The organism is Pseudomonas fluorescens (assembly GCF_902497875.1).
Lineage (GTDB): Bacteria > Pseudomonadota > Gammaproteobacteria > Pseudomonadales > Pseudomonadaceae > Aquipseudomonas > Aquipseudomonas fluorescens_BR.
Genome location: NZ_CABVHY010000022.1, coordinates 1 through 56957, shown reverse-complemented (window position 1 = coordinate 56957; position 56957 = coordinate 1). Strand labels below are relative to the sequence as shown.

General features: G+C 59.2%; 54 protein-coding genes (1 of these 54 running past the window's edge). 24 read left to right on the top strand and 30 right to left on the bottom strand.

The features are described 5' to 3' along the window. On the top strand, positions 1-985 hold the 3' portion of the coding sequence (locus F8N85_RS21290) for a monovalent cation:proton antiporter family protein (RefSeq protein ID WP_150805497.1). 974 nt of this gene lie to the left of the window's left edge; only the last 985 of its 1959 coding nucleotides appear in the window; its start codon lies off the left edge, out of view; its stop codon occupies positions 983-985. Between the two features lie 138 nt (positions 986-1123). Here F8N85_RS21290 and F8N85_RS21285 read toward each other — a convergent pair whose 3' ends face one another. Continuing rightward, positions 1124-2332, bottom strand: coding sequence for an ammonium transporter (locus F8N85_RS21285; RefSeq protein WP_150805496.1), 1209 nt, complete (start codon positions 2330-2332; stop codon positions 1124-1126). Between the two features lie 336 nt (positions 2333-2668). Here F8N85_RS21285 and F8N85_RS21280 point away from each other — a divergent pair, with 336 nt between their 5' ends. From F8N85_RS21280 to F8N85_RS21250, 7 genes are all read left to right on the top strand, one after another. Continuing rightward, complete coding sequence (locus F8N85_RS21280; RefSeq protein WP_150805495.1) at positions 2669-2983, top strand: DUF883 family protein; 315 nt, start codon at positions 2669-2671, stop codon at positions 2981-2983. A gap of 1 nt (position 2984) precedes the next feature. Beyond that, positions 2985-3374 carry a phage holin family protein gene (locus F8N85_RS21275; protein ID WP_150805494.1) on the top strand — a complete coding sequence of 130 codons (390 nt, stop codon included), beginning with the start codon at positions 2985-2987 and terminating at the stop codon, positions 3372-3374. Further along, positions 3371-3709, top strand: coding sequence for a hypothetical protein (locus tag F8N85_RS21270; protein ID WP_150805493.1), 339 nt, complete (start codon positions 3371-3373; stop codon positions 3707-3709). The genes F8N85_RS21275 and F8N85_RS21270 overlap by 4 nt, the downstream gene beginning before the upstream one ends. A gap of 200 nt (positions 3710-3909) precedes the next feature. Then, the gene (locus tag F8N85_RS21265; protein ID WP_150805492.1) at positions 3910-5241 is read left to right on the top strand and encodes a deoxyguanosinetriphosphate triphosphohydrolase; all 1332 of its coding nucleotides are present in this window, start codon (positions 3910-3912) and stop codon (positions 5239-5241) included. A 438-nt stretch (positions 5242-5679) separates the two neighbouring features. Beyond that, entirely contained in the window at positions 5680-6306 is a 627-nt protein-coding gene (locus F8N85_RS21260; protein WP_150805491.1) for a response regulator transcription factor, read from the top strand. An 8-nt stretch (positions 6307-6314) separates the two neighbouring features. Then, on the top strand, positions 6315-10004 hold the full coding sequence (locus F8N85_RS21255) for a transporter substrate-binding domain-containing protein (RefSeq protein ID WP_150805490.1): 3690 nt from the start codon (positions 6315-6317) through the stop codon (positions 10002-10004). Positions 10005-10147: 143 nt separating this feature from the next. Then, positions 10148-13096 (top strand): HD domain-containing phosphohydrolase, encoded by a 2949-nt coding sequence (locus F8N85_RS21250; protein ID WP_150805489.1) that lies wholly within the window; start codon positions 10148-10150, stop codon positions 13094-13096. On the opposite strand, the gene F8N85_RS21245 is transcribed toward F8N85_RS21250, so the two are convergent. Both F8N85_RS21245 and F8N85_RS21240 read right to left on the bottom strand, forming a co-directional pair. Then, positions 13097-13579, bottom strand: a complete 483-nt coding sequence (locus tag F8N85_RS21245; RefSeq protein ID WP_150805488.1) for a GAF domain-containing protein — start codon at positions 13577-13579, stop codon at positions 13097-13099. It abuts the gene before it with no gap. Continuing rightward, positions 13576-14466, bottom strand: coding sequence for an ATP-binding protein (locus tag F8N85_RS21240; protein ID WP_150805487.1), 891 nt, complete (start codon positions 14464-14466; stop codon positions 13576-13578). The genes F8N85_RS21245 and F8N85_RS21240 overlap by 4 nt, the downstream gene beginning before the upstream one ends. A 161-nt stretch (positions 14467-14627) precedes the next feature. Here F8N85_RS21240 and F8N85_RS21235 point away from each other — a divergent pair, with 161 nt between their 5' ends. Continuing rightward, on the top strand, positions 14628-16949 hold the full coding sequence (locus F8N85_RS21235) for a response regulator (protein ID WP_318183226.1): 2322 nt from the start codon (positions 14628-14630) through the stop codon (positions 16947-16949). Here the strand turns inward: F8N85_RS21235 and F8N85_RS21230 are convergent. The 3 genes from F8N85_RS21230 to msrB form a co-directional block, all read right to left on the bottom strand. Continuing rightward, positions 16933-17394: a MarR family winged helix-turn-helix transcriptional regulator gene (locus F8N85_RS21230; RefSeq protein ID WP_150805485.1), complete on the bottom strand. Its 462-nt coding sequence runs from the start codon at positions 17392-17394 to the stop codon at positions 16933-16935. The two genes, F8N85_RS21235 and F8N85_RS21230, sit on opposite strands and share 17 nt — an antisense overlap. Next, entirely contained in the window at positions 17391-17876 is a 486-nt protein-coding gene (locus F8N85_RS21225) for a glutathione peroxidase (protein WP_150805484.1), read from the bottom strand. Before F8N85_RS21225 ends, F8N85_RS21230 begins: the two co-directional genes overlap by 4 nt. A 694-nt stretch (positions 17877-18570) precedes the next feature. Beyond that, entirely contained in the window at positions 18571-18966 is a 396-nt protein-coding gene (msrB, locus tag F8N85_RS21220; protein ID WP_150805483.1) for a peptide-methionine (R)-S-oxide reductase MsrB, read from the bottom strand. Positions 18967-19189: 223 nt separating this feature from the next. Here msrB and F8N85_RS21215 point away from each other — a divergent pair, with 223 nt between their 5' ends. Both F8N85_RS21215 and htpX read left to right on the top strand, forming a co-directional pair. After that, positions 19190-20401 (top strand): pyridoxal phosphate-dependent aminotransferase, encoded by a 1212-nt coding sequence (locus tag F8N85_RS21215; protein WP_150805482.1) that lies wholly within the window; start codon positions 19190-19192, stop codon positions 20399-20401. A gap of 312 nt (positions 20402-20713) precedes the next feature. Next, a complete protein-coding gene (gene htpX, locus F8N85_RS21210; protein WP_150805481.1) occupies positions 20714-21601 on the top strand; it encodes a protease HtpX in 888 nt (295 codons plus the stop codon). Positions 21602-21666: 65 nt separating this feature from the next. Here the strand turns inward: htpX and F8N85_RS21205 are convergent, their stop codons facing one another. Then, positions 21667-22323: a thiopurine S-methyltransferase gene (locus F8N85_RS21205; protein ID WP_150805480.1), complete on the bottom strand. Its 657-nt coding sequence runs from the start codon at positions 22321-22323 to the stop codon at positions 21667-21669. A gap of 103 nt (positions 22324-22426) precedes the next feature. Between F8N85_RS21205 and F8N85_RS21200 the strand changes: the two genes are divergently transcribed. After that, a complete protein-coding gene (locus F8N85_RS21200) occupies positions 22427-23194 on the top strand; it encodes a DODA-type extradiol aromatic ring-opening family dioxygenase (protein ID WP_150805479.1) in 768 nt (255 codons plus the stop codon). A 218-nt stretch (positions 23195-23412) separates the two neighbouring features. Here F8N85_RS21200 and F8N85_RS21195 read toward each other — a convergent pair whose 3' ends face one another. Beyond that, on the bottom strand, positions 23413-25086 hold the full coding sequence (locus tag F8N85_RS21195; RefSeq protein WP_150805478.1) for a DEAD/DEAH box helicase: 1674 nt from the start codon (positions 25084-25086) through the stop codon (positions 23413-23415). Between the two features lie 420 nt (positions 25087-25506). On the opposite strand from F8N85_RS21195, the gene F8N85_RS21190 reads away from it, so the two are divergent. Continuing rightward, the gene (locus F8N85_RS21190; protein WP_150805477.1) at positions 25507-26298 is read left to right on the top strand and encodes a crotonase/enoyl-CoA hydratase family protein; all 792 of its coding nucleotides are present in this window, start codon (positions 25507-25509) and stop codon (positions 26296-26298) included. Between the two features lie 180 nt (positions 26299-26478). Here the strand turns inward: F8N85_RS21190 and F8N85_RS21185 are convergent, their stop codons facing one another. Further along, positions 26479-27234 carry a spermidine synthase gene (locus tag F8N85_RS21185; protein WP_150805476.1) on the bottom strand — a complete coding sequence of 252 codons (756 nt, stop codon included), beginning with the start codon at positions 27232-27234 and terminating at the stop codon, positions 26479-26481. A gap of 161 nt (positions 27235-27395) precedes the next feature. Here F8N85_RS21185 and F8N85_RS21180 point away from each other — a divergent pair, with 161 nt between their 5' ends. After that, entirely contained in the window at positions 27396-28742 is a 1347-nt protein-coding gene (locus tag F8N85_RS21180) for a class II 3-deoxy-7-phosphoheptulonate synthase (protein ID WP_150805475.1), read from the top strand. A gap of 133 nt (positions 28743-28875) precedes the next feature. Here F8N85_RS21180 and F8N85_RS21175 read toward each other — a convergent pair whose 3' ends face one another. From F8N85_RS21175 to F8N85_RS21165, 3 genes are all read right to left on the bottom strand, one after another. Further along, entirely contained in the window at positions 28876-30105 is a 1230-nt protein-coding gene (locus F8N85_RS21175; RefSeq protein ID WP_150805474.1) for a winged helix-turn-helix domain-containing protein, read from the bottom strand. Between the two features lie 97 nt (positions 30106-30202). Then, positions 30203-30412, bottom strand: a complete 210-nt coding sequence (locus tag F8N85_RS21170) for a DUF1127 domain-containing protein (protein WP_224795721.1) — start codon at positions 30410-30412, stop codon at positions 30203-30205. Positions 30413-30574: 162 nt separating this feature from the next. Continuing rightward, a complete protein-coding gene (locus F8N85_RS21165) occupies positions 30575-30802 on the bottom strand; it encodes a DUF1127 domain-containing protein (protein ID WP_150805473.1) in 228 nt (75 codons plus the stop codon). A gap of 97 nt (positions 30803-30899) precedes the next feature. On the opposite strand from F8N85_RS21165, the gene F8N85_RS21160 reads away from it, so the two are divergent. Continuing rightward, positions 30900-31751, top strand: a complete 852-nt coding sequence (locus F8N85_RS21160) for a LysR substrate-binding domain-containing protein (protein WP_191636230.1) — start codon at positions 30900-30902, stop codon at positions 31749-31751. On the opposite strand, the gene F8N85_RS21155 is transcribed toward F8N85_RS21160, so the two are convergent. Beyond that, complete coding sequence (locus F8N85_RS21155; RefSeq protein ID WP_150805471.1) at positions 31741-32490, bottom strand: sulfite exporter TauE/SafE family protein; 750 nt, start codon at positions 32488-32490, stop codon at positions 31741-31743. The genes F8N85_RS21160 and F8N85_RS21155 overlap by 11 nt on opposite strands. 108 nt (positions 32491-32598) lie before the next feature. On the opposite strand from F8N85_RS21155, the gene F8N85_RS21150 reads away from it, so the two are divergent. The 3 genes from F8N85_RS21150 to F8N85_RS21140 all read left to right on the top strand — a co-directional run bounded on the left by F8N85_RS21150 (position 32599) and on the right by F8N85_RS21140 (position 34879). Continuing rightward, a complete protein-coding gene (locus tag F8N85_RS21150) occupies positions 32599-33555 on the top strand; it encodes a LysR family transcriptional regulator (protein WP_150805470.1) in 957 nt (318 codons plus the stop codon). 69 nt (positions 33556-33624) lie between these two features. Then, a complete protein-coding gene (locus F8N85_RS21145; protein WP_150805557.1) occupies positions 33625-34086 on the top strand; it encodes a MarR family winged helix-turn-helix transcriptional regulator in 462 nt (153 codons plus the stop codon). Between the two features lie 373 nt (positions 34087-34459). Continuing rightward, positions 34460-34879 carry an organic hydroperoxide resistance protein gene (locus F8N85_RS21140; RefSeq protein ID WP_150805469.1) on the top strand — a complete coding sequence of 140 codons (420 nt, stop codon included), beginning with the start codon at positions 34460-34462 and terminating at the stop codon, positions 34877-34879. A gap of 92 nt (positions 34880-34971) precedes the next feature. Here the strand turns inward: F8N85_RS21140 and F8N85_RS21135 are convergent, their stop codons facing one another. Beyond that, positions 34972-35544, bottom strand: a complete 573-nt coding sequence (locus F8N85_RS21135) for an elongation factor P (RefSeq protein WP_150805468.1) — start codon at positions 35542-35544, stop codon at positions 34972-34974. 48 nt (positions 35545-35592) lie between these two features. Then, a complete protein-coding gene (gene earP, locus F8N85_RS21130; RefSeq protein ID WP_150805467.1) occupies positions 35593-36726 on the bottom strand; it encodes an elongation factor P maturation arginine rhamnosyltransferase EarP in 1134 nt (377 codons plus the stop codon). 126 nt (positions 36727-36852) lie between these two features. On the opposite strand from earP, the gene F8N85_RS21125 reads away from it, so the two are divergent. Further along, positions 36853-37239, top strand: coding sequence for a hypothetical protein (locus tag F8N85_RS21125; protein ID WP_150805466.1), 387 nt, complete (start codon positions 36853-36855; stop codon positions 37237-37239). Positions 37240-37241: 2 nt separating this feature from the next. Beyond that, positions 37242-37724: a GreA/GreB family elongation factor gene (locus F8N85_RS21120; RefSeq protein WP_150805465.1), complete on the top strand. Its 483-nt coding sequence runs from the start codon at positions 37242-37244 to the stop codon at positions 37722-37724. Positions 37725-37727: 3 nt separating this feature from the next. Here F8N85_RS21120 and cysB read toward each other — a convergent pair whose 3' ends face one another. The 5 genes from cysB to F8N85_RS21095 form a co-directional block, all read right to left on the bottom strand. Beyond that, positions 37728-38702, bottom strand: a complete 975-nt coding sequence (gene cysB / locus F8N85_RS21115) for an HTH-type transcriptional regulator CysB (protein ID WP_150805464.1) — start codon at positions 38700-38702, stop codon at positions 37728-37730. Positions 38703-38814: 112 nt separating this feature from the next. Further along, a complete protein-coding gene (locus F8N85_RS21110) occupies positions 38815-39315 on the bottom strand; it encodes a universal stress protein (protein ID WP_150805463.1) in 501 nt (166 codons plus the stop codon). Between the two features lie 96 nt (positions 39316-39411). Next, positions 39412-40317, bottom strand: coding sequence for a 5'-nucleotidase (locus F8N85_RS21105; RefSeq protein WP_150805462.1), 906 nt, complete (start codon positions 40315-40317; stop codon positions 39412-39414). Between the two features lie 23 nt (positions 40318-40340). Next, positions 40341-41294 carry a putative 2-dehydropantoate 2-reductase gene (locus F8N85_RS21100; protein ID WP_150805461.1) on the bottom strand — a complete coding sequence of 318 codons (954 nt, stop codon included), beginning with the start codon at positions 41292-41294 and terminating at the stop codon, positions 40341-40343. Then, on the bottom strand, positions 41291-41677 hold the full coding sequence (locus tag F8N85_RS21095) for a thioredoxin family protein (RefSeq protein ID WP_150805460.1): 387 nt from the start codon (positions 41675-41677) through the stop codon (positions 41291-41293). Before F8N85_RS21095 ends, F8N85_RS21100 begins: the two co-directional genes overlap by 4 nt. On the opposite strand from F8N85_RS21095, the gene F8N85_RS21090 reads away from it, so the two are divergent. Continuing rightward, entirely contained in the window at positions 41676-42119 is a 444-nt protein-coding gene (locus F8N85_RS21090) for a PilZ domain-containing protein (protein WP_150805459.1), read from the top strand. The genes F8N85_RS21095 and F8N85_RS21090 overlap by 2 nt on opposite strands. A 130-nt stretch (positions 42120-42249) precedes the next feature. Continuing rightward, positions 42250-43326 carry a 3-deoxy-7-phosphoheptulonate synthase gene (locus F8N85_RS21085; RefSeq protein WP_150805458.1) on the top strand — a complete coding sequence of 359 codons (1077 nt, stop codon included), beginning with the start codon at positions 42250-42252 and terminating at the stop codon, positions 43324-43326. A gap of 260 nt (positions 43327-43586) precedes the next feature. Here F8N85_RS21085 and F8N85_RS21080 read toward each other — a convergent pair whose 3' ends face one another. Further along, a complete protein-coding gene (locus tag F8N85_RS21080; RefSeq protein ID WP_150805457.1) occupies positions 43587-44348 on the bottom strand; it encodes an SDR family oxidoreductase in 762 nt (253 codons plus the stop codon). A 223-nt stretch (positions 44349-44571) separates the two neighbouring features. Between F8N85_RS21080 and F8N85_RS21075 the strand changes: the two genes are divergently transcribed. Continuing rightward, entirely contained in the window at positions 44572-45579 is a 1008-nt protein-coding gene (locus F8N85_RS21075) for an NADP-dependent oxidoreductase (protein ID WP_150805456.1), read from the top strand. Between the two features lie 106 nt (positions 45580-45685). Here F8N85_RS21075 and pyrF read toward each other — a convergent pair whose 3' ends face one another. From pyrF to F8N85_RS21045, 6 genes are all read right to left on the bottom strand, one after another. Then, positions 45686-46384 (bottom strand): orotidine-5'-phosphate decarboxylase, encoded by a 699-nt coding sequence (pyrF, locus tag F8N85_RS21070; protein ID WP_191636227.1) that lies wholly within the window; start codon positions 46382-46384, stop codon positions 45686-45688. A 103-nt stretch (positions 46385-46487) separates the two neighbouring features. Next, positions 46488-47540 (bottom strand): AI-2E family transporter, encoded by a 1053-nt coding sequence (locus F8N85_RS21065; protein WP_150805454.1) that lies wholly within the window; start codon positions 47538-47540, stop codon positions 46488-46490. A 70-nt stretch (positions 47541-47610) separates the two neighbouring features. Beyond that, the gene (locus F8N85_RS21060) at positions 47611-48417 is read right to left on the bottom strand and encodes a DUF4892 domain-containing protein (protein ID WP_150805453.1); all 807 of its coding nucleotides are present in this window, start codon (positions 48415-48417) and stop codon (positions 47611-47613) included. Positions 48418-48425: 8 nt separating this feature from the next. Next, positions 48426-49085 (bottom strand): glutathione S-transferase family protein, encoded by a 660-nt coding sequence (locus F8N85_RS21055; protein ID WP_150805452.1) that lies wholly within the window; start codon positions 49083-49085, stop codon positions 48426-48428. A 50-nt stretch (positions 49086-49135) separates the two neighbouring features. Continuing rightward, the gene (locus tag F8N85_RS21050) at positions 49136-49990 is read right to left on the bottom strand and encodes an alpha/beta hydrolase (RefSeq protein WP_150805451.1); all 855 of its coding nucleotides are present in this window, start codon (positions 49988-49990) and stop codon (positions 49136-49138) included. Beyond that, positions 49987-50793, bottom strand: coding sequence for an alpha/beta fold hydrolase (locus F8N85_RS21045; protein WP_150805450.1), 807 nt, complete (start codon positions 50791-50793; stop codon positions 49987-49989). Before F8N85_RS21045 ends, F8N85_RS21050 begins: the two co-directional genes overlap by 4 nt. 213 nt (positions 50794-51006) lie before the next feature. On the opposite strand from F8N85_RS21045, the gene F8N85_RS21040 reads away from it, so the two are divergent. Beyond that, positions 51007-54036, top strand: coding sequence for an RHS repeat-associated core domain-containing protein (locus F8N85_RS21040; RefSeq protein ID WP_150805449.1), 3030 nt, complete (start codon positions 51007-51009; stop codon positions 54034-54036). 49 nt (positions 54037-54085) lie between these two features. Here the strand turns inward: F8N85_RS21040 and F8N85_RS21035 are convergent, their stop codons facing one another. The 3 genes from F8N85_RS21035 to F8N85_RS34590 all read right to left on the bottom strand — a co-directional run. After that, positions 54086-54529, bottom strand: a complete 444-nt coding sequence (locus tag F8N85_RS21035; RefSeq protein WP_150805448.1) for a hotdog fold thioesterase — start codon at positions 54527-54529, stop codon at positions 54086-54088. 29 nt (positions 54530-54558) lie between these two features. Further along, on the bottom strand, positions 54559-56226 hold the full coding sequence (locus tag F8N85_RS21030; protein WP_150805447.1) for an AMP-binding protein: 1668 nt from the start codon (positions 56224-56226) through the stop codon (positions 54559-54561). Between the two features lie 200 nt (positions 56227-56426). Beyond that, positions 56427-56957: transposase (locus F8N85_RS34590; protein WP_191636226.1), on the bottom strand; the 531-nt coding region annotated here is incomplete at its 5' end.

Here is a 56957-nt window from a genome sequence, read left to right as displayed (position 1 = left end):
CCTGGCGCTGGCTCAGGGTGGCGAGTTCTGCTTTGCGCTGATGGCGCAGATGCAACAAAGCAAACTGATGCCCGGCGACATCAGTGGCCTGCTGCTGGCGGCGACGTTCTGTTCGATGCTGCTCACGCCCCTGCTGTTGCGCGCCGCCCCCCGGATTGCCGCGCGCGTGCATCGCAAACCCAACGAAGAGACGAAACTGGAGCAGATCAGCGAGCTCAATGCCGAACTGAACGGGCATGTGGTGATTTGCGGTTACGGTCGGGTTGGCCAGTCCATCGGGCGCTTCCTGCGCCGCGAACAACAGCACTTCATCGCGCTCGATGACGACCCGGTACGGATTCAGGAAGCCGCGGCCGGCGAAAGCTGCGTGCACTATGGCGATTCACGCCGGGGCGAGCTGCTCGCCGCTGTAGGGCTTGGACGTGCCCGATTGCTGGTGATTGCCGTGGACAAGAGCGAGATTGCGATGATCGTGCTCAAGGAGGCACGCCGCATCAACAGCGAGGTACCGATTCTGGTGCGGACCCGCGATGACAGCCAACTGGCCGAATTGAAAGCCGCCGGTGCCAGCGAAGTAGTCCCGGAACTGCTCGAGTCGAGCCTGATGCTTGCCTCCCATGCGCTGATCATGCTCGGCCTGCCCAAAACACAGGTTCAGGCCAAGGTCGATGAAGTGCGGCACAACCGCTATCGACTGCTACATGGCTTTTATCATGGCGCGCAGAGCAACCTGCTGGACAACCGTGGCCAGCCGAAGGTGCTGATGCATGCGGTCAATCTCGGCGCCAATGCCCATGCCTGTGGGCTGTCATTGAGCGAACTGGACCTGGAGCCCCTGGGCGTGGACGTTCAGGCCGTGCAGCGCGATGGCAACGACCTGACGGTGGAGGGAACCACCCATTTACAGGCCGGTGACAAGGTGCTGATGTCCGGAACCCTATCCGCCATCGAGGCCTGCGAAGCGCGGCTGCTGGGCGGGGCGTAGAGCTGGCGAAGGTTCGGGCCTGCGTTCGGACGATCTTCTCGGCGAAACCATACGGTGATCGGCCGGACACAAAGATCAAAAGATCGCAGCCTGCGGCAGCTCCTACAGAGGGATCGGCGAACCGACGGGCACACACCTTCAATCCTGGCTCACCGAACCGATCTTGTGTATTGATAGATCCGCGCCGTAATACTCCTCTTCCTGGCTCAACCGCAGCCCATGGAAATACTTGATGGCGCCATAAACCAGCAGCCCACCAGTAAAGGCGATCACCACCCCCAATGCGGTTCCGATCAACTGGCTGATCAGACTGACCCCACCCAGGCCACCCAACGCGCTCTGGCCGAAAATACCGCAGGCAATTCCACCCCAGACGCCACAAAGCCCATGCAATGGCCAGACACCCAGCACATCATCGATCTTCCACTTGCCTTGCGCCGCGGTGAAGCACCAGACGAACAATGCCCCGGCGATGACGCCTGTTACCAGCGCCCCGACCGGGTGCATCAGGTCGGAACCCGCGCAAATCGCTACCAACCCGGCCAATGGCCCGTTATGCAAGAAGCCGGGGTCATTGCGCCCGACGATCAACGCCGCCACGGTGCCACCGACCATCGCCATCAATGAGTTGATCGCCACCAACCCGCTGACTCCTTGCAGGGCTTGTGCGCTCATGACGTTAAAGCCGAACCAGCCGACAATCAGGATCCACGAACCCAAGGCCAGAAACGGAATGCTCGACGGCGCAAAGGCGACCAACCGTCCCTCGCGGTATCGGCCCTGCCGTGGCCCGAGCAACAATACGGCGGCAAGCGCCAGCCAGCCACCCATGGCATGCACCACCACTGATCCTGCAAAATCGTGAAAGGTCGCGCCAAAGCGTGCGAGCAACCAGGCTTGCAGACCGAAATTGCCGTTCCACACCATGCCTTCGAAGAACGGATAAATGAAGGCCACGATCAGCGCCGTTGCACAGAGTTGGGGGGCGAATCGGGCGCGCTCGGCGATACCGCCAGAGATGATCGCCGGAATGGCTGCAGCGAAGGTCAGCAAGAAGAAAAACTTCACCAGCCCATAGCCGTGATCCGCGCTGATCACCGCCGCGGGTTGCATAAAGCTGACGCCGTAGGAAATCCAATAGCCTATAAAGAAATAGGCCAGGGTCGAAATGGCGAAATCGCTGAGGATCTTCGACAACGCGTTGACCTGGTTTTTTTGCCTGACCGTACCCACTTCAAGAAAGGCGAAACCAGCGTGCATGGCCAGCACCATGACCGCGCCCATCAGAATGAACAGCGTATTGGAGCTGTGGACCAGACTGTCCACAGCGCTTTGCAGATTTTCCATGGAGTTGGCAGACCTGAATGCAGGAAAAAGCACCAAAGCAGTTCGGCGGTTCCTTTTATGCACCAAATTGGCACCGACCACAGTCTAGGCTGTGGCATGGGTGAACCGCTTTGGCGCAGGAATCACGAACAGGCAAATCGCCGCTAGGGGTTTTTCGCGGGTTTTAGTTTTTTAGGTTATGGTTTTCATGGGCTCGCGCCACATTGACGCCCAGCCGCGGCGCAAAATCGCTTCCCTGCGCACCACGACAAAGCAAAAGCTGTACCAGTCAATTGCACTGAACCTTCCAGCAAGCCTCATACTCGAAATACTCAGAAGCCACCTACGGAGATAACCATGGCCAGCAAAACAGCAAAGACTGCTCAAGAAGTACTGATGGCGGATTTTCAAACCCTGGTCAATGACACGGAAAGGTTGCTGGAACACACCGCGACATTGGCCGGCGACCAAGCCGATGAACTGCGTTCGCAGATTCACGACAGCCTGCTGCGTGCCCGCCAAACCCTGCAACTGACCGAAGACTCCCTGCGCGAGCGCGGCAAAGCGGCAGTCACCGCCACTGAAGACTATGTCCAGGCCAATCCATGGCAATCGGTAGGCATTGCTGCTGGCGTAGGCTTTCTGATCGGCCTGCTGGCGACGCGGCGCTAATATGGCTATCGGTGAATCCGGCTCGTCCGAGACGGGCCCAAGCTCCTCACCGCGGCGACTGGGTGCGGCTTTCTTGGGGTTGTTGCACAGTCATGTCGAATTGTTCGGCATCGAGTTGCAAGAGCAAAAAGCCCGGACAGTGAGCCTGTTGTTGTTCGCCGGCCTGGCCCTGGTGTTTGCCTTGCTGCTGCTGATCGGGCTCTCGGCACTGGTGCTGATTCTGGTCTGGGACAGCTATCGCCTGGCCGGGATCATTGGCCTGTGTGGTTTCTATACGCTCGCCGCGCTGTTTTGCGCGATGCGCTTGAAAGCAGCGATCTTCGACGAGTCATCGCCGTTCCATTCGACCCTTGAAGAATTGGCCAACGACCGGGAGCGTCTCCTGCCATGAACCCTGAGCTACCACCCAACAGTTCCCGACGCGAAATGCGCAAGGTGTTGATCCGGTTGCGCATGGAAATGCACCGCCAGGAAATCCGCCATGAGTCGCGCAACCTGCTGCAACCGTTGCAACGCGTACGCGGCATGACCCAAGGCTGGCAGGAGGGCTTCGGTATCAAGCACGCGCCGCTCTGGGGCGTCGCCGCGGTGACCTTACTGGGTTTTTTGAGCGGTAAGGGAGCCCGAAGCGGAGGCGTCGGCAGCGTATCCCGTCTGGCGAGACTCGGCGCCAGCCTGGTGCCGCTGATCAAACTGGTGATGCAAGGTTCTCCCCGCAAGGACTAGTCCTGTCGGAATCCGGCTACATTGCAAAACCCCTGGGTCGGACCTCCTTTTCGAGGGGGTTCGATCCTGCCTGTCCATCCGGCAGCAGACCTTTCAACAAGAACTGACCATTTTGACGCCGCGGGGCTCTGGTTCCCCTTGCAGCGCGACGCGCGAACCGGGAAGCTAGCTCATCAGTCACTTGACGGAGAGTACCAGCCTTGGATTGGCAAACCCTGCTTACCCGCGAACGACTCGGAAAGCCGCTGCACAGCCCGGAAGAGCTCGGTCGCAGCCCTTTCCATAAAGACCACGACCGCATCATTTTCTCCGGTGCCTTCCGCCGTCTGGGGCGCAAGACTCAGGTGCACCCGGTTTCCAGCAATGACCATATCCATACACGCCTGACCCACTCGCTGGAAGTCAGCTGCGTCGGCCGCTCGCTGGGTATGCGCGTCGGCGAAACCATCCGCAGCGCCCTGCCCGACTGGTGCGACCCCAGCGACCTGGGCATGGTGGTGCAATCCGCCTGCCTGGCTCACGACATCGGCAACCCCCCATTCGGGCATTCTGGCGAAGACGCAATCCGCCACTGGTTCCAGCAAGCCGCAGGCCGCGGCTGGCTTGATGCCATGAGCGACGTCGAGCGCAATGATTTCCTCAATTTCGAAGGCAACGCCCAAGGTTTCCGGGTGCTTACCCAGCTCGAATACCATCAGTTCGACGGCGGTACGCGGCTGACTTACGCGACGCTCGGCACCTACCTGAAATACCCCTGGACCGCACGCCACGCCGACTCGCTGGGTTACAAGAAACACAAGTTCGGCTGCTATCAGAGTGAACTGCCGCTACTGGAGCAGATCGCCCTTAAACTCGGACTGCCGCAACTGGAGGAACAACGCTGGGCGCGTCATCCACTGGTTTATCTGATGGAGGCTGCCGATGACATCTGCTACGCCCTGATCGACCTTGAGGACGGTCTGGAGATGGACCTGCTGGAATACGCCGAAGTCGAGTCCCTGCTGCTGGGACTGGTGGGTGACGACCTGCCGGAAACCTATCGCCAGCTCGGCCCGCAGGACTCGCGACGGCGCAAGCTGGCGATCCTGCGCGGCAAAGCCATCGAGCACCTGACCAACGCCGCCGCACGGGCATTCGTCGAGCAACAGGATGCGCTGTTGGCCGGTACCCTTCCTGGCGACCTGGTCGAGCATATGCACGGTCCGGCCAAGCGTTGCGTATTGAATGCCAAAGACATGGCCCGCAAGAAAATCTTCCAGGACAAGCGCAAGACTTTGCATGAAATCGGCGCCTACACCACGCTGGAGATCCTGCTGAACGCTTTCTGCGGTGCCGCCCTTGAACAGCACGGCGGGCGCACCCCGTCGTTCAAGAACCGGCGCATCCTTGACCTGCTGGGTAACAATGCACCTGACCCAAGCTGGCCCCTGCACACGTCCTTCCTGCGGATGATCGACTTCATTGCAGGCATGACCGACAGTTACGCCAGCGAGATGGCACGGGAGATGACCGGACGCTCCAGCCCGCAGTAAAAACTTTCGGTCAGCCGCGCGGCAACTCCCGCTGCGGCTGATCGGAAAACCAGTGACGGTAAACACTTCTGCAACTATGAAAAACTTATAGTGGATCCAACCCCTCTCATCATCTATTGAGCCGAAACAAGCAATTCCACAGAACACTCAATAATTATCGAAAACAAGTCTTCCAGCGAATAATCAAGAAACACCCCATATTGCGAGTAGGAATATTTACTAATACCGAATGAAAAATACCTCTAACAAAATCAACCACACTTACATATGGTTTCAAACTTACCACACACCTTATTAAACCTAGTCCATTCGTAATCCTTCGCCTTTTTTGATGTAGGACTTATCCTATATTGCACCTACGGGCCAGTCAGTTCATGCGTGCGCGCCCCCATCTGAGCTAAGGTGCCCGCTTTATTTGCGCTCGTATGGGATGTGATTATGAACTCAGTTTTTATTGTCGACGACCACCCCGTTATCCGCCTGGCAGTTCGTATGTTGTTAGAGCACGAAAATTATAAAGTCGTCGGTGAAACTGATAATGGGGTTGATGCCATGCAAATGGTCCGCGAATGTATGCCGGACCTGATCATTCTCGATATCAGTATCCCCAAGCTTGATGGACTGGAAGTTCTGTCTCGCTTCAATGCCATGAGCCCTCCCCCGAAGACGCTGGTACTGACGGCACAGTCGCCGACGCTGTTCGCGATTCGTTCCATGCAATCGGGCGCCTCCGGTTATGTCTGCAAGCAAGAGGACTTGAGCGAACTGATGAGTGCCATCAAGGCTGTTCTATCCGGCTACAACTACTTTCCGAGTCAGGCATTGAATCCTGTTCGCGGCTGTGATCCTGCCTCTCTCGAACTGGACCTGTTCAAGTCCGTCAATGATCGAGAACTCATGGTACTGCAACTGTTTGCGCAAGGCCGTACCAACAAGGAAATCGCCAAGGGCATGTTTCTCAGCAACAAGACTGTCAGCACTTACAAGAAAAGACTTATGCAAAAACTCAAAGCCAAATCCTTGGTAGAACTTATCGAGATGGCAAAACGTAACGCGCTAGTGTGAGAAACAGGATGCTCAGGGGTTTAAAGGACTGTCTGATAACATTGAGCGCAGGTTTATGCCTGAGCACCTCCGCGTCCGCGGTACAACCCGGACCCGAAAACTACACACTGCTGAGTCGATCAAGCACTGGCCACATGGAAGTCCAACTGGACAAAACACAACAGCAATGGGTTCACAACAAGCGCGAATTGATCCTCGGCACTTCCGCTGCGGACTACCCACCCTTCGATTTGACCATCAGTGGTCATGACTATGAAGGCCTCACCGCCGATTACGCCGGCATCCTCGGCAAGACCCTGTCCCTGCCCGTCAGGGTGCTACGTTTCGCCTCAAGGGAGGCGGCCATTGAGGCGCTCGACAGGGGTGAGTTAGACCTGCTCGGTACCGCCAACGGCTTTGAAGCGGGTAACCCGAACCTGTTGCTTTCAACGCCCTATGCCGTGGACCAGCCGGTGCTGGTGACTCGCGAAAGAGAAAGCCGTTCGCTGACCGATGGGCTCGCCGATATGCGCCTGAGCATGGTGTATCACTACCTGCCGCAAGAGGAGGTCAAGGCGCTCTACCCAAAGGCCATCATTACCGCCTACCCTTCGTACCAGAACGCAATCAACGCCGTGGCCTTTGATCAGGCAGATGTCTTTCTCGGCGACACCATCTCGACTCACTACATGATCAACAAGGGTTATCTGAAAAACATCCAGATGGCCAATTTTGGTAAACATGAGGCTCAAGGTTTCAGTTTTGCGGTACGCAAAGACAATCAGGTCCTGCTCGATATCATCAACGGCACACTCAAGGCCGTTCCAACCGGTGAACGCGAGAGTATCGCCAAACGCTGGAGCGCCGGCAGCGACATACTTCTCACTGATCAGAAGTTGCAACTGACATCACGCGAAGAGCGCTGGCTGAAGCAACATCCGACTGTCCGGGTGATAGTGAACGAGACCTACGCGCCCCTCACTTTTTTTGACGCCGAGAATAACTTCCGTGGCATCACCGCGGATCTGCTTGAACTGATCAGGCTTCGCACCGGCTTGCGTTTTGTGGTTCAACGCAGCCGAGGCGTCAACGAAATGATCAAGCAGATCGAAGAAAACCAGGCGGACATCATTGCCGCCATCCTGCCCAGCAATGAGCGGGAGGGAAAACTCAGCTTCAGTCGCCCTTACCTGCAGAATTCATATGTGCTGCTGACTCAAAAGGGTGCGACCCAGCCGGGCAGCCTTGAACAACTTCAAGGCAAACGTCTGGCGGTCACCCAAGGCAGTCCGGTAGTGAATTTTCTGCGCGATGAATTCCCGCTCATCAGTCTGGTGGAAACCAGCGACACCTTCAGCGCGGCAAAGTTACTCGCCCAAGGCCAGGTCGAAGGTGCCGTGAATTCACTGGTGATCGCCAACTATTTCATCTCCACGCAGCTGTTCCGGGACACACTCCAGATCAGCGCCACCATCGGTACCCAGCAAGCCGCTTTTTCACTGGCCACGGCGCGCAGTGCAACGGAACTGAGTTCGATCATCGACAAGGCGCTGCTGAGTATCGCGCCGGACGAATTGGGCATCATCAACAGTCGCTGGCGTGGTTATAGCACGGCACCGGACAGCTACTGGCGCGATTATCAGCGGCTGATTTACCAGATCGTCATCGGTGCCGGTCTGCTATTGCTGATTTCCCTGGCCTGGAATGCTTATATGCGCAGGCAGATCAACCAGCGGAAAATGGCCGAACGGGCACTCAATGACCAGCTTGAGTTCATGCGAGCGCTGGTCAACGGAACGCCGCACCCGATTTACGTTCGAGATCGGGATGGATGTCTTCAGAGCTGCAACGACAGCTATCTGCAAGCCTTCGGTGCCAGGCGTGAAGACGTCATCGGCAAGAACGTCATGCAGGGAGTGTTGAGCAATGAGGTTGAAGCCCGCCAGTACCAGGCCGATTATCAACGCGTGGTAGCCGAAGGCATTCCATTGCTGGTCGATCGCCCACTGCATATCGGCGAGCGAAAGCTGACGATCTACCATTGGGTTCTGCCCTACCGCGATTCGACGGGAGAGGTCCGGGGCATCATTGGTGGCTGGATCGACATCAGCGAACGCCGCCAGCTATTCGATGAGCTGCGATCGGCCAAGGAACAGGCCGATGATGCGAACCGCGCTAAAAGCACCTTCCTGGCAACCATGAGCCATGAGATTCGTACGCCGATGAATGCGGTGATCGGCATGCTCGAATTGACCTTGAAACGCGCGGATCAGGGTCACCTTGATCGTCCGGCCATTGAAGTGGCGTACAACTCGGCCAAGGATCTACTGGAGCTGATCGGCGATATTCTCGATATCGCTCGCATCGAGTCAGGCCGCCTGAGCCTTGCCCCCGAGCGAGTCAACCTGCACGAGATCGTCGAGTCGGTCATACGCGTGTTCGACGGGCTGGCGCGACAAAAAAACCTCAGCCTGCTGCTGGAGTTCGATTCGAAGCACCAGCAAAGCAATGTATTGATCGACCCTCTGCGCTTCAAACAGATCCTGACCAATCTGGTCAGCAACGCGATCAAATTCACCGAACACGGCCATGTCAGGGTCAGGGTCCAGCTGACACCCGGCGAACAACCGCAACAGGTTCAAATGCAACTGCAGGTTCAGGACACGGGAATAGGTATCAGTGACGAAGACCAGCAACGACTGTTCGAACCCTTTGCCCAGGCGGAGAGTCCCGGCCATCTGGCCGGGACTGGAGCAGGTCTGGGCCTGGTCATTAGCCGCAGTCTGTGCGAGATGATGGGAGGATTGTTGAGCCTGACCAGCCAGATCGGGGCCGGCACTCAAGTTCATGTCTCCTTGCAGATGACCAGCCTCCCTCCCGAAATGACTATGGATGAGGCCAAGCCGGAGCTTCCCGACACAAGCGCGATATTGAACGTTCTGGTAGTCGACGACCACCCGGCCAATCGCCTGCTCATGTGCCAGCAACTTGGATTCCTCGGGCATCACCCTACCGCGGCTCACCAAGGCGCCGAGGGCTTGCAGATCTGGGAAGATGGACATTTCGACCTGGTGATCGCGGACTGCAACATGCCGGTCATGAATGGCTATGAACTCACCCGCGCCATCCGCCAGAGTGAACAACAGCATCAGTCACCCCCCTGCACCATTCTGGGATTCACCGCCAACGCCCAACAAGAGGAAAGGCACCGTTGCAAGCAGGCCGGGATGGATGATTGCCTGTTCAAACCGATCAGCCTGAGCGCATTGAATCAACGCCTGGCAGAGATAAAGCCGTTGTTTCCTGCCAAAAGCACCTTCAATCTTGATGGCTTGCAGCTATTGACCGGCGGTGATCCGCGCCAGGTTCTACGCTTGCTCGGCGAACTCCTGAGCAGCACCCGTCAGGACCTGCAAGCACTGCTCGGGCTACCCCGTGAGGGTGAGCGCCAGGACCTGATCGATAGTGCGCACAAGATCAAGGGGGTCGCCCGAATGGTCCGCGCCTTTACCCTGACCGAGCATTGCGAAGCCCTCGAGCGTTCCTGCACCGAAGGCGCCAGCACCGAGCAAGTCGACGCCTGCCGCAACGCCATTGAACAGGCCATGCTTGAATTGGAGCGAGATCTGCAGCAACAGATCCGGCGGCACACTGGGCAAGTGGAAAAAGCCCCCCGGTACGACCAACAGACCTTGAACAGCCCTCACCGGGGTACCTGATGCAAATCCTCACAGCTTGCGCTCACCGGCCAGGCTGTTTGCGCTCCACACCGGTCGCAACTGCAACTCTGCAATGCAGACTGATCCAGCCTTAACTATGCTGGACGCTGAGCAGTGAGTACGATTTCATGGAGAGCCCTGCAATGCCCAGTCCACTGCGCCCGGATAAACGTCGCTTTCCCCTGCATGTCCATATCAGTGTGATGTTCACCCTTCTGCTGTTGTTTACCGGGGTCGTCCTGGGTCTCTTCAATTACCGGCAAACCACGCAGATCATTCTTTCCAGCAGTCAAAAACTGTTCGACCGGATAGAACAGGATGTGCGACTCGATCTGCAGGCCACCTATGAGCCAATCCGCCATCTGCTCAGCCTGTTGGCCGATTATCCGGACACCCGGGCGCCCGACCTTGAGCACCGACTGGCGCTGCTCAAACCCTTCAGCCAATCGCTCAAGGACAACCCGAAATTGGCATCGCTCTACCTCGGTTACACCGATGGCGACTTCTTCATGGTTCGTCCACTGCGCAACACAGCGCTGAAGGATCATTTCAAGGCTCCGCAGAACGCGGCCTATCAAGTCTGGAGCATCGAGCGCGACGGCAATACCGGGCAAGTCCACTCCCAATCGTTGTTTTTCGATCAGTCACTGGCCCCACTTGGCGGTTACGACTATCCACAAGAAACCTACGATCCACGCACACGCGCCTGGTTTGCCAGTGCGCGCGCAGATGCCGATCAAGTCACCACAGAACCCTATCTGTTTTTCTCGACCCGCAATGTCGGGACCACCCTCGCCCGCCGTAGTGGCGAGAGCGCAGTGATGGGGGCCGACCTGACACTGAGCGAGCTGTCTTCCACGCTGGCCAAGCATGTGGTCACCCCCGACACCCAGATCGCGCTCTTCGATGCCGACGGCAATGCCATTGCCTACCCCGATAGCAGCAAGCTGGTGGTCGACAGCCAGACCGCACGCCTGATCAAGGTCAATGATCTGAACCCGGCTCTGGATGCACTGCTCAAAAGCGATATCAGCAACAACCGCCTCACGGTGGGCAACCGCCAATGGGTCGTTGCCCGCAGCAGCATGCAGGAAGGTGGACCGCGGGGTTTGCAACTGGCACTGCTGGTTCCTGAAGAGGAGCTGCTCGCCGATGCCTATCGAATGCGCTGGCAAGGCGCGTTGATCACCTTGACCACCTTGTTGCTGTGCCTGCCCCTGGGTTGGCTGATCTCGCGAATCCTGGTCAAGCCGCTGCGCGCACTGGTCCAGGAAGCCGACGCGATCCGCAGTTTCGACTTCAATTACCCGGTCACCCGTCGTTCACCGGTGCTGGAAGTCGACCAACTGAGCATCTCGATGGCGCGCATGAAAGACACCCTGGCGAGCTTTTTCGAGATCACCGCCAGCCTTTCTGCGGAAACTCGCTTCGAGCCATTGTTGCAGCGGGTGCTGTTCGAGACCGTGAACATCGGGGAGGCCCAGGCCGGCTTGATCTACCTGCGCGAAGGCGACGGAACTCGCCTTGAGCCCCATGGGCTGATCATCAACGGCACTGCGCAGGATCTGCAGTCGTTCGCTATCCGGGCGCATGACCCAAAAGACCCGCAAAGCCCCAACTGGCTGCAGCATCTGACCAGCAACGCGAATGTCGTCACCACCCTTGGATTCGAGCAGGCAGCAGACCTGCAGAGCGTACTGCTGGCTCTCGAATGCCCAAGCGTTCACCTGATCGGCATTCGCCTGCACAACCGCCACAACGAGACGGTCGGCATACTCACCCTGCTAGTGGCCGATAGCGGCAACCAAGCAGACCTGGAAAAGCTGCGCCCCGACCGGATTGCGTTTATCCAGGCAGTTTCCGGCGCAGCGGCGGTCTGCATCGAAAGCCAACGACTGCAAGCCAGACAAAAACAGCTACTCGACTCATTCATCCAGCTACTGGCCGGCGCGATCGATGCCAAGAGCCCATACACCGGGGGCCATTGCCAGCGGGTACCGGCCTTGACCCTGATGCTCGCTCAAGCGGCAGCGGCCAGCCAGCAACCGGCATTCAGCGCATACCAACCCACCGAAGATGAGTGGGAAACCTTGCATATAGCCGCTTGGTTGCACGATTGCGGCAAAGTCACCACGCCCGAATACGTGGTCGACAAAGCCACCAAACTGGAAACACTCTACGACCGCATTCACGAAATTCGAACCCGCTTCGAAGTGCTCAAGCGCGACGCCTGGATCAACTACTGGCAAGCCCGTGCATTGGGCGCTGACGAACAGCAAATGGCCGAGCTGCGCAACGCCTGCCTGGCCGATCTCGACGACGACTTCGCCTTCATCGCCCGCAGCAACCTCGGCAGCGAAACCATGGCCGAGGCCGACTTGCAACGGCTACGCAGGATCGCTCAACGGACCTGGACCCGTACCCTTGATGATCGCCAGGGGGTTTCCTGGGAAGAGCACAAACGCCAGGAACGCACGCCTGCCCCCACCCTTCCGGTCACTGAACCATTATTGGCCGACAAGCCCGAGCATCTGTTGGAGCGTGCCGAAGCCGAGCTCATCCCGTCCGACAACCCGTGGGGGTTCAAGCTCGATGTGCCGAAGTACAAGTACAACCGCGGCGAACTCTACAACCTGAGCATTACTCGAGGCACATTGACCTTCGAGGAACGTTACATCATCAATCACCACATGGTGCAGACCATCAGGATGCTCAGCCACCTGCCCTTTCCCGGCCACCTTGGCAACGTCACCGAAATCGCCGGCGGTCACCACGAAAAGATGGATGGCAGCGGTTATCCGAAACAGTTGAAACGCGAGGAGATGAGCCTGGCGGCACGGATGATGGCAATTGCCGATATCTTCGAGGCCTTGACGGCGGCGGACCGCCCGTACAAGAAAGCCAAGACCTTGAGTGAAGCACTGGGCATCATGGCCACCATGTGCCGCGATGCCCATATCGATCCCGAGTTGTTCGGGCTGTTCATTCAGGATGAAATCTATCTGCAATACGCCCATAAATTCCTGCAGCCGCAGCAGATCGATGCGGTAGACCCTGACAGCCTGCTCGGCATGGCCGGGCTGAGCGCCTGATCAGCAGTCGCTCAAGCGCAGGAAAATCGCCGCCAACTGCTCGATGCCGGCCTGGTCCTGCTCGGTAAAGCGCGCCAGCCTGGGGCTGTCCAGATCCAGTACGCCAATCAATCGACCGTCTTTGACCAGCGGCACCACCAGTTCACTGTTCGACGCACTGTCACAGGCGATATGCCCGGCGAACGCATGCACATCCTCGACCCGTTGGGTTTGCAAGGTCGCGGCGGCAGCCCCGCATACACCGCGACCGAACGGGATTCGCACGCAGGCGATCTGGCCCTGAAACGGACCAAGAACCAATTGCTCATCGCGATTGAGGTAGAACCCGGCCCAGTTCAGATCATCCAGCTGGTTGAACAAAAAGGCCGAGAACTGCGCGGCGTTGGCAATGAAGTCACGCTCATCGGCCAATAATGATTCAAGCTGGGCGCACAACATTGCATAGCCATCGAGGCCCTCAGCGCTTTTGTGCAAATCGATCATGTTTTTTGCTCCAGCAATTTCAGCCCCACCCAATACCGCGCGAATTGATAGGCGCAACGCCCGTTGCGATTGCCGCGTCCGGTCGCCCAGCGAACCGCGAGGATCTCCAGCTCTTCAGTGCGCTGCCATTGCAGGTCGGCCTTGCGCGCCAGCTCGCCGATCCAGTGCTCGACCACATTGAGAAAGTGTTCCTGGGTGAAAGGATAGAACGACAACCACAGGCCAAAACGGTCCGACAGGGCAATCTTGTCTTCTACCGCTTCACTGGGGTGCAGCTCGCCATCGACCCTTTTCCAGTTCTCGTTGTCGCTCTGGTTCTCCGGAACCAGGTGTCGGCGATTCGAGGTCGCGTACAACAACACGTTGTCCGGAGCCTGTTCCAGCGAGCCGTCGAGCACGCTTTTGAGGACTCGATAGTCGCCTTCGCCCGCCTCGAACGACAAATCATCACAAAACAGCACGAATCGCTGTGGCAGCTTTTGCAACTGCTCGACCACTCGCGGCAAATCCGCCAGATGATCGCGCTCGATCTCTATCAGCCGCAGACCGGCCTCGGCGTGCTCGGCCAGCAACGCCCGGACCAACGAGGATTTTCCGGTCCCACGCGAACCCCAGAGCAACGCGTGGTTGGCCGGCAGGCCATCGAGGAACTGCCGGGTATTGCGACCCAGCTGCTCGCACTGCTTATCCACCCCGATCAGATCGGACAAGCGCGTGTCCAGGCTGACCTCCAGTGGCAACAGGTAGCCGCTGCGTCCTTCACGCTGCCAGCGGGCGGCCAGGCACCCGGCCCAGTCGATGGTTTGTCGCGGAGCGGGAAGCAAAGGCTCAAGGCGAGCCAGAACCGCATCGGCGCGTTCAAGAAAAGCATTTAATCGAGAATCCACGACTTCTCCTCAGACACGTTCACAGTAATGATGTTGTCCATACACAATCGGCATTGAGCGATTCAGAGCAGGATGCAGGACTGACACCGGAGCCTGCCGATTATCAACAGTGATCAGCTATGCTTGTCCAGCGAAGGGATACGGAAGTGGTTCAGCAACCCATGGATATCAGGTTCACCAATCGCCTGTCTTACAAACAGGCCAGGCTCACCGTGCTGGTCGGTTTCATTCTCGGAACCCTGCTCAGTCTGCTGCAGATAGGCATCGATTATGCCAGCGAAGACGCCTCCATCAATCGAGAAATATTCTCTCTGCTGGAAATCAGCCATAACCCGGCCTCGCGAATCGCCTACAACATCGACTCCGAACTCGCCCAGGAACTGACCCTGGGCCTGTTGCGCTCCCCGGCGATCATCGGCGCGCGACTGATCGATAACAACAATACAGTGCTTGCCAGCGTAAAGCGCCCCGGCCACCAAAGCAGTTACCGGCTGATCAGCGACTTCCTGTTCGGCGCCGAGCGACGATTCGAAGACCGGCTCTATCTCGATCAAATGCCTGAGGAATCGCTGGGCACTCTGCATCTGGATGTGGATACCTACGCATTCGGCAGCCGCTTTCTGAGCAGGGCCGAGGTGACACTGCTCAACGGATTTACCCGCAGCCTGCTGTTGAGCGGGATTCTATTGGCGCTGTTCTACGTCATGCTGACCAAACCTCTGGTTCGGGTCATCCGCGAACTCAGCAGCCGGGACCCGCGAAGCGCCGACCCGACGCCACTGGATTGTCCCCATGACCACGAAAACGATGAAATCGGCGTACTGGTCAAAGTCGCCAACCAACAATTCAAAAACATGGCCACCGAGATTCAGCAACGGCGCAACGCCGAGAACCGTTTGACCGATTACCTCGGGCAACTGGAGAACATCGTCTCGGCGCGCACCACCGAACTCAAAGCCATCAACACCCGCTTGAGCCTGTCCAACGAAGAGCTCGAACGCGCTCGCAGCACGGCCCTCGACATGGCTGAGGCGCGCTCGGCATTCCTGGCCAACATGAGTCATGAAATCCGCACCCCGCTCAACGGTCTGCTGGGGATGATCGCCCTTTCGCTGGACAGTTCGCTGACCGCCGAACAGCGTCAGCAACTGTCGATTGCCCATGATTCGGGCAAGGTATTGGTGGAGTTGCTTAACGATATTCTCGACCTGTCGAAGTTCGACGCCGGTCAACTGGAGCTTGAACGTATCCCCTTCGACCTCGGGGTGCTGGTCGAAGACACCGCCAATTTGCTCTCGCAGAACGCCGCTCCGAGTGTCGAACTGGCCTGCCTGATTGACCCGCAGTTTCCGGCATTGGTGTTGGGTGATCCGACACGGGTGCGCCAGATCGTCAGCAATCTGTTGTCCAACGCCCTGAAATTTACCCGCTTCGGCCGCGTCGATGTACGCCTGAGCCACTATGAAGGGGGCGTCAGAATCGAGATCTGCGATACTGGCATCGGCATCGCTCAGGACGCCCAGGTGAAGATTTTCCAGCCCTTCACCCAGGCAGGTGCCGGCATTACCCGGCAATTTGGCGGCACCGGCCTGGGGCTGGCGCTGACCTACAACCTTTGCGAAGCCATGCAGGGGCGGCTGACCATCAGTTCCGAGGCGGGATTGGGCAGCCAGTTCTGCGCCGACCTGCCATTGCCCTGCCACACTCCGGTCGCCGCTGCGCCGCAACTGCGAGGGCACATCGTTGCCATCACTGCCGCCAATAGCGGCCTGGCCGAACTGTTGCACAGCCTGCTGCCCGGCTGGGGGCTGGACTACCAACGGCGCAGCATCGACGATTCGCTGATCGGTCTCAGCGCTGACCTGCTGATCACCGACTGTCCTGAATGCCTGTTCGGGATACGTCCCGCCATCCAGGCGCCCGTTCTTTTGGTGACCGCCTATGGCAGCTTCATGCCCAGCGAGCAAGTCACCGCTCTGGCGCCCCTGCAGCAACAGGCTCGGCCCCTTGCACGTAACGCGCTGTATCAAACTTTGCAGCGGACCTTGCAGGTCGAGACCAGCAACCTCTACGACCCGGAACCTGAAGCCCTGTCGCCGCAGCGGCGGGCGCGCATCCTGTTGGTCGAGGACAACCCGGTCAATCAGCTGGTGGCCAAAGGCATGCTCAGCAAACTTGGCTGCGAAGTCACGGTTGCAGCCCAAGGCGCGGAGGCCCTGGATCTGCTCGAATACTACAGCTTCGACCTGGTGCTGATGGACTGCAACATGCCGGTCATGGACGGCTATGAAGCCAGCCGGCAGATTCGCCGCAGTGGGCGCTGGCCCGATTTACCGATCGTCGCGCTGACCGCCAATGCCATGCCCGAAGAACGTGAACGCTGCCGCGCGGCCGGGATGAGCGACTATCTGGCCAAACCGTTCCGCCGAGAAGAACTGGCAAGCCTGCTCGAGCGCTGGGTACCCGCTACGGCAACGCTTTGATCTGCACCAGTAGCTGGTCCAGGCCCCTGCGCAGTTCATTTAGACGGACCGGATCAATATCGCTGTCGCACAACAGTCGCGCCTTCAGCGGCGCGACCCGTTCGCGCAAGGCCACCCCGACCGCAGACAGGCTCAAATGCACTTCACGCTCATCCCGAGCCGAGCGCTGACGCTGCACCAGTGTCATCTGCTCAAGACGCTTGAGCAACGGCGTGAGCGTCCCTGAGTCAAGGATCAAACGTTCGCCCAGGGCTTTCACCGTCGGCTGCTCAGGCGGTGAGTCCTGCCATTCCCACAACACCAGCATGGCCAGGTATTGCGGATAGGTCAGTCCCAACTGGTCAAGCATCGGCTTGTAGGCACGAATGACTGCCCGAGAAGCGGCGTACAGCTTGAAGCAGAGTTGGCTATCAAGCTTGAGCGAATCGACGGACAGCTCATTCATTTCAGCAATGCTTCAATCTCGCGGGTCAGGTCCTGCGGTTTGGTCGCCGGAGCAAAACGCTTGACCACCTTGCCGTCCTTGCCGATCAGAAACTTGGTGAAGTTCCATTTTATGCCTTGGGAGCCCAGCACACCTGGAGCACGTTTCTTCAACTGCACGAACAGCGGATGAGCCTCGCTGCCATTGACATCGATCTTCTTGAACAGCGGGAAACTGACACCAAAATTCAACTCGCAGAACTCGGAAATAGCCCCTTCATTTCCCGGTTCCTGTTTGCCGAACTGGTTGCACGGGAAGCCCAGTACCACCAGACCGCGGTCTTTGTAACTCTGCCAAAGCTCCTCCAGCCCTTTGTATTGCGGCGTGAAACCACACTTGCTCGCCGTATTGACCACCAGCACGGCTTTGCCGGCGTAATCGGCCAGGGTCTTTTGCTCACCCTTGATCGTGGTGCAAGGGATATCCAGCAGATTGTCGGTCATGGCGCAGGTTCCTGAAACGGAAATAGTAGATAAACATAGCGAGCAATTGAATTGCGCGCAATGTAATTCCCCGATTTTTAGAACGATAGTTCCAGAAAGGCTTGACCCGACAATTTACGGCTTTTACAGGGTTGGCGGAACTGGCGAAGCCTGCGACCTTTTGGCGATTTGAAGACTGACGAAGATCAAGATCAAAAGATCGCAGCCTGCGGCAGCTCCTACAGGGGGAACGTGTACCCACAATAAACAGGCCGGCCGGTAGGCCGCCTAGCTTTTGATCTTGATCTACCCGCCCCTTCGGCAGGCCGAGTGGAGGTGTTCATCGGGGGGGTGGCGCGTAGCGCCGTCAGCGAAGCTGACTCCGCCGCATTGCGGCGCCCCCTGATGGACACCGGAGCGAGGGAACACCGAGCCATAGCGAGGTGCCGTACGCTCGGGGCGAGACCTTTGGTTCCTTTGGGCTGGGCCGGCACTCCGGCGTTTGCCAAAGGGACTCGCTGTAAAAGCGAAACCATAAGTGGCCGTTACCGCAGGAATGGATATGTACACCGACCCTCAAGAGCCTGGCCGGCTGTCAGGCCGCCTTCACGCCCCGAGCCTTTCCGTCGCCACGGTTCGCCTTCTCCGATTCGCTGATCAAAGGCGCAGGCTGCGATCCTTTCGGCGGTCACACCATATCCAGAACCGGACTTAATCAGCCCCGCGGCACCAGATCCAGGCACACCGAGTTAATGCAGTAACGCAACCCGGTCGGTGCCGGACCATCCGGGAACACATGGCCCAGATGCGCATCGCATTTGGCGCAGACTACTTCCGTACGAATCATGCCGTGGCTCACATCGCGAATCTCGACCATGGCGCTTTTGCCGATCGGTTCGTAGAAACTCGGCCAGCCGCAGCCCGAATCGAACTTGGCTTTGGAGTCGAACAGCGGTTCATTGCAGCAAATGCAGTGATAGACACCGTCGGTTTTAGTGTCGTTGTACTTGCCAGAGAACGGTCGTTCAGTGCCTTTGAGGCGACAAACGTTGTACTGCTCCGGATCGAGCATCGATCGCCATTCTTCCAGGGTTTTTTCTAATTTTTCCATGATCCTGCCTCGGCAACTGAAAAAGCCTGATCTGTATCTTTTCCACGGATCAGGCGGCACGTATGATTGCGCCTCGTTAAACGCCAGTCTGGCAGCCGTGTAACGCGCATTCAAACGGATTTTCACGCTGCGACGCCGGTTACAGGCCTGTGTGCAAACGCAGGATTCCCAGTACGGTAGTTCATACACCGCCTGGATCGTTCATTTTCAGGAACACATCGCCATGCAGGTCAGCAAATCGAACAAGCTCGCCAACGTCTGTTATGACATTCGCGGCCCGGTGCTCAAGCACGCCAAACGCCTGGAAGAGGAAGGTCATCGCATCCTCAAGCTGAACATCGGCAACCCGGCACCCTTTGGTTTCGAAGCACCCGACGAAATCCTTCAGGACGTCATCCGCAACCTGCCGACCGCGCAAGGCTACAGCGACTCCAAGGGCTTGTTCAGCGCCCGCAAGGCTGTCATGCAGTACTACCAGCAAAAGCAGGTGGAAGGCGTCGGCATTGAAGACATCTACCTGGGTAACGGTGTTTCCGAGCTGATCGTTATGTCGATGCAGGCCCTGCTCAACAACGGTGACGAAGTGCTGATCCCCGCGCCCGATTACCCGTTGTGGACCGCCGCGGTCAGTCTGGCCGGTGGCAATCCGGTGCATTACCTGTGTGACGAACAGGCCGACTGGTTCCCCGATCTGGCCGACATCAAGGCCAGGATCACGCCCAACACCAAGGCCATGGTGATCATCAACCCGAACAATCCGACCGGTGCGGTGTACTCCCGCGAGCTGCTGCTGGGCATGCTGGAACTGGCGCGCCAGCACAAGCTGGTGGTGTTCTCCGATGAAATCTACGACAAAATCCTCTATGACGACGCCGTGCACATTTGCACCGCTTCGCTGGCTCCAGACCTGCTCTGCCTGACCTTCAACGGCCTGTCCAAGTCCTACCGGGTGGCAGGCTTCCGTTCTGGCTGGGTGGCCATCTCCGGTCCCAAGCACAATGCCCTGAGCTACATCGAGGGCATCGACATGCTGGCCAACATGCGCTTGTGTGCCAACGTGCCGAGCCAGCACGCGATCCAGACGGCCCTGGGCGGCTATCAGAGCATCAACGACCTGGTGTTGCCGGCGGGTCGCCTGCTGGAACAGCGCAACCGCACCTGGGAACTGCTCAACGACATTCCGGGTGTCAGCTGCGTCAAGCCGATGGGTGCGCTGTACGCCTTCCCGCGGATCGACCCGAAGATCTGTCCGATCCACAACGATGAAAAATTCGTGCTCGATCTGCTGCTTTCGGAAAAACTGTTGGTGGTCCAGGGCACGGCCTTCAACTGGCCGTGGCCTGACCACTTCCGCGTCGTGACCCTGCCACGGCTGGACGATCTGGACCAGGCGATCGGCCGAATCGGTAATTTCCTGAAGACCTATCGGCAGTAGTGCCATCAGGCTGTGCGGCTTTTACCCAGTCGCACAGTGATTAATCCAGCAACACATCTCTGCTTCCATTAAAAATCCCCTTCCCGTGTCTTGTGGTTTGCATGTTCAGACACCACACCCAATGACTACGGGACCCGCAGCTGCAACAAGGGCTCAGGCGGTTGCCGGAACAACGCCGGAAAATCCCTGCAAACGTCTACAATTCAGCTGCAAGACACAGTTTGAAATAGTCACTTGGTTGAATAGCCTGGTGCAGCACCTTATATACCCCGCAGTACGCTACATCTTTAGCATGAGGAGATTTCTACAACCATGATGCGCATCTTGCTGTTTTTGGCCACTAACCTGGCGGTCGTGCTGATTGCCAGCATCACCCTGAGCCTTTTCGGCTTTAACGGGTTCATGGCGGCCAATGGGGTTGATCTCAACCTCAATCAGCTGCTGATTTTCTGTGCGGTCTTCGGTTTCGCAGGTTCGCTGTTCTCGCTGTTCATCTCCAAGTGGATGGCGAAGATGAGCACCAGCACCCAAATCATCACCCAGCCGCGCACTCGCCACGAACAATGGCTGCTGCAGACCGTCGAGCAATTGTCCCGCGAAGCCGGGATCAAGATGCCTGAAGTCGGGATCTTCCCGGCCTATGAGGCCAACGCCTTCGCCACCGGCTGGAACAAGAACGACGCGCTGGTCGCTGTCAGCCAGGGCCTGCTGGAACGCTTTTCGCCGGATGAAGTGAAAGCTGTGCTGGCCCACGAAATCGGCCACGTGGCCAATGGCGACATGGTGACCCTGGCGCTGATACAAGGCGTGGTGAACACCTTCGTGATGTTCTTCGCACGTATCATCGGCAACTTCGTCGACAAGGTGATTTTCAAGAACGAAGAAGGTCAGGGCATCGCCTACTACGTGGCGACCATCTTCGCCGAACTGGTACTGGGCATCCTGGCCAGCTCGATCGTCATGTGGTTCTCGCGCAAACGCGAATTCCGTGCAGACGAAGCCGGTGCTCAACTGGCCGGTACCAGCGCCATGATCGGCGCCCTGCAACGCCTGCGTTCCGAGCAAGGCCTGCCGGTACACATGCCAGACACCTTGACTGCCTTCGGCATCAATGGCGGCATCAAGCAAGGCCTGGCTCGCATGTTCATGAGCCATCCGCCGCTGGAAGAGCGCATCGACGCCCTGCGCCGTCGCGGCTGATAGCAGTCACTGAACCACCCAAAGGGGCGACGCAAGTCGCCCTTTTGCATTGGCCCCAACCCCAGTCAGTTTTTTACCAGGCGATAAACCCGCTCATCCAGGCTGGTAACGCCACCCTGGAGAAACTTCCAGCTCTCGCCGAGGATATCCCGTTCCTCCTCGACCCGAAGTTGCCAGTGATCGCCAAGCAGGCTTCTGGCTTCAGCATCGACCACCGCAAACGGCGGCCCGGCCATCTGCATCTGGTCGTAGTCCAGAGTAATCAGCAAACCCTCACAACCCGACGGCAGGATCCGGTTCAGATGCGCGGCGTACTGCTCACGCATCGGCGGCGGCAAGGCAATCAGCGCCGCGCGGTCATAGAGCGCCGCGCACTCGGCCACATCCTCGGCAGTCAAGGCAAAGAAATCCCCGCACCACAACTCTATCAAGCCCACCTGATAGACCGTGAAAGCGCCTCGCTGGCTGATCTGCGGCTCAAGCTGCTGATCGCTGAAAAAGTCTGCCACGGCCTTTTCCGACAGCTCGATGCCCTGAACCTGATGACCACAACTGGCGAGCCACACAAGGTCCAGGCTTTTTCCACACAACGGCACCAACACCCGCGAACCTTGTGCCAACTCCAGCCTGGGCCACAACCGCAGCAGATAGGGATTGACCTCCGACAGATGAAAGCCGATCTGATTGCGCTCCCAACGTTTGTTCCAAAACTCTGGCTGCATAAATCACCTCGAAAATTCGATCAAAAAGCCCTAAAACTTATATTAGATTTAGATCAATGATCTGACTGAAGATGGTCTCATCTTAACGCTCAGGAACTCATTCATGTTTCCCAGTCTGTTCATTTCCCATGGTTCACCGATGCTCGCCCTGGAACCCGGCGCCAGTGGCCCGGCCCTCGCCCGACTGGCCGCCGAACTGCCAAAACCGAAGGCCATCGTTATTGTCTCCGCTCACTGGGAAAGCAACGAACTGCTGGTCAACGGCAATCCCCAACCTGAAACCTGGCATGACTTCGGCGGCTTCCCGGCAGCGCTGTTTGCCGTGCAATATCCCGCGCCCGGTGAGCCACAACTGGCCGCAGAGGTTGTCGAACTACTGAAAACCGCCGGGCTGGTCGCGAGCATCGACGCCAAGCAGCCGTTCGATCACGGGGTCTGGGTGCCTTTGTCGCTGATGTATCCCCAGGCCAATATTCCGGTGGTGCAAATTTCTCTGCCCAGTCGCCAGGGCCCTGCCCTGCAAACCCGCGTCGGCCGTGCCCTGGCCAGCTTGCGTGAGCAAGGCGTATTGCTGATCGGCTCCGGCAGCATCACCCATAACTTGCGCGAACTGGACTGGCACGCCGGCCCGGAAAGCGTCGAGCCTTGGGCCAAGGCCTTTCGCGACTGGGCGATCGACAAACTCGCCGCCAACGACGAAGCCGCTTTGCATGACTATCGCCAGCAAGCGCCCCATGCCGCGCGCAGCCACCTCAGCGATGAGCATTTGCTGCCGCTGTATTTTGCCCGAGGGGCCGGAGGGGACTTCAGCATCGCCCACCAGGGATTCACCATGGGCGCGCTGGGGATGGACATTTATCGTTTCGGCTGAGCAGCAACGCTCAATCCGTAGCAGCTGCCGAAGGCTGCGTTCGGCCGCGCAGCGGTCGTAAAATCATACTCCTCGTTTTCCAGAATGATCGCGTAAGCTGGATTGCGACCGCTGCGCGCTCGAACGCAGCCTTCGGCAGCTGCTACGAAAAACAGACAAAAAAAATCCCCGAACCAGTCGGGGATTTTTTATGTTCGATCAATCAGCCCGAGAGCGGATCAATCTTCGCGATAGCGACGCAGTTTCAGCTGCTTACCGGCAACGCGAGTGTCCTTCAGTTTGGTCAGCAGACGCTCCAGACCATCTTCCGGCAACTCGACCAGGCTGAAGCTGTCACGCACCTGGATGCGACCGATAGCTTCACGGGCCAGGCCACCCTCGTTGAGGATAGCGCCCAGCAGGTTCTTGGCAGCGATGCCATCACGCGCACCCAGCGCGGTACGGCAACGAGCACGGCCTTCGGCCAGTGGAACCGGAGCACGACGCTCACGATCACCACGGTCCGGACGATCACCGGTACGCTCTGGACGATCGCCACGCGGTGCGTTGTTCGGCACCAGTGGACGTTCTTTCTCGATTGCAGCCAGGGTCAGCGCTTGCGCGTTGGTTGCCTTGCGCAGCAGAGCAGCGGCCAATGCACGCGGGGTGCAACCGATATCGGCGGTCAGGCGATCGAGCAGATCACCGTGGGTCGATTCAGCGTCAGCCACCAGCGGCGACAGGCTGTTGGTCAATTTCTTGATGCGCGCATCGAGAACGGCTTGAGCGTCCGGCAGGCGAACTTCAGCAACCTTCTGACCGGTTACACGCTCGATCACTTGCAGCATGCGGCGCTCACGCGGAGTCACCAGCAGCAATGCACGACCTTCGCGACCGGCACGGCCAGTACGGCCGATACGGTGAACGTAGGACTCTGGGTCGTACGGCATGTCCACGTTGAATACGTGGGTGATACGCGGAACGTCCAGACCACGAGCAGCAACGTCGGTGGCCACAACGATGTCCAGACGACCATCCTTGAGGGACTCGATCACACGCTCACGCTGGTTCTGAGCAATGTCACCGTTCAGCGCAGCGGCTTTGTAGCCTTTGGCTTCAAGGGCACTGGCCAGGTCCAGGGTCGCTTGCTTGGTACGCACGAACATGATCAGCGCGTCGAAGTCTTCCACTTCCAGCAGGCTCAATACAGCCGAGGTCTTCTGGTCAGCGTGAACCAACAGGTGAGCCTGTTCGATCGCGGTAACGGTCTGAGTCTTGGTCTGGATCTTCACGTGCTTCGGATCGCGCAGATGGCGTTCGGCGATGGCACGGATCGACTGCGGCAGAGTGGCCGAGAACAATACGGTCTGACGGGTTGCCGGCATGGCCTTGAAGATAACTTCCAGGTCGTCCATGAAGCCCAGTTTGAGCATTTCGTCCGCTTCGTCGAGAACCAGATGGTTCACGGTAGCCAGGACTTTTTCGTCGCGACGCAGGTGGTCGCACAGACGACCCGGAGTGGCGACAACGATCTGTGCGCCATTACGGATAGCTTTCAGTTGTGGGCCCATCGGCGCGCCGCCGTAGACAGCCACAACAGTTACGCCAGGCATTTGCTTGGCATAGGTTTCGAAAGCGGTTGCAACTTGCAGCGCCAGCTCACGGGTCGGAGCCAGGATCAGAGCCTGGGGCTCGCGCTTGGCAGGATCGATGCAATGCAGGATCGGCAGGGCGAACGCAGCGGTTTTACCCGTACCGGTTTGCGCCTGACCAATCATGTCGTGACCGGCCATGATGATCGGGATCGATTGCTGCTGAATAGCCGAAGGCTCTTCATAGCCAGTCGCGATGACGGCTGCAAGGATATTTGGATGAAGTTCAAAAGCGGCGAAGCCGCCGGTTTCCTGGGTCATGGGTCTGCCTCTAAGTGCATCCGCAAAGACCCATGCTCCAAAGCTGCGCATGCCGTGTAAGACTCAAGAGTCGCCCTGGCTGCTTTGTCGGCGGGGATTTGCGAAAACGTTTGAATGAATGGAACGTCAAGGATCGTCCGCAGAGCGGACAAGCAGCCGAAGCTGGCTTCGGGGGAATTGCTATACCTGAACGTGGCCCGGTTAAAGGCCGGCGCGCACTATACCGGAAATACTGAAAAAAGGGAGAAATATTTATCAGAAAAATCGCCTGTACACCTCTCTGTCACGGGCTTTGCGGATAATCCTCCCAAGGTCTATTTTTTAAAGGTCCAAGCTTGTTTGCCAGGACGCTTAAACGGTTCATCTTTACAGGCTTAGCGCTTCAGTCCGAGATACCTTTCTGCGCCCCAGGATATGCCCATGAATCAGCCCAGCCCAAGTCGCGTCAGCCGTGAACAGCGCGGTCATGTCCTGTTGATCGGCCTCGATCGCGTTGCCAAGCGCAATGCCTTCGACCTTGATCTGCTCAATGAGCTCAGCCTGGCCTACGGCGAGTTCGAACGTAACGCCGAGGCCCGGGTGGCGGTGGTGTTCGGTCACGGCGAACACTTCACCGCCGGGCTCGACCTGGCAAATGTCGCGGGCGCCCTGGCCGAAGGCTGGCAGGCACCGACCGGAGGTTGCGACCCCTGGGGCGTCTTCGCCGGGCCCAGGGTCAGTAAACCGGTGATTGTCGCCGCGCAAGGTTACTGTCTGACCCTGGGCATCGAATTGATGCTGGCCGCCGATATCAACCTGTGCGCCAGCAACACGCGCTTCGCCCAACTGGAAGTCCAGCGTGGAATCTTCCCGTTCGGTGGTGCCACCTTGCGCCTGCATCAGATTGCCGGCTGGGGCAATGCCATGCGTTGGCTGCTGACCGGCGATGAGTTCGATGCCCATGAAGCCTTGCGCCTGGGCCTGGTCCAGGAGGTGATGGCCAGCGAAGACCTGATGCCCCGCGCACTTGAATTGGCAGAACGTATTGCCAGACAAGCTCCACTGGGTGTCCAGGCGACCCTGATGTCGGCGCGCCAGGCGCGTCTTGACGGTGAAGCCGCCGCCGCTCAAGGATTGCCGCCGCTGGTCAAGAAGCTGATGAACAGCGAGGATGCCAAGGAAGGTCTGCGGGCAATGCAGGAGCGGCGGCCAGGGGTGTTCAAGGGGTGCTGAGAAGCACCAGGAACCCCTGTGGCGAGGGGGCTTGCTCCCGCCGGCCGGTCCGCGCTCGGGCGAAGCAGCCTTAAAACCGGCGGATACATTCAGCCAGAATAACCGCGATTGTCAGTTTTAGGGCCGCTACGCGCCCCAGCGGGAGCAAGCTCCCTCGCCACACTAGCTCCCCACAAGCCTTCAGGTCGCCGGGCGGATCACTTTGATCAACGACTGCAACGAGTAACCCAGTCGCGGCGCCAGTGCTTCGGCCCTGGCGGTCAGGCCGTCCATATCCAGGGTTTGGTCGATATCGGCGGGAACGAACAGGATCACGTTGCCCTCCTTCACCGGCAGCTCCCAATAATGGCGGTGATAAAGACCACGCAGCAAAGCCGCGCCCAACGGTTTGCCGTCGTCGGTGGCCCATTGATTGATCACCAGCCAGCCACCCGGATTCAGGCGTTTCTGGCAGTTCTCCAGAAAACCCCAGGCCAGATGTCCGACGCCGGGGCCGACGTCGGTATAGAGGTCGACGAAGATCAGATCCGCCGACTCGGCAGTCTCGAGCAACTCGAGGGCATCGCCGATTCGGATATAAAGCCGCGGATCGTCATCCAGCCCCAGGTATTCGATGGCCAGGCGGGGTACATCCGGGCGCAACTCGATGGCTTCGACATCCTCCAGCTGCAGGAACTTAAGGCAAGCCTGGGTCAGCGTGCCGGCGCCAAGGCCGAGAAACAGCGCGCTTTCCGGGGCGTCGTGGCACAGCGCACCGATCAGCATGGCCCGGGTGTAGTCGTACTCCAGCCAGCTTGGGTCGGCGGTGAACACGCAGCTCTGCTCGATGGCATCGCCAAATTCGAGAAAGCGATAATCCGCCACTTCCAGCACCCGAATCATGCCGAAGTCGTCGTGCACCTCGGCGAGCAGGCGCTCGACGCGCTCCTCAGTCATCTCATCTCCTAACCGTCACCGGGTTCAACCTCGGCAACGGGACAAAGCCAGCCGCTCGCTGCCGAGCGGGAAAGGCGCGATTGTCCGCGAAGCGACGGGAACAGGTCACGCACTAATTGCTGATAACATGGCTATCCGACCGTAAAACACTAGAGTCCGTGATGAGCCAACCCTGGAGTCCTGACAGCTGGCGCGCCCTGCCGATCCAGCAGCAACCCGTTTACCCTGACGCTGCGCATTTGCTGCAGGTCGAGCAAAGCCTGGCCAGTTATCCGCCGCTGGTGTTTGCCGGAGAGGCCCGGGAGTTGCGCCGTCAGTTTGCCGAGGTGACTCAGGGTCGGGCGTTTCTGCTGCAAGGCGGCGATTGCGCCGAAAGCTTTGCCGAGTTCTCCGCGGCAAAGATCCGCGATACCTTCAAAGTACTGCTGCAGATGGCGATCGTCATGACTTTCGCCGCGGGCTGCCCAGTGGTCAAGGTCGGCCGCATGGCCGGGCAATTCGCCAAGCCGCGCTCGTCCAACGACGAAACCATCAATGGCGTGACCCTGCCGGCCTACCGTGGCGACATTGTCAACGGCATTGGTTTCGACGAAAAGAGCCGAGTGCCGGACCCGGATCGGCTATTGCAGTCTTACCATCAGTCCACCGCCACTCTGAACCTGCTGCGGGCCTTCGCCCAGGGCGGTTTTGCCGACCTGCATCAAGTGCACAAATGGAACCTGGACTTCATCGCCAACTCCGCACTGGCCGAAAAGTACAGCCACCTGGCCGATCGCATCGATGAAACCCTGGCTTTCATGCGCGCCTGTGGCATGGACAGCTCGCCGCAACTGCGCGAAACCAGCTTCTTCACCGCTCACGAAGCGCTGCTGCTGAACTACGAAGAAGCCTTCGTGCGTCGTGACAGCCTGACTAACGACTACTACGATTGCTCGGCGCACATGCTCTGGATCGGCGACCGCACACGCCAACTCGACGGCGCCCATGTCGAGTTCCTGCGTGGCGTGAACAACCCGATCGGGGTCAAGGTCGGTCCGAGCATGAAAACCGAGGAGCTGATTCGCCTGATCGACATCCTCAACCCGGATAACGATCCGGGCCGCCTCAACCTGATCGCGCGCATGGGCGCGAACAAGGTTGGCGACCATCTGCCGCAGCTGATCCGCGCGGTGGAAAGCGAAGGCAAGAAAGTGCTGTGGAGCTCCGACCCGATGCACGGCAACACCATCAAAGCCAGCAGCGGCTACAAGACCCGCGACTTCGAACAGATCCTCAATGAAGTGAAGCAGTTCTTCCAGGTGCATGAAGCAGAAGGCAGCTATGCCGGCGGCATCCATATCGAGATGACCGGGCAGAACGTCACCGAATGCATCGGCGGCGCACGTCCGATTACCGAGGATGGTTTGTCGGACCGTTATCACACCCATTGCGACCCGCGGATGAATGCCGACCAGTCGCTGGAGCTGGCGTTTTTGATTGCCGAGACACTCAAGCAGGTTCGGCGTTGAATCAACAGGTTTTCGTCGTCTGATATGCCGTCATCGCGAGCAGGCTCGCTCCCACATTAGGTCTGCGCTGATCACACCATCGTAGGCAGACGCAGATTAAATGTGGGAGCGGGCTTGCTCGCGATTCGATTTGTCAGCCGCCACCAAACTCAACCAACGCCACCCGCAACCGTGCCGCACTGGCCCTCGGGCAATTGAGCTGAATCTCCACCAGCCCCAACCAATCAGCCATCTGCCGCAGATTCCTGGCTAATGCCAGCATCCCCTGCTCATCCAGCCCCGGTTCTTCCTCGTGCACGGCATGCACCGCCAATCGTCCCTGAGCCCGTTCGGCGCGCAAATCGACGCGGGCGGCAATTCGCTCATTGTGCAAAAACGGCAGCACGTAGTAGCCATAGACTCGCTTCGCTTGAGGCGTGTAGATCTCCAGCCGATAACGGAAATCGAACAATCGCTCGGTCCGGCTGCGCTCCCAGATCAACGAGTCGAACGGCGAAAGCAGGGCGCTGACTTCCACTTTGCGCGGGACTTTCGGTGCTGCCAGGCAATAGGCCGGTTGCCGCCAATCCTGCACTTCACACTGCAGCAACCTGCCCTCCTCGACCAACTCGGCCAGGCGCGCGCGACTGTCGGCAGGCGATAGCCGGAAATAGTCACGCAAGTCCTTGTCCGTACCGACGCCCAGTGCACTGGCCGCATGCATCAATAACCCCCGCTGAGCCTCGGCCTCGCTGAGTAGCGGTTGCTGCAGAATCGCCGCGGGAATGACCCGCTCCGGCAAATCATAAAGACGCTCGAAACCACGACGCCCCGAGACCGTTACCTCTCCGGCGGCAAACAACCACTCCAGCGCGTGCTTCTCGGCACTCCAGTCCCACCAGGGCCCTGCCCGCTCCTGACGGGTCGACAAGCTGCCAGCGCCGAGCGCCCCGCGCTCCTCAACCAGGGCCAGCACTCGACGAATCGTCTCCTGCTGCTCCCGACCAAAGCGAGCCATCTGTTGATAAATGCCCTCCCCTTGAGTCGCCCGCTGCATCCGCCAGCGCATCAAGGGATACATCGATAACGGCAGCAAGGACGCCTCATGCCCCCAATACTCGAACAACGTCCGCCGCCGACCCTGACTCCAGGCCGCCTGATCCAGCAGACCGGCTGAGTAGTTGCCCAGGCGAGAAAACAGCGGAAGGTAGTGCGAGCGCACCAGAGCGTTGACCGAATCGATCTGCAGGATGCCCAGACGCTCAATCAACCGGTTGAGCTGGGTCGACTTGACCGCCGCTGGTGGCTGACGCCCGGAGAACCCTTGGGCGGTCAGCGCCAGACGCCGGGCCCGCTTCAAGGAAAAGCAAAGAGGAGTAGGCATTCAACGGCTCTTGATAAAGACTCCCCCCACCTTAGCGGCAGGCGCACAAAACGCCAATGCCCGCCGGTTAACGCCTCAATGGGTCATGCCAGAACGGCTAGACAGTTTCCTTCATTACATCGGCTCGACTCAGGCCAATATCACGCAGCCTGTTGTCACTCATTCGAGCCAGCTCGACACTATCCTTACTCATCTGCCCCCAGCGACTCAACTTCGCCAGGACGGTGGATAAATGCTGCTTTGATGTACAAAGCGCCAATCGGAGTGCTTCTACCCCGGCACTCATTGCCTGCTGCTGTCGTTCCATGACGGTATTCCTCAGAGTGAAGGCCGCAGTCTTGTGCACGTGCGGGAGTGGACCTAGCGAACGTCTATGACCGTCTATTGCCGGATCGGCACAAACCCCATGGCTCGAGCTTTCACCCGGAGCCATGGGGTAGTGACCAAACGTTTCTACAGAGCATTGGATTTACTTGCCTTTACCCAGGGGATCTTCCCAGAAGTGCCGTTCGGCTTCCTGCTCGACATCCGCCCGACTCAACCCGATATCCTTCAGCGCCTCGTCGCTCAGGCTGGCCAGTAGCGCACGCTCTTGATTAAGCTGATGCCAGCGGGCGATTTTCTCCATCAGATGGTGCAGGGAGAAACCATGGAATGAAAATTTGTCTACCAGTACATAACCTTTTTGACCTTTCATCGTGTTGCCCTCCAGTGGGGATGGCTAGAGTTTCGCGCTGGAGCTAAGATCAATCCAACGAATGTTTCTGATGCAACACATCTCGGAGATTGATCAATTGGCCTACCCCAGCATCGACACCGAAGTCCTGCGTACCTTCGTCGCGATTGCCGATCAGGGTGGTTTTACTCGCGCCGGCGAGCTGGTCAATCGCACCCAGTCCGCGGTGAGCATGCAGATGAAGCGGCTGGAAGAAGACGTGTTGCAACGCCAGCTGTTTCAGCGTGAGGGCCGCCAGGTGCGATTGACCGCCGAGGGCCAGGTGCTGCTGGGCTATGCCCGGCGCATCCTGAAACTGCACAGTGAAGTGTTCAATACGCTGCGCGAACCACACATGGTCGGCACCGTGCGCATTGGTACGCCGGATGACTATGTGATGCGCTTCTTGCCGGGGATTCTGTCGCGCTTCGCCAAAGCCTATCCGCTGATCCAGATTGAAGTGCATTGCGAATCTTCCAAACAACTGCTGCTACGCCAGGACCTGGATTTGTCCATCGTCACCCGCGAACCTGGCAGCGAGATTGGCCAGTTGCTGCGCAAGGAACGGTTCGTCTGGGCCGAGGCACAATGCTTCAGCGCCCACGAGCAGACGCCGTTGCCCCTGGCGATGTTCAACAGCGATTGTTTCTGCCGGCTCTGGGCTTGCAATGCCCTGGATGCTGCCGGGCGCGACTACCGCATCGCCTACAACAGCTCCAGTCTGTCGGCGCTCATGGCCATCGTCAGCGCCGGCCTGGCCGTCACCGCGCAACTGGAGAGCCTGATTACCCCGGACATGCGTATTCTCGGCGAGGCCGAAGACCTGCCATTGTTACCCGAGGCCAGCATCATGCTGCTGCGTAACCTGAACACGCCATCGCCGATTACCGAATGCCTGGCCGAACACATCATCGAAGGCTTCAAACTTTAATCGCGAGCATCACCGCACACAGCACCAGAAAACCGCAGAACAGCCCGCGCAGCAGGCGCTCCGGCATGGAATGGGCGATTTTCACTCCCCAACTGATGCTTAATAGCCCGCCGGCCGCGAGGGGCAAACCGATCATCCAGTCCACCTGATGATGGACCGCATAGGTCGCCAGCGTGACGCCGGTGCTCGGCAGGGCCAAGGCCAGGGACAGACCCTGAGCGACCACCTGAGTGGTGCCGAACACGCTGGTCAGCACCGGCGTGGCGACCACCGCCCCACCGACACCGAACAATCCCCCCATGGTCCCGGACGCGGCGCCCAACACCCCCAACCAGGGCCACGGGTATCGCATCTGCGCAGATACCGGCGCGTTGGCCACAAACATTCGCGCCAGGTTGTAGGCTGACAAAGCGATCAGGAACGCAACGAAACCGATACGCATCACCCGCGCATCGATCCCCACCGCCCAGATCGAGCCCAGCCAGGCAAAGCAAAAGCCCATCAAGGCCAAGGGCAAGGCATGGCACAGCTCAATCCGATTGCGCTGGTGATAACGCCACAACGCCAGCATCACGTTCGGCACCACCATGACCAAGGCCGTGCCTTGGGCAATCTGCTGGTCCAGACCGAACAATACCCCCAGTACCGGGATTGCGATCAGACCGCCGCCGATACCGAACAAACCGCCCAGGGTCCCCAGGGCCGCACCAAATGCCAAGTACATCACTAACTCGATCAAAAGCCATCCCCTCACGTCTGGCTATGCATGCTACGCAGTCTGCTCTGGCGTGGAAACGCACAGCAACGCACAATGGCTATGCGAAAGCCGCACAAGTGAACTCAAGGCATGAACCCCAAACTCCTCTCCGATCAGCTCGGTTTGTTGCTTGATGTACTGGAAACCGGCAGTTTCTCCGCCGCTTCGCGGCGCCATCCGCTGACGCCATCGGCAGTCGCCCGACGTATCGACAGCCTGGAAAATGCCCTCGGCAGCCAGTTGTTCATTCGCAGCACCCATGCAGTGCGCGCGACCCCGGCGGGCCTGGCCTTTGCCGAGCGAGCCCGACGGGTAGTCGCCGAATTGCGTCTGGCCCGGGCTGAAGCGGCCTCCCTGAGCGATGCCCCGGAGGGTCTGATTCGGGTGGACGCACCGGCCGCTTTCGGCCGCAGGCATCTGGCCCCGGTGATTGCCGACTTCCTGGTGGTCTACCCGGGACTGGATGTTCAACTGCACCTGATCGACAGTTTTGTCGACATGCAGGGTTCGAACCTGGGCAAGGTCGATCTGGTGCTGCGAGCCGGGCAAATGGCCGATACCCGACTGGTCGCCACGCCTTTGGCGAGCATGGTGAGGATTGCCTGCGCCAGCCCGGCCTATTTGAAACGTCGCGGTGCGCCGACCCATCCCAGGGAACTGAGCGAGCACGATGGCCTCGATTGGGAGGGGCTGGCGCCGCCTTTCGCCTGGCGCTTCGAGCTCGACGGACAGTTGCAATCGTACCGTCCGCAACGCATACGCATGAGCGCCAACAATGCTGAAGCCCTGGTCTGCGGCGCGCTGGCCGGGTTGGGCATCGCTCATCTGCCGACCTGGCTGATCAGCGAGTATTTGCTGCGCGGCGAATTGCTGCCGCTGTTTTGCGAGAAGGGACTGCCCAAACCGGAAACCACCGGAATCTATGCGTTGCGCCTGGAACAGCAGGCCAGTTCCCGCAGTCGATTATTATTGGAATATCTGAAGGTCCGATTCAGTCCGGTCCCGCCCTGGGATCTGGCTCTGCAGAGTGATCTTGGCTGGCAGTAGACCGAAATTATCTGGCGCATTAAAGATTAGCCCGCTAGATTCAGGATGAGTAATGATCAAGGCCCCAACATGAAAAGCGTGAGCTCCACCCCGGATAACTGCGACCAGCTGCTGCTCGACAATCAGCTGTGTTTTGCCCTGCATTCCACCTCGTTGTTGATGACCAAGGTCTACAAACCACTGCTGCAGGCCCTGGGCCTGACCTATCCGCAGTATCTGGCGATGATGGTGTTGTGGGAACGCGACGGATTAACCGTAGGCGAGATCAGCACTCGCCTGCTGACGGACCCCGGTTCATTGACACCGCTGCTCAAACGCCTCGAAGCCGAAGGCTTGCTAAGCCGCACCCGCAGCCGCGAAGACGAGCGTGTAGTGATTGTTGAATTGACCGCCCAAGGCCGCGCCTTGCGGGATAAGGCCCGGGATGTTCCGCAATGCATCCTTGGCGCCAGTGGTCAGACCCTGGAGCAGATACGCAAGTTGCAAGGTGATTTGCTGGCATTGCGTGGTCATTTGCAAGACAGCCTGTAGACAGCCAGTCAAACCGCAAAAGATCGCAGGCTTCGCCAGGTCCTACGCCGACCGCGTCCCCCGTGAAATCCCTGATTTACACCTCCCCCGTAGGAGCTGCCGCAGGCTGCGATCTTTTGACGATTTCGGGAATCGCCACAAGCAAGATCAAAAGATCGCAGCCTGCGGCAGCTCCTACGCCGACCGCATACACCCGTGAAATCCTGGTTGTACACCGCCCGCAGGCTGCGATCTTTTGGGGTCTTTTCGCTCTCTGAAAATTTCTTGTGAAATTTATATTGCGCACTAACTATTTGCGAGCTACATTTATTTCGCATTTACTGAGCGTGCAAACATTTAGCGCATAAAATCCCACCTATAAGAGGCTCCTGCCATGCAAACTCTCTATACCGCAGTCGCAACCGCTACCGGTGGCCGTGATGGCCGCGCGGTTTCCAGCGACAATATTCTCGACGTGAAACTCGCCACCCCGAAAGAACTCGGGGGTGCCGGTGGTGAGGCAACCAATCCTGAGCAGCTGTTCGCTGCCGGTTACTCCGCCTGCTTTATCGGCGCATTGAAATTCGTCGCCAGCCAGAGCAAACGCAAAATCCCCGATGACGCCTCGATCACTGCTCACGTCGGCATTGGCCAGATTCCTGGCGGTTTCGGTCTGGACATCGACCTGCACGTCAACCTGCCCGGCCTGGAACAGGCTGATGCACAGACTCTGGTCGATGCCGCGCATCAGGTTTGCCCGTACTCCAACGCCACCCGCGGCAACATCGATGTGCGCTTGCACGTCACCGTCTGAACGCCGCGCATAGTCGCTACGCGCAAACGACGCCCAGAAAAAAGCCCGACTCAATGGTCGGGCTTTTTTTACACTCGCGATTTAAGTCTGGCTTAAACCTTGGCGCGGCCCTTGTAGGAGCCACCGTCACGGGTGTCGATCTCGATCCAGTCGCCGATTTCAACGAAATCCGCAACGCTCAGCTCGGTACCGTTTTTCAGTTTGGCAGGCTTCATCACCTTGCCCGAAGTGTCGCCGCGAGCGGAACCTTCGGTGTAGTCGACCTGACGCACGATAGTGGTCGGCAGTTCAACGGAAACCAGACGCTCTTCGAAGAAGATCGCTTCGCAAACATCGGTCATGCCTTCTTCGACGAATGGCAGAACAGCTTCGATGTCTTCGGCGTTCAGCTCGTACATGGTGTAGTCAGTGGTGTCCATGAACGTGTAGGTGTCGCCGCTGATGAAGGACAGGGTCGCTTCTTTGCGGTCGAGGATTACGTCGTCCAGTTTGTCGTCAGCGCTGTAAACGATCTCGGTCTTGTAACCGGTCAGCAGGTTTTTCAGCTTGGTTTTCATGATCGCGCTGTTACGACCGGACTTGGTGAATTCAGCTTTCTGAACCAGCCAAGGGTCGTTTTCGAGACGGATCACCGTACCGGGTTTCAGTTCTTTACCAGTTTTCATTACGAATATCCGAATTTGGATGGGATTTACAAAAATCTAGGCCGCGTATCATATCCAATTTAGGTAAAACTGTACCAGTGTCGCAGCAAGATCCGCCCGCGAGGCTTGTTCCAGACACCACGCCTCGGCGTGTTCGGTCAGTTCAGGCCAGTGAATCTGCACCGCCAGCCAGTGTTCAGCCATATCCTGCCCGGCATTCCAGGCCCGCCACAAGCCGTTGAGCGCCGTTTTGGCGGGCGCTGACAAACCCTCGGTGTATAGCGTCAGGAAAGCCTCCAGCTTGTCCAGGTGGACATCATCTTCCTGCTGATAGATATGCCACAGCAGTGGCCGCCCCGCCCACTGCGCTCGCACGAAAGAGTCTTCGCCGCGCACCGCATTGAAATCGCAGCACCATAACAGGCGGTCGTAGTCGTCCTGTCGGACGAACGGCAACACCTGCACGGTCAGGGCATCACGCACCTGTACCGCGCCCACCGACAAACCGTCGACCCCAAGCCAACGCTGCACATCCCCGAGAATCCGCCCTTCGGGCACCAGCAAATGGGTCGGTTTCGAATCCGCGGCCATGACATCGAGCCAACTGGCCAGCCCGGCATTTTCATAGGCGAACAACGAGATCAGCCGTGCTCCCGCGACCGGAGCAACGCCGAATCCCTGCAGAAACACTCGCCGGGCCTTGGGGTTTTGCTGAAACTGCCGACGCTGCTCGAGCAAGCCGGCCTCACGCAGCAAGCCGCCGGTGCCGGCCTTGAATCCGGGAAAGAAGAAGTACTTCTGAACATGCTGGTGTTTCACTGACGGCAAGCCATGGCAACCCACCGTCCAGTCCTCGGCACTCAAGTAATCGAGATTGAGCCACAATGGCGTTTTTTCCCGGGTGGCCATTGCTTCCATGTACGCCGTCGGCAATTGGCAAGCAAAGGCGGCAATCACCACGTCTGCCGCGGCTGTCGATTGCCACTCGGTGGACCAGTGGCAAACTTCGACCCCCTGCTGCCACTGCCGGGCCGCATTGACCTCGATGGACGGACACAAGCGTTCGAAAGCGCGCAGATCATCGACCCACAACCGCACCGTGCAGGGATGCTCGGCGACCAATTGCCGGGCCAGGCGCCAGGTTACGCCGATGTCGCCGTAGTTATCGACGACCGTGCAGAAAATATCCCAGGTGGCTTTCATTCCGGGCTCCATTTGGCAAAGGCGCCGATTGTCCGCATAAATGGTCTCGCGCAGAAGGGGGCGAAGTCGATTAATCTGCGACAATTGCTCCCTGTTTGATCAAAGACTGCCTGCCAGGAGGCCGCCATGCCCTATCGTCCACACCCCCGCCGTTCAATGCCCGTCAGCCTCAATCCGCTACAGCTGACCGGTAGCATCGCCCTCGGTCTGTGGCTGGGCTTCATGGCAATCGCATTGACCTGCTGGCTGGCTTCACGATTTATCTTTGGTCAGCAACTGGCGCCGGTGGCGGAGGCGGTTCAGCAGTTGACGAAACCGCCCCTTGCCCAACCGAACCGCATGTTCGAGCAATACCAGGAAAACCTGCGCAAGAACGAGCAACAGCAAACCCTGGACAATGCCCGCAGCAACCTGCGCAATCTGTCCAACCCAAAATGCCAGTTCTGGCTGCAACAAGACCAGACGGCCCCCAGCGACAAGAGCCGGGCCAATGTCCTGCAATTCTGCGATTGACCATGAATAAACACGCCGTTCACGCCCTGATCCTCGAAAAGCTCAAGGTCGATCTCGATATCGTCCAACGCGCCGCGCAAACCGCCTACGAAGCCGCGACCCACGAAGAAAACAAAGCCGAGAACAAGTACGACACCCTGGGCCTGGAGGCTTCCTACCTGGCGACAGGCCAGGCCAGGCGCGTGGAAGAGATCAGGCAGGCATTGGTGCTTTGCCAGAACCTGATCCTGCGTCCGTATGATGAGCAGCAAGGCATCCAGGTCGGTACCTTGCTCGGCCTTGCAGACGACAACGGCAATCAGCAGTGGCTGTTTCTGGGGCCTGATGCGGCCGGGCTGAAGGTCTATCTGGTGGGGCAACTGATTACCGTCATCACCCCACGTTCGCCGCTGGGCAAAAGCCTGCTGGGCAAGTTCGAAGGGGATGAGGTCGAAATCAATGTGGCGGGCACCCGGCAACAGTTTGCTGTCACCGAGGTGAAGTGACGCTTAGTGAACCGGCAGTTCGACGCCGTCGAACAGCTCTTCCAGTTCCTGCTTGTTGTGGCACTGAATGGCCTTGGCCATGATTTCGCGAGTCAGGTGCGGGGCAAACTTCTCGATGAAGTCGCACATGAAACCACGCAGGAAAGTGCCTCGGCGGAAACCGATCTTGGTCACGCTGGACTCGAACAGTTCACTGGCATCGAGCACCACCAGGTCGCTGTCGAGCTTGGTGTCGACCGCCATTTTCGCGACGATGCCCACGCCCAGCCCGAGGCGCACGTAAGTCTTGATCACGTCGGCATCGGCAGCGGTGAACACCACTTTTGGCGTCAGGCCGCGATGGCTGAAGGCTTCGTCGAGTTTCGATCGACCGGTGAAACCGAACACATAGGTGACGATCGGGTATTCAGCCAGGGTTTCCAGGGTCAGCTTTGGCAACTTGGTCAGCGGATGGCCCTGAGGCACGACCACGCAGCGGTTCCAGCGATAGCAAGGCATCATCACCAGATCGCCGAACAACTCCAGCGCTTCGGTAGCGATGGCGAAATCCACGGTACCGTCTGCGGCCATTTCGGCGATTTGCATCGGCGAGCCCTGATGCATGTGCAAGGCGACGTCAGGGTATTGCTTGATAAAGCTGCTGATGACCGGTGGCAACGCATAACGTGCCTGGGTGTGGGTGGTGGCGATCGACAGAGTGCCTTTCTTCTCGTTGGAGAACTCCTGGGCGATCTGCTTGATGCTCTCGACCTTGCGCAGGATCTCGCCAGCCGTGGTGATGATGCGTTCACCGGCCGGGGTGACTCGCGTCAGGTGCTTGCCACTGCGAGCGAAAACCTCGACCCCCAGCTCGTCCTCGAGCAGGCGGATCTGTTTGCTGATACCCGGTTGCGAGGTGTAAAGGCTTTGGGCAGTAGCCGAAACGTTGAGGTCGTGGTGCGCCACTTCCCAGATGTAGCGCAGTTGTTGAAGCTTCATATGTATCCCTCAAAGCAAGGTAGACGCCACGGGCATCAGCGACGGTATATAACTATATTAATGGTTTAAAGAATAAATCTAGAACTTTTTTATCAAGGCTACGATTCCAGCCTCATCTGTCCCCGTGTCGCCGACGCTGTAACAACGGCACCAGATACACCGGCACCTGAGCCAACTGCAAAACCCGGGCGGAGGTCCGGCCCAAAGGCGTGTCCCCTCCGGCTCCATGGCTATGACTACCTACGATCAACAAATCCACCGAGAGTTTCTGTGCCTGTTCGAGAATGACCTGTGACGGATCGCCCTGAAATACCCTGACCGACTTGATCAGTGCCAGGTCCTGCTGGCCCTCCCCCAACTCTTCGCGAAAGCTGTCGAGCACACGCTGCTCGATATTGGCCATCACCGTGGACAGGCCCTGACTGTGCCATTCGTTCAACGCCTGCTCATCGAGATAACTCTGTAGCACCGATTCGGCAAATAGCCCCATGGGCTCAACGGCGTGAACCACATACAGGTCGGCATTGAAGGTTCTAGCCAGTGCCAGAGCATGTTGCATCACATAGGGGGCGTATACACCGAGGTCAGTGGCATACAGCATCGAATGAATCATATGACCTCCTCGAATGCCAAACATGGCGGAGATTTGATTCAGCTTAGCAGTGCCTTGGCGAGTACGACATTTTGCGTAAAGCCTTGAACGCCGGGCTTAAACCTTCTGCTCATTACTGATGCCGTGAGGGACGTGACCAGTGGCGACCACCTCACGGGCCAATTCGCAATGACCGGCCTGATCGTCGAAAAACACATCGGCGGCGAAGGCTTCAAGAAACGCCGACTTCGCCAGACCGCCGAGAAACAAGGACTCGTCCAGACGAATGTCCCACTCGCGCAAGGTCCGGATTACCCGCTCGTGGGCCGGCGCCGAACGTGCGGTTACCAGCGCCGTGCGAATCGGACAGGCGTCGTCGGGAAACTCTCGCTGCAGCAGATAGAGCGCCGCCAGGAAGCCTTTGAACGGCCCGCCGCGCAGTGGCTCGCGAGCCGACTCGCGCTCACTGGCCTGGAAGGCTTCGAGCCCGCCCGACTGATAGATGCGCTCGGACTCATCGGAAAACAACACCGCGTCGCCATCGAAAGCGATACGTAATTCGCCACTGGCCGCCCGCCGGGCACCACCGGAGAGAATGGTCGCCGCGGCGAAACCGGCGTCCAGTGCGCTGCGTACATCCTCGGCGTGGGTCGACAGAAACAGATCGCAGCCAAAGGCCGCCAGATAGGGATAGGGACTGCGCCCACCGACAAAGGCGGCGCGGGAAATATCGAGGCCGTAATGCTGGATCGAGTTGAATACGCGCAAACCGGTATCGGCGCTATTGCGTGAAACCAGCACCACCTCGACTCGCGCGCGACCGAGGCTGGCATTGAGACTGAGCAGTTTTTTGACCAGGGGTAACGCATCGCCCGGCTCAAGGAACTCGTCCTCATGCTCGATCTGATACTGGCGATAGGCTTCGACTCCGTGCGCCAGGTAAACCTTATGGCTCTCGGTTAAATCGAAGAGTGCCCGTGAGGAAATCGCCACTACCAGCTTGTCGCCCAAACCCTTTGCCATTTCGCTCCCCCTGGCTGACAGATTCAGCCATTACGCCGATCGATAAAACTCAACGCCTGATACAACGCCTCGATTTTCGGCAGCTCGCAGCCTGCGGCCCTGGCAACGGCCAGAGGCCTGGCGTAGATCGCCAACAATTCCAACGGGCGTTTATGCAGATAATCGTGGTACATGCTCGGCCAATAGTCCGGCATCTTTTCCGTCACCTTGAACAGATGTTCGGCATAACCCGGCGGCATCGTATGACCGCAGGCAAGCGCGCCCTGCACCACTTCGGCCATCAGCGCCTGAATCAGCTCGCGACTGCTGGCATCGGCCATCAACGGCGTGGTACTGGCGCCCAGCAGTACTGAAAGACCGTTGTACGGTACATTCCAGACCAGTTTTTGCCAGCGCGCCTGCTGCAGGTTGGCCATGGCCTGAGAGTCGATACCGGCCTGGCGAAACAGCCCGGCGCCTTGCTCGACGATCGTCTGGCGTGCCGGCGCATCGGCCAGGGCCGGGCCGCTGTGGTAACCGACGTTCACCGTACCCAGCGCCTGATGTTCGATCACACCCGGGGCTGCGCGATGCACGCAGATAAAACACAGGCCACCCAGCAGGTGCAGCGAATCCGGTAACAGCTCGCGCAGACTGTCTTCGACGTCCAGTCCGTTCTGCAACAGCAGCACTTTGGCTCCTGCGGCAGCGGCCTTGATGATCGCCGGTGCAAGCTCGGCGTTGCTGGTGGTTTTCGCGCCCACCAGCAACCAGTCACACGGCGGCATGTCGTCTGCCGAGGAATAGGCCTGGACCGGATTCAAGGTCAATTCGCCATGCACGGCGCTGTTGAGTTGCACGCCGTGTTCGGCAACCGCGGCAAATTCACTGCGCAACAGAAAGTGCACATCAAACCCGGCACGCGCCAGCATCACCCCGTAAAAACCGCCGATCGCTCCGGTACCGATAATGCCGATTCGCGGCACTGCACCCCTCATGGCAACTCCTCTGGAACTCGACTCAGCGCATGACCCACGGCCTCATTGAGCTCATTGCGCGTCAGCCGCGACTGCAAGGCCCCGTAAAACTCGCCATCACGCACCACGAACAGCGCCGGCAAATGAAATACCTGATAGCGCTCGACCACCCCACCGTTGTGCCCCGCATCGATCCAGCACAGCCGATCGACCACCAGATCCAGGCCGGGCAACTGCTGGCGGGCCCAGCGGCAACTGGCGCAACCGACACTGGTGAAGATCACCAGCGACACGCCGTTCATCGCCAACAGCTGTTGATCGGCGTCGAAATCAGTCAGCTGCGATTGGGCCACTATACTGGGTGAAACAATGTCAAGTAACCGAGACTCGGAGTCCGCGTTCATGAGACGTTTTCTACCTCATCCTGATGATGTTCCGGTCGAGTTGACCTTACGTAGACGAGAGTGTATTTCTCGCCAACAGCTGCACTCTATCAGCCTCGGTGGCATGGCTTGCAATTATCACCGAGCCTGGCGCTACGGGACCGCACTGGAAGTGCGCATGCCAACTCTCGGCGAAAATGCCTGCTACCTGGGCTATGTGGTCTGGTGTCTGCGACGCAAGCGAGGGTATTTGGTCGGGATTGCTTTTGTCGACGAACAGACGTTGTTCTGCGCGCGCATGGGCGAACAGGTGTGCCAGATGACGCGTTATTGTCGCCTGCACGAGCCGCAGACCGAGCAACAGGGCGTCGAGGCCGTGGCACTGGAATGGGTCCAGCAACATGCCGATGAGTTCTCCCATGACAACGTCCGACAGGCTTTTATGCAGCCAGTGCTGGATTAAACCCGCGCTTGCCCATTGTCGAGCCACAGTGTAACGCGCTAAGGTTCGGCTCCCCGACGCGCTTAAATCTGCTGTGCTCCGCCGCGCGGGGATCGCTGGCGGCCGGCACCCGTGACCTGACGAGTAAACGATGGCTGATTTACCGATCAACGACCTAAACGTCGCCTCCAACGAGACCCTGATCACTCCTGATCAGCTCAAGCGTGAGATTCCCTTGAGTGACGCTGCCCTGCGCACTGTGACCAAGGGCCGCGAAGTCATTCGCAACATTCTTGATGGCACCGACCACCGCCTGTTCGTCGTCATCGGGCCTTGCTCGATCCACGACCTCAAGGCCGCACACGAATACGCCGAGCGCCTCAAGGCGCTCGCTGCGGAAGTGTCCGACACCCTTTATCTGGTGATGCGGGTTTATTTCGAGAAACCGCGCACCACCGTCGGCTGGAAAGGCTTGATCAACGATCCGTACCTGGATGACTCGTTCAAGATTCAGGACGGTCTGCACATCGGTCGTCAATTGCTGCTGGACCTGGCTGAAATGGGCCTGCCGACCGCCACCGAAGCCCTCGATCCGATCTCGCCGCAGTACTTGCAGGACCTGATCAGTTGGTCGGCCATCGGCGCACGCACCACCGAATCCCAGACTCACCGCGAAATGGCTTCCGGCCTGTCCTCGGCGGTCGGCTTCAAGAACGGCACCGACGGTGGCCTGACCGTGGCGATCAACGCCCTGCAGTCGGTTTCCAGCCCTCACCGCTTCCTCGGTATCAACCAGGAAGGTGGCGTGTCGATCGTCACCACCAAGGGCAACGCCTACGGTCACGTGGTGCTGCGCGGTGGCAATGGCAAGCCGAACTACGATTCAGTCAGCGTCGCGCTCTGCGAGCAAGCGCTGAACAAGGCGAAGATCAAGCCGAACATCATGGTCGATTGCAGCCACGCCAACTCCAACAAGGACCCGGCACTGCAACCGCTGGTGATGGAGAACGTCGCCAACCAGATCCTCGAAGGCAACCAGTCGATCATCGGCTTGATGGTCGAAAGCCATTTGAACTGGGGTTGCCAGGCAATTCCGAAGGACCTGGCCGATCTGCAATACGGTGTCTCCATTACCGATGCCTGCATCGACTGGGCCGCCACCGAAAAAACCTTACGCAGCATGCATGCCAAGCTCAAGGATGTGCTACCGAAGCGTGATCGCGGATAACTGTGGTGAGGGGCTTGTTGTGGCGAGGGGGCTTGCCCCCGCTGGAGCGCGAAGCGGTCCCAAAACCATTCGGCGCGGTTCTCCAGATAAAACGCAGTCACTGATTTACGACTGCTTCGCAGCCGAACGGGGGCAAACCCCCTCGCCACAACAAGCTCCCTCGCCACAAGGTGTAGTGTTCGACGCACAATTTTCTGATCAAAAAAAAACCGGAATCTGTTAAAGGATTCCGGTTTTTTTATACCTGCTGAACACGACGATCAGATCGCCGTCGCCCCGCCGTCCACCGCCAGGGCGTGACCGGTGGTGAACGCGGCGCCATCGCTGCACAGATAGAGCACGGCGCTGGCAATCTCTTCGACAGTGCCGATGCGACCGACCGGGTGCATGGCGGCGGCGAATTCGGCCTTCTTGGGATCAGCCTCATAGGCCCGACGGAACATGTCGGTGTCGATCACTGCGGGGCAAACGGCATTGACGCGGATTTTCTTTTTCGCATACTCGATGGCCGCCGATTTGGTCAGACCGATCACTGCGTGTTTCGACGCCGCGTAGATGCTCATCTTCGGTGCCGCACCCAGGCCAGCCACCGAGGCGGTGTTGACGATGGCGCCGCCACCCTGGGCGAGCATCAGCGGCAGTTGGTATTTCATGCACAGCCAGACACCCTTGACGTTGACTCCCATGATCGCGTCGAACTCATCGAGGGTGCCGTCCGCCAGCTTGCCCTTTTCAATCTCGATCCCGGCATTGTTGAAGGCGTAATCGACCCGGCCGTAGGCGCTGACCGCTTGCTCCATCAACTGCTGCACATCGGTTTCCAGGGTCACGTTGCAACGCACGAAAACCGCGTCGCCGCCGGCTGCGCGAATCAGCTCAACGGTGCCCTCGCCTCCCGCCACATCCAGGTCCGCGACCACCACTTTCAAGCCTTCGGCGGCAAACGCCTGGGCCGTTGCGCGGCCAATACCGGCCGCTGCGCCAGTGACCAATGCGACCTGGCCGGAAAATGTCATGCTCATTGTTATGTCCTCGATGAAATGCGGGTGATCGCAGTCTAGTCACAGCGACCCGGGACGCGGCAGCACTATCAGAAGGCCGGTTGAACACTTATGGGTTGCAGTGATAAAGACGCTAGTGACTATCACCCGATTCGATCACCGCCTATTCGCTGCATCAGCAAACCTTGCGACATTGGTCATCAGGGTCTATCAATCAGACTTCATTCATCATTGAGTGCCTTTCATGACTGCCCAGACCAATCGCCAATTCCTCCTCGCCAAACGCCCGGTGGGCGCGGCGACCCGCGAGACCTTCACTTATCAGCAAGTACCGGTCGGCGAACCGGCGGCGGGTCAGATCCTGGTCAAGAACCAATACCTGTCGCTGGATCCGGCCATGCGTGGCTGGATGAACGAAGGCAAGTCCTATATTCCGCCAGTGGGCATTGGCGAAGTGATGCGCGCGCTGGGCGTTGGCCAGGTCGTGGCCTCGAATAACCCGGGCTTTGCCGTCGGTGACTACGTCAACGGTGCCCTCGGGGTGCAGGATTATTTCCTCGGCGAGCCACGCGGCTTCTACAAAGTCGATCCAAAACTGGCACCGCTGCCGCGCTATTTGTCAGCGTTGGGCATGACCGGAATGACCGCGTACTTCGCCCTGCTCGACGTCGGCGCTCCCAAGGCTGGTGAAACCGTGGTGATCTCGGGCGCGGCGGGTGCAGTGGGCAGCATTGCCGGGCAGATCGCCAAGATCAAGGGTTGCCGTGTAGTGGGCATCGCCGGTGGCCAGGACAAGTGCACATTCCTGATCGACGAACTGGGCTTCGATGGCGCCATCGATTACAAAAGCGAAGACGTGGTCGCCGGGCTCAAGCGCGAATGCCCGAAAGGTGTCGATGTGTATTTCGATAACGTCGGCGGCGATATTCTCGACGCAGTGCTCAGCCGTCTGAACCTGAAAGCCCGCGTGGTGATCTGCGGCGCCATCAGCCAGTACAACAACAAAGAGGCGGTGAAAGGCCCGGCCAACTACCTGTCGCTGCTGGTCAATCGTGCACGCATGGAAGGCTTTGTGGTGATGGACTATGCCGCTCAATTCGCCGCCGCGGGGCAGGAAATGGCCGGCTGGATGGCCAAGGGTCAGCTCAAGAGCAAGGAAGATATCGTCGAAGGACTGGAGACGTTCCCGGAAACCCTGATGAAACTGTTCAGCGGCGAGAACTTTGGCAAGTTGGTGTTGAAGGTATCTTAAGGTCGGACATCGCTGTGCGGCCCTAAAAGATCGCAGCCTATCGGCAGTTCCTACGGGATTGATGTACACCCTGTAGGAGCTGCCGCAGGCTGCGATCTTTTGATCTTTATGCCAGTTCGGCCACCACCGCAGCCAGCGCCTTGGCCGGATCGGCGGCCTGGCTGATCGGACGGCCGATCACCAGGTAGTCGGAACCGGCATCCAGCGCCTGACGTGGCGTAAGGATGCGACGCTGGTCATCCTGGGCGCTGCCCGCCGGACGAATCCCCGGCGTCACCAGTTGCAGGGACGGATGCGCGGCTTTCAAGGCCTGAGCTTCCAGTGCCGAGCAGACCAGACCGTCCATCCCGGCTTTTTCCGCCAACGCCGCCAGACGCAGCACTTGCTCCTGAGGCTCGATGTCCAGACCGATTCCCGCCAGGTCCTCGCGCTCCATGCTGGTCAGCACGGTCACGCCGATCAGCAGCGGCTTGGGACCGCTACGCTGGTCGAGCACTTCACGGCAGGCGGCCATCATGCGCAAGCCGCCGGAGCAATGGACGTTGACCATCCACACACCCATTTCCGCAGCAGCCTTGACGGCCATCGCCGTGGTGTTCGGGATGTCGTGGAATTTCAAGTCGAGGAAGACTTCGAAACCCTTGTCACGCAAGGTCCCGACGATCTCTGCGGCACAGCTGGTGAACAGCTCCTTGCCGACTTTGACCCGGCACAGTTTCGGGTCCAGCTGATCGGCCAGCTTCAGCGCGGCGTCACGGGTGGGGAAATCCAGGGCGACGATGATAGGAGTCTGGCAGGCGGACATGAGTAGGCTCTCAGGCAAGTCGAAATCGGCGCGCATTGTAGCGGAACCTGCATCAATGCGGGACCCAATGATCGGTAATTCATTCTCGAGACTGACGTGTGGATCAGCGCTTGTCATCCACCTTTACCTGACTGGTGCTCCAGTCGGTCAACAGGCTATAGGCCACGGCCAGCAGGGTCGGTCCGATGAACAGGCCGATAAAGCCAAACGCGATCAAGCCGCCAAACACCCCGAGCAGGACGATCACCAGCGGCAGATTGCCGCCACGGCTGATCAGGTAGGGTTTGAGCACGTTGTCGACGCCACTGATGATGAACATGCCCCAGGCCCCGAGGAACACTGCCATGCCGTATTCGCCTTTCCAGGCCAGCCAGGCGGTCGCGGGAATCCACACCAGCGGCGGGCCCATGGGAATCAGGCTGAGCAGAAAGGTGACGATCCCCAGCACCAGCGCGCCCGGCACACCAGCGATCAGGAAGCCGATCAGCGCCAGGACGGCTTGCGCGGCCGCCGTGCCGATCACGCCGTTGACCACCCGCTGGACCGTGCCCGCCACCAGTTCGATGTAATAACCGGCGCGATCGCCGATCAACCGTTCCAGCAGACGATGGACGAACATCGCCAGGCGCGGCCCGTCGCGATAGAAGAAAAATACAAAGACGATGCTCAAGGTCAGCTCGAGAATCCCCCCGCCGATCTGTGCGCTGCGAGCCAGCAACCAGTTGCCGACCTGCCCCAGATAGGGTTTGACCGCGAGCATCATCGCCGCGCCCTGTTGGTCGATGCTGTTCCAGATCCCGAGCAGCCGCCCGCCGACAAAAGGAATGCCCGCCAGCCAGGTCGGGGCTTCGGGAAGGCCATCGACCTGCACGTCCTTGATGAACGCCACGGCGTCACGCACGTGATCGGCCAGATTGAAGCCGAGCCAGACCAGCGGAACCGCCACCAGCAACATCCAGCAGAGGGTCAGGAGCGCGGCGGCCAGGGACTCGCGGTCATTGAGCCAACGAGTCAGCAACCGCATCAGCGGCCAACTGGCAAACGCCAGCACCGCGCCCCAGAACAGTGCCGACCAGAACGGAGCCATGACCCAGAAGCTGGCGCCGAACAACACCAGAAGCAGGATCTGCACCAACAGGCGATCGTTATTGGGCATGGAAAATCTCGTGAAAATATCAACCAACAAAGAGTAGGCGAACGGCCAGGCTCGGTCGCCTTGAGGACATTTATCGCAGCAGTTCGATACGCAGACCCGTTGCTTTATCGCTCCCCGTCTCCATCCGCGCCGCCAGCACGCCCTGCCCGATCAGCGCTTGGCGCCAGGTCTCGGCATGGGGGCCGGAGACACCGACCCGCATCGTGGTATCGAGGTTCAGGGCGCGTGACAACAAGGTCAACCAGGTCGGTATCGGTTCACCGTTGAGCTTCGGAAAGTCCAGCTCGCCGGTGTCCTTGAGTTGACGCAACAAAGTCGCGGAAGTCGGCATCAGCTCGCCAAGGGCTGTGCTGGCGTCAAACTGCTCTACATGCAAGTAAGCCCGGCGATTGCCGCGAGTGATGCTGTACAGGGCCACCAGCGAATTGTCCCGGGGTGCCGCCAGACGCAGCAGCAGGTAAGCCTGCTGCTCGTCGGAGCCATAGAGCTTGGCATTGCCGAAGACCTCGTTGGCCCACAGGCTGCTTTCCCCGCAATTGCGGGCCTGGCACCAGAACAACAGCTCCGCGCCCTGCTTCTGCAAGGCTTCACGGGCGGCGGTAAACGCTTCGGTGGACGAATGCTCGGGCGGTAACTGGTAGGTCACGGAAGTGGCTTGCCCGCGGGCGCTGACCTGACCGTCGAAACGCAACTGGCCACTGATTTTTCGAATCGACCCCAAAGGATAGATCCGCTCCAGCTCCGCGGTTGGCCGGTAGTCGACAATCTGCGCATCGGGTAACCGCGGCACTATGGGTAAATCCTGGCTGCCGGGAACATCGGCAGCGAACAACAGCGGACTGAAACAGGCCAGCCCGAGCATACTGATTAAACGCATGGATACTCTCATCGGATAAGCATGGCCTGGGCGCCTTTGACGATACTCGCATCGTCGATGCGCGGCGGTACCAGCAAGCCGCGCTGCACTGCCGGGCGGGCCTCCAGGGTGGACATCCAGCGCTGCAAGGCCGGCAAGCCATCTACCGAGACCCCGGACCACTCATGGCCACGGACCCAGGGAAAGGTCGCGATGTCGGCAATACTGTAGTCGCCGGCCAGAAACTCGGCCGCTTGCAGGCGAGTATCCAGCACTTCATACAAGCGGCGGGTTTCATGTTGATAGCGGTCGATGGCGCCCTGGAGCTGCTCCGGGAAATAGCGGAAAAACACATTGGCCTGGCCCTGCATCGGGCCGATGCCGCCCATCTGGAACATCAACCACTGGATCACCCGCGAGCGGCCCTTGGCGTCCTTGGGCATCAGCTTCCCGGTCAGCTCGGCCAGGTAGATAAGGATGGCGCCGGATTCGAACACGGCGAAGTCGCCATTGGCGCGATCGACAATCGCCGGAATCCGGCCATTGGGATTGATCTTGAGAAAATCTGCAGCCTTCTGTTCCTTTTTGTCGAAACTCAAGGCATGCACTGTGTAAGGCAGGCCGAGTTCCTCGAGCACGATAGAGACCTTGTGGCCATTCGGGGTCGCAGCGGTGTAGAGATCTATCATGGTTGTCTCCCATTTCAACCCGCCCAGCCTCGACAGTTGCCCGCTGCAAGTCAAGGAACGGCGAAGAACCGATTGAAACAGTCTGCAACAAGGGCGGCCCCGGGCTCGTCATTCAGGTGCAAATGATGGCCGCCAGGCAGCTGTTCACGGCTAAAGGGTAGACGCTCCAGTAATTCCGGATGTTGCGCCAACATGCCGTCAGCGGCGACCACCAGCCGGGCCGGGCAACTGATGCGCTGGACGAAAGTCATCGCCTGCTCTTCGGTCAGGCGCAGCGGCGAAGCCAGGGTCAGACGACTGTCGCTGCGCCAGGTATAGCCGCCCGGTACCGGCATCAGCCCGCGCTGAGCGAGCAACTCCGCCGCTTCCCGACTGACCGCCACCAAGCCTTTCATCCGTGCTTCGATGGCGCGGTCCAGGGTGCTGTAGACCGGTTTGCGCTTGTCCTGCAGGTCCAGTTGCGCTTGCAGGGCCATGCCCATTCGTTCGGCAGCATTGTCGCTTTTGGCGGTAGGAGGAATGACTCCGTCGATCAGCGCCAGGTGGCTCACGCGCTCCGGCAGCGCGCCGGCCAGCACCAGCGATACGATCGCCCCCAACGAGTGCCCGAGCAGGGCAAAGCGCTTCCAGCCCAGTTGCTCGGCGACTTGCAGTACGTCGTAGACGTAATCCCATAGCGCGTAACTGGCGCCAAGTGGCCGATGCCCGGAATGACCATGCCCGGCCATGTCCAGCGCTACGATGCGCAACCCCGAGAGCTTGGGCGCCAGCCGCGCGAAGCTGTTGGCGTTGTCCAGCCAGCCGTGCAAGGCAATCACCGGCACGCCGTCTTCGGGACCAAACAAGTGCGCGGCCAACTCGATATGCGGCAGGCTCAGGCGAACTTCTTCAACCGGGGTTTTCATGCGCAATTTCGCTCGCGGCGGCTTTCCCAGCGACTGAACAGATTCTTCAGCAACGTGGCGGTGTCCTGTGGACGTTCGAGGGGAAACATATGCCCGCCGGGCATGGTCAGCGATTCGCCGTGGGGTAGACGCCCGACCGAGCTGGCGTGATGGCGCATCACCACCCGGCTCTGCCGTCCACGGACCACCGCCAGCGGCACTTTCAACTGCCGTGCACGACCGGGGCTTACATGCGGGACGCCACGGTAGATGCTGATTTCCGTCGCGGGGTCAAAACTCAAGCGCAGACGATCGCCGACCTTGTGCAAGCCGTGTTGCAGGTAAGCGTCGAAGCATTCCGGGTCGAAGCCGCGAAACAGGGTTTTCCCGGCGAAGTAATTGCGCGCGGTTTCCAGATCGGCGAACTCTTCCCGTCGCCCGAGCGTGCGGCCGGCCGGGGTCAGTCGATCGATAAAACCAAAGCGCTTGGCTGCGTGGATCACCCACTGATCGGCGCGGGTCAGCACCGGCGAATCGAGCATCACCACCCCGCGGTAGAGTTGCGGGCAACGCAATGCCGCGTGCAAATGCAGAACACCGCCAAAGGAATGGCCCACGCCCCATACCGGTTCAGGTTGCTGCTCAAGGTGATGAATCAGTTCATCCACCAGGTTCAGCCAGTTGTCGTCCACCGGGAAACGCGGATCGTGGGCGTGTTGCTGCAGATAGGCAACCTCATATTCCGGCGCCAGCGCGGCGAACAACTTGCCGTAGGTGGCCGAAGGGAAGCCATTGGCGTGAGCGAAAAATATCTGCTGCGACATACCGGCTAATCCATAAGCGAAATCAAGCCTTGATTGTCCGCAAGCCGGTGAAGAACAGCAATGACCGTAACTGCCAGGAATGATGACAGTCCTGCCGCGGCTATTTCGGCCGGCATACCTGTTAGTTCTGACAGTTGACAGCAAATCGACACGAGCGAATAAAGGAACCTCGCGACTTTCATCAACCCCGAAGTCGCCGCCACGGAGCTGGCCATGCTGCATGCGCACACCCCGACACTCAAGATGATCGATCCTCGCGGGCTCGCCGTGCGTGCTGTGGCCTATCACCGTGGCTCGACCCTTGAGGCCCGCATCTCCCGACAGACCTACGATGCTGCCGGGCGAGCCACCCATAGCCACGACCCGCGACTGTTCAAACTTCTTGAGCGCGAACCGCAGGCCCGGGCCAATCTTTCCAGGGTGTTCAGCCTGTCGGGCAGCGTCCTGCTGAGCGACAGCGTGGATGCCGGCTGGCGCCTGAGCCTGGCGGGAGAAGCCGGGCAATGGTTGGAGAGCTGGGACCAAAAACTCAATCACAGTCGCATCGACTATGACCACCTGCTGCGGCCCATGATGGGTTATGAACAGCCAGCCGACGAGCCGGAGCGACGCAGTGCGTGTTTTACCTATGCCGAACCAACGGCTGAGTCTGCTAGCCGCAACCAGTGCGGCCAGTTGATTCGCCATGACGATACGGCCGGCACCCGACATTTTCCCGAGTTCAGCCTGGCAGGCGCGTCACTTGCACAGACCCGCTATTTTCTCGAAGACTATGAAACCTGTGCGCACTGGCCAGAAGCAGTGGCCGACCGCGACCTGCTGCTGGAAACCACGGGTGCCACCACCCGGTTCAGCTACGACGCCGCGGGCGAGCTCTTCAGTCAGACCGATGCGCAAGGCAACATCCAGTCGTTCAGCCAGACCATCGCCGGGCAGTTGCGCGAAACTCATCTGAAACTCGCCGAAGGCTCTGCCCTGACCCTGGTCAGCGCGATCCAGTACAACGCCTTCGGCCAGATCGAACGGCAAACCGCCGGTAATAACGTCGTCTCCTGTGCCACTTACTCAGCGCTGGACGGTCGACTGCAACAGCTCAAGGCCCAGGTTCCCGGGCAAGCTGCGCTGCAGGATTTGCGCTATGACTACGATCCGGTCGGCAACCCTCTAAAGGTCAGGGACGCTGCCCAACCGGTCCGTTACTTTCGCAACCAGCGGATCGAAGCGCTCAACACCTACGAATACGACACGTTGTATCAACTGACCAAAGCTACCGGTCGTCAGGCGATTAACGGCCTGATCGGCCCGCAGTTGCCGGCATTCCAGTCGCCTGCCGACCCCAGCCAGCTGGAAAACTACACCCAGACCTTCCGCTACGATCCCGGCGGTAATCTGGACGTGCTGGTGCACACCGCCGCCAGCCAGAACCAGACTCGGCGCATGGGCACTTCGACGTTCAGCAACCGCAGCCTGCCCGAGAAAGCGGATGGCGAACTGCCGACGGAAGCCGAGATCGCCGCCGGATTCGATGCCAACGGCAACCCGAAGCTGCTGCAACCCGGCCAACCGCTGGGGTGGGACGTGCGCAACCAGCTGTGTCGGGTCGATCAGGTGGTTCGTGAAGAGGGTCCCCATGATGCCGAAATCTACCTCTATGACGGCTCCGGACAACGGCAACGCAAGATCCGCAGTGCCTACACCGGCACGCTCACTCGCACCCACGAAGTGCGTTATTTGCCGGGGCTGGAGATTCGCACCTCGCCCGATGAGACCCTGTATGTCCTCACGGTTCAGGCCGGGCGCAGTACGGTGCAGGTGTTGCATTGGGAAAAAGGCCGGCCACCGGGTATTGCCGACCATCAACAGCGTTACAACCTGAGCGATCACCTGGGATCGAGCACATTGGAGCTGGATGAAAATGCCGGCCTGATCAGCCAGGAATGGTTCTATCCCTACGGTGGAACAGCCTGCCGGGCCGGGCGCGACAAGGTCGAAGCCAGCTACAAGACCCTTCGCTACTCAGGCAAGGAACGCGATGCCACGGGGCTGTATTACTACGGGTTCAGGTATTACGCACCGTGGTGGCCGCGCTGGATCAACCCGGACCCAGCGGGGGCTGCCGATGGGTTGAATCTGTATGCCATGGTGCATGGCAATCCATTGAGATATGTCGACATACAAGGTCTGAGCTTATCTGAAGCCGCGCAAGCAGGAGGAGCATCACTGCTTCGTGAAACCACTGCGGCGACGGTGGGCGCGGGAGTCAGATACGGTGCGGCAGCATTACTCAGTTCTTTCAATCCGGTGAACTGGGCATTGACCCTGATCGGTGCGCTCATCGGTGCGGCAATGGGTGCAGTGGTCGGCGCAGGCGTGGCCAATTGGGCGCAGTCGAACACCGGGGGACATTCATCCAGCAGCTCCCGGCAATGGGCCTGGACAATCGTTGGCGCCATTCTGGGTGCATCGATTGGCACCGCGCCTTCGCTTATTGGCCATTTCATCGCTCCGGGGATCAACAGTCCAGCCATAGCTACGATCGCCAGCCTGCCTGGCAGTTTTGCACGGGAACTGACCTTCCAAAGCCTCAATCACCTGGGCCCATCCAACCCCTGGGACCGCTTTCCCGAACTACGCACCTTTGTACTGGGTACCTTCGCCGCTATGGTCGCCGCGGGTATGGTGGGAGCTGCCGGGGGACTTCTGCTGCCAGCCAATGACTTCAGCGTCAATCACGCCATCGAAGGCATTGTTGTCGCCGGGGTAGCTACAGGCAGCGGGGTGGCAGCATCCTCGGTCGTGCGAGGGACGAGTGCCAAATCGACGTTCAAGAAAGGCAGAGGCGGAGGGCCCAAGGTCAACGGAACAAAACTGCTGATCGGCACTGCAACCCGTGGCACGTTCGCAACGCTTGGCCAACTGATCGGCATACCCCTGGCAGAGGTAATCAGCGCCTCAGACCCCATATTGGGCAACGCCCTCACGCGAAGCATCACCAGCGGAATCGGTGGCAACCGCCTGGCAGTGAAGACTGCGGTGGATTCAGGCCTGAGTGGATTCACCTCGCAGAACACCGCAGAGTTTTCTCACGACATTGAAATGGCTGATATCACTGGCGCCGGGGTCACTGGCACAGGCGTACCCACCTCTGCCGCAGAAAACACAATGGGCCCAAGCGATCCCCAAGTCATCCATGGGTTCAGTATCAACGAACCGCGCCAAGGCCAGCGGCGCTATTCGCTCTAGCCAATATCACCCCTGGCAGCTGTCATGCTGGCACGGTTGCAAGAGGTCCTTACTGCCCCGGCGGTGTCTGCCCCAGCGGCACCACCGCCATGGTCAGCCGCGATACACAGCTGGCCTTGCCTTCGTCGCTGCTCAGGCGGATGTCCCAGACGTGGGTGGTGCGACCGATGTGGATCGCGCGCGCCACTGCCGTCACCCGCCCGCTGCGCAAGCCGCGTAGATGGTTGGCGTTGATCTCAAGCCCTACGCAATAGAACTTGCTGGCATCGATGCACAGGTAGCTGGCCATCGAGCCGACGGACTCGGCCAGCACTACCGACGCGCCGCCATGCAGCAAACCATAAGGCTGATGGGTGCGATGGTCGATCACCATGCTTGCGCTCAGGGACTCTTCGTCAAAGGACTCGAAGCGGATATCCAGCACTTCGCCAATGGTGTTTTTCTGGATCGTGTTCAGTTGCTCGATGTTGGGAGTGGTACGCCATAGACTCATTGCTACATCCTTAATTGGTTTTATTCGCGTCAATCCTGCCACAGCACCACTTCGCCACGCTCGCTCCACTCCTGGAAGCGCGCGCCGTAGGTGGCCTCGATCACATTGCGTTTGATCTTCAAGGTGGGGGTCAGGAATCCGTTTTCCACGGCCCAACTGTCCTTCACTACCACCAGTCGACGCAAGCGCTCGTGTTTGTCGAGCGCGCCGTTGACCTCTATCAGCAAGGTTTCCAGGCTGGAGAGCAAACCCTTGCGGGCGGCGCCGCTGGCATCCTCATGCCCGACCGCCGACAGCACGCACAATCCCAGCGGCGCACTCAAGCCATCCCCGACCACACACACCTGCTCGATCCGCGAATGCACCGCCAGGCGATTTTCAATCGGCGCCGGGGCGACGTATTTGCCCTTGCTGGTCTTGAAGATTTCCTTGAGCCGCCCGGTCAGGCGCAGATTGCCTTCGGCGTCCTGCTCACCCTTGTCGCCGGTGCGCAGAAAGCCGTCTTCGGTCAGGGTTTCGGCGGTTTTCTGCGGGTCCTTGTAGTAGCCGAGCATGGTCGCTGCGCTGCGCACCTGCACTTCACCCGTCTCGTCGATCCGCACTTCGACTCCCGGGCAGGGTGCGCCGATCCAGCCTGGTGTGTGCTGCCCTGCACGCCCAACGTGGGAATAACCGCAATTCTCGGTCATGCCATAGACTTCCAGCACATCCAGACCGAGCCGCTGATACCAATCGAGCAGGGTCTGCGGCACCGGCGCGGCGCCGGACAAGGCGATGCGCAAGGCATCCAGTCCCAACCCGGCGAGGACTTTGTGCCCTACCCGGTGGCCAATGATCGGCAAGCCCAGCAGGAAATCCAGGCGTTTGGCGGGCATCTTGCTGTACACGCCCATCTGGAATTTGGTCCAGATCCGCGGCACACCGAACAGCGCGGTCGGACGGGCGCGCTTCAGATCGGTGAGGAAGGTGTCCAGGCTCTCGGCGAAAAACACCGTTTGCCCGGTATAGATTGACGCCAGTTCGACAAACATCCGTTCCGCCACATGGCACAGCGGCAGGTACGACAGCAGCCGATCCGACTCTCCCAGGCCGAACAATTGCGTGCCCTGGGTAGTGGCGAAAGCGAGATTGGCGAAACTGTGCATCACCCCTTTTGGCAAGCCAGTGGTGCCCGAGGTGTAGATGATCGTCGCCAGTTGCGTGGCAGTGGGCAGCGGGTCGTCCTGGATCGGTGAACTGCGTTGCAGGTCGGCCCAACTGTAATCAAACGAACCTTCGGGACAGAGTGGCAGGCTGATGGTCGGCAATTCGCCGCGGATCCCGGAGGCCATGCCCGGCCAGTCATCGAGTTTGCCGATAAATACCAGCACCGACTGCGAATGCTCCAGCACTTGCGCAACCGAGTCGGCCGTCAGGTTGGGATACAGCGGGACAGACACATGCCCGGCCATCCAGATCGCCAGATCAGCGATGATCCAGTGCGCGCAGTTTTTCGAGATGATCGCGATGTGGCTGCCTTGCGGCAACTCCCGCGCGCGTAGCCAGTGGGCAGCGCAGCGGGCCTGGTGACCGACGTCGGACCAACTGAGGGTTTCGACCTGCCCGCCTCCCTGTGGCTGGACCAGGAAACGTTGGAGGGGATGATGAGCTTCCCGCTCGTAGAACATTTCCAGCGGCAAACGAAAAGCGGCAGACATGCGATGCGCTCCCTTTTTGTTCTGTGTGCTGGAAAGCGTAGTCAACCAAGCAACTGCTTGGTCGACTATTTCACAGACAAAGGACGGACATTGGCAGTGTTGCACATAAAAAGATCGCAGCCTGCGGCAGCTCCTACGCCGATCTGGTACACCTACTAAATTGCGGTTGTACGCAAAACCCGTAGATACCGTCTTAACTCTCACCGGGCAAGCGCAAGTTTCGGGTCAAAGGGCTGGCCCGATTTGATCACTCCAAAGATGATGTGCAGCAGCTTGCGCATTGCTGCACAGATGATCTGCTTGGGGGCCTTGCCGTTGGCTTTCAATCGCTCTTTGAGCGCGATAATCGCTTCGTTGTGCTGCATCGCCACCAGACCTGGCATGTAGAGCCCGGTTCGGAGTCGCGCTGATCCGATTTTCGAGATAAAGGTGCGGCCCTTAAGCTGGCCAGACTCTTCCAGCTTTGGATTTAAGCCCGCCGCCGCCACCATTTGTCGAGGATTCGAATACTTTCGCAGGTCGCCCAGCTCGGCAAACAGCATTTGCGCCGATTTGTCGGCAATGCCATCAATGGTCACCATCAAATCGCGCATTTGGCGCATGTCCGGGTCGTCATCAATGTGTTTCTTGAGAGCCTTTTTGGTTTCGGCAATCTCTTTCTCGATGTGGCTGATTACGGATTTGATCGAAATCTTGACGCTGTCGTCGGACACATCCAGACGATTACGTTC

Coding starts and splice junctions, on each gene's coding strand:
- F8N85_RS21035 (WP_150805448.1), bottom strand. CDS start 54,529: ATGAGTCTATGGCGTACCACTCCCAACATCGAGCAACTGAACACGATC.
- F8N85_RS21120 (WP_150805465.1), top strand. CDS start 37,242: ATGAATAAACACGCCGTTCACGCCCTGATCCTCGAAAAGCTCAAGGTC.
- F8N85_RS21030 (WP_150805447.1), bottom strand. CDS start 56,226: ATGTCTGCCGCTTTTCGTTTGCCGCTGGAAATGTTCTACGAGCGGGAA.
- F8N85_RS21045 (WP_150805450.1), bottom strand. CDS start 50,793: ATGTCGCAGCAGATATTTTTCGCTCACGCCAATGGCTTCCCTTCGGCC.
- F8N85_RS21090 (WP_150805459.1), top strand. CDS start 41,676: ATGAGACGTTTTCTACCTCATCCTGATGATGTTCCGGTCGAGTTGACC.
- F8N85_RS21060 (WP_150805453.1), bottom strand. CDS start 48,417: ATGCGTTTAATCAGTATGCTCGGGCTGGCCTGTTTCAGTCCGCTGTTG.
- F8N85_RS21270 (WP_150805493.1), top strand. CDS start 3,371: ATGAACCCTGAGCTACCACCCAACAGTTCCCGACGCGAAATGCGCAAG.
- F8N85_RS21095 (WP_150805460.1), bottom strand. CDS start 41,677: ATGAACGCGGACTCCGAGTCTCGGTTACTTGACATTGTTTCACCCAGT.
- F8N85_RS21145 (WP_150805557.1), top strand. CDS start 33,625: ATGAAAAGCGTGAGCTCCACCCCGGATAACTGCGACCAGCTGCTGCTC.
- F8N85_RS21245 (WP_150805488.1), bottom strand. CDS start 13,579: ATGATCGATTTGCACAAAAGCGCTGAGGGCCTCGATGGCTATGCAATG.
- F8N85_RS21285 (WP_150805496.1), bottom strand. CDS start 2,332: ATGGAAAATCTGCAAAGCGCTGTGGACAGTCTGGTCCACAGCTCCAAT.
- F8N85_RS21140 (WP_150805469.1), top strand. CDS start 34,460: ATGCAAACTCTCTATACCGCAGTCGCAACCGCTACCGGTGGCCGTGAT.
- F8N85_RS21065 (WP_150805454.1), bottom strand. CDS start 47,540: ATGCCCAATAACGATCGCCTGTTGGTGCAGATCCTGCTTCTGGTGTTG.
- F8N85_RS21040 (WP_150805449.1), top strand. CDS start 51,007: ATGCTGCATGCGCACACCCCGACACTCAAGATGATCGATCCTCGCGGG.
- F8N85_RS21150 (WP_150805470.1), top strand. CDS start 32,599: ATGAACCCCAAACTCCTCTCCGATCAGCTCGGTTTGTTGCTTGATGTA.
- F8N85_RS21175 (WP_150805474.1), bottom strand. CDS start 30,105: ATGCCTACTCCTCTTTGCTTTTCCTTGAAGCGGGCCCGGCGTCTGGCG.
- F8N85_RS21255 (WP_150805490.1), top strand. CDS start 6,315: ATGCTCAGGGGTTTAAAGGACTGTCTGATAACATTGAGCGCAGGTTTA.
- cysB (WP_150805464.1), bottom strand. CDS start 38,702: ATGAAGCTTCAACAACTGCGCTACATCTGGGAAGTGGCGCACCACGAC.
- F8N85_RS21170 (WP_224795721.1), bottom strand. CDS start 30,412: ATGGAACGACAGCAGCAGGCAATGAGTGCCGGGGTAGAAGCACTCCGA.
- F8N85_RS21215 (WP_150805482.1), top strand. CDS start 19,190: ATGCAGGTCAGCAAATCGAACAAGCTCGCCAACGTCTGTTATGACATT.
- F8N85_RS21080 (WP_150805457.1), bottom strand. CDS start 44,348: ATGAGCATGACATTTTCCGGCCAGGTCGCATTGGTCACTGGCGCAGCG.
- F8N85_RS21190 (WP_150805477.1), top strand. CDS start 25,507: ATGAATCAGCCCAGCCCAAGTCGCGTCAGCCGTGAACAGCGCGGTCAT.
- msrB (WP_150805483.1), bottom strand. CDS start 18,966: ATGGAAAAATTAGAAAAAACCCTGGAAGAATGGCGATCGATGCTCGAT.
- F8N85_RS21235 (WP_318183226.1), top strand. CDS start 14,628: ATGGATATCAGGTTCACCAATCGCCTGTCTTACAAACAGGCCAGGCTC.
- F8N85_RS21260 (WP_150805491.1), top strand. CDS start 5,680: ATGAACTCAGTTTTTATTGTCGACGACCACCCCGTTATCCGCCTGGCA.
- F8N85_RS21125 (WP_150805466.1), top strand. CDS start 36,853: ATGCCCTATCGTCCACACCCCCGCCGTTCAATGCCCGTCAGCCTCAAT.
- F8N85_RS21050 (WP_150805451.1), bottom strand. CDS start 49,990: ATGAAAACCCCGGTTGAAGAAGTTCGCCTGAGCCTGCCGCATATCGAG.
- F8N85_RS21085 (WP_150805458.1), top strand. CDS start 42,250: ATGGCTGATTTACCGATCAACGACCTAAACGTCGCCTCCAACGAGACC.
- F8N85_RS21185 (WP_150805476.1), bottom strand. CDS start 27,234: ATGACTGAGGAGCGCGTCGAGCGCCTGCTCGCCGAGGTGCACGACGAC.
- F8N85_RS21075 (WP_150805456.1), top strand. CDS start 44,572: ATGACTGCCCAGACCAATCGCCAATTCCTCCTCGCCAAACGCCCGGTG.
- F8N85_RS21200 (WP_150805479.1), top strand. CDS start 22,427: ATGTTTCCCAGTCTGTTCATTTCCCATGGTTCACCGATGCTCGCCCTG.
- F8N85_RS21105 (WP_150805462.1), bottom strand. CDS start 40,317: ATGGCAAAGGGTTTGGGCGACAAGCTGGTAGTGGCGATTTCCTCACGG.
- F8N85_RS21205 (WP_150805480.1), bottom strand. CDS start 22,323: ATGCAGCCAGAGTTTTGGAACAAACGTTGGGAGCGCAATCAGATCGGC.
- F8N85_RS21055 (WP_150805452.1), bottom strand. CDS start 49,085: ATGATAGATCTCTACACCGCTGCGACCCCGAATGGCCACAAGGTCTCT.
- F8N85_RS21280 (WP_150805495.1), top strand. CDS start 2,669: ATGGCCAGCAAAACAGCAAAGACTGCTCAAGAAGTACTGATGGCGGAT.
- htpX (WP_150805481.1), top strand. CDS start 20,714: ATGATGCGCATCTTGCTGTTTTTGGCCACTAACCTGGCGGTCGTGCTG.
- F8N85_RS21275 (WP_150805494.1), top strand. CDS start 2,985: ATGGCTATCGGTGAATCCGGCTCGTCCGAGACGGGCCCAAGCTCCTCA.
- F8N85_RS21225 (WP_150805484.1), bottom strand. CDS start 17,876: ATGACCGACAATCTGCTGGATATCCCTTGCACCACGATCAAGGGTGAG.
- F8N85_RS21195 (WP_150805478.1), bottom strand. CDS start 25,086: ATGACCCAGGAAACCGGCGGCTTCGCCGCTTTTGAACTTCATCCAAAT.
- F8N85_RS21100 (WP_150805461.1), bottom strand. CDS start 41,294: ATGAGGGGTGCAGTGCCGCGAATCGGCATTATCGGTACCGGAGCGATC.
- F8N85_RS21250 (WP_150805489.1), top strand. CDS start 10,148: ATGCCCAGTCCACTGCGCCCGGATAAACGTCGCTTTCCCCTGCATGTC.
- F8N85_RS21135 (WP_150805468.1), bottom strand. CDS start 35,544: ATGAAAACTGGTAAAGAACTGAAACCCGGTACGGTGATCCGTCTCGAA.
- F8N85_RS21165 (WP_150805473.1), bottom strand. CDS start 30,802: ATGAAAGGTCAAAAAGGTTATGTACTGGTAGACAAATTTTCATTCCAT.
- pyrF (WP_191636227.1), bottom strand. CDS start 46,384: ATGTCCGCCTGCCAGACTCCTATCATCGTCGCCCTGGATTTCCCCACC.
- earP (WP_150805467.1), bottom strand. CDS start 36,726: ATGAAAGCCACCTGGGATATTTTCTGCACGGTCGTCGATAACTACGGC.
- F8N85_RS21110 (WP_150805463.1), bottom strand. CDS start 39,315: ATGATTCATTCGATGCTGTATGCCACTGACCTCGGTGTATACGCCCCC.
- F8N85_RS21180 (WP_150805475.1), top strand. CDS start 27,396: ATGAGCCAACCCTGGAGTCCTGACAGCTGGCGCGCCCTGCCGATCCAG.
- F8N85_RS21230 (WP_150805485.1), bottom strand. CDS start 17,394: ATGAATGAGCTGTCCGTCGATTCGCTCAAGCTTGATAGCCAACTCTGC.